The following is a 57,671-nucleotide window of genomic DNA, read 5'->3' as shown; positions in this document are numbered from 1 at the left end:
TACATGAATGGCAAGTACTACCTGTACTATTCCTGCTCCACGTTTGGCTCCAGCGTGTCGGCCATTGGCCTGGCTACCAACGTGACGCTGGACCCGGCCAGCCCCAACTACAAATGGGAGGACCAGGGCGAGGTAATATCCACCAACGCGGGCAGCAACGTGAATGCTATTGACCCCTCGTTGTTCAAAGACAGTGACGGCCGGGTATGGTTCAGCTACGGCTCCTATTGGAGTGGCCTGCGCGTGCTGGAGCTGGACGCCGCAACCGGCAAACCACTCAACGGCCCGGCAACCACGCAGTTTCCCGTGGTCAACAACGACCCCGAGGCGGCTGCGCTGACCAAACATGGCAACTACTATTACATGTTTTTCAACCGAGGCGCCTGCTGCCGGGGCATCAACAGCTCGTATTACATCATGGTGGGCCGTTCTACGTCGCCCACCGGGCCTTTCCTCGACCAGAATGGCGTGGACCTAAACAAAGGTGGCGGCACCCTGGTGCTGAACGTGGATGGCCGTTACGTGGGCCCGGGCCACGCGGGCTTGTTTGAGGAAAACGGCGCCACGTATTTTTCCCACCATTACTACGATGGCGAAGACAATGGCGCCCCCAAGCTGGGCCTGGCCAAGCTCACCTGGAGCCCCACCGACTGGCCCGTGGTCACGCGCGACTGGCTGCCGGCCGGCCGCTACACCATCACCAGCCAAAGCAGCAACCTGGTGTGGGACGCCTGGGGCTGCACCGGCGTGAGTGGGCAGGCCGTAGCCCAGGGTACGCCCGCGGGCCTCACCTGCCAGCAGTGGGACTTCACCGCCCTCGGCACCGGCGACTACAAGATTACCAACGCTATGGGTGGCCTGGCCGTGACGGTGGCCGGCTGCTCGCCCAACAACGGGGCGCTGCTTCAGTTGGGCACGTATTCTTTCAGCACCTGCAAGCAGTTCCACATGGACCGCGCCAGCGACGGATCCTACGTGTTTGCCTCCCTGAATGGCAACCGCGTCGTGAGCGTGCCCGCCGCTTCTACCACTGCCGGTACGCAACTCAGCCTGGCCGACTACGCCGGCACCGCCGCACAGCGCTGGGCCGTGGCCGCGCCCGGCGTAGGCACCGCTGCCAAAGCCAGCCGGAAGCTGGCGGGCGTGAGCATTTTCCCGGTCCCCGCCTCCCGTACCGGCTTTATCCTGGAGCTGCCCGAGCTACGTGCCGCTTCGGCGGTGACGGTGGAAGTGTTCAACCTGCAAGGTCAGGCCGTGGTGCGGCAAACGCTGGAGCGTCCGCAGGTGCGGCAAAACGTAGCGGCAACGCTGGCGCCGGGCCTGTACCTAGTGCGGGTGCGGCAGGGTGTGCGGCAGTTCTCGCAGTCGATTACGGTACTGTAAACGCCAACCTCAGGCAGTTGCTCAGGAGAACAGGATGGAATAAGCGGAATAGCCGCTTCGGGCTGCAACCCGGAGCGGCTATTTTTATTCTTTTGCGGCCACGAAAGCCAGGAGGGCACTTGCACAGTTTGAGCGCAGGTAAACCGGAAAAGACGGTAGGCAGAAGAAAAAAAGCAGATAAAAAAACACAAACGATTGTGTAAATCAATTATAGTTTCTACTTTGGATGCCAGATTCCAGCTAAGCCCGCTACGAGCCGGCCAGCCACCGGAATAGGGTAGAAGTAGGGGTAGGCCCCACCACTACCGCGCTTTGCCCGCCCGTTGATTCACCCACGCTTCCGCCCGCTTCAAACCCCACCTTCTTCGCTTCCACATGCTACGTTCTCCTTCCTGCGGGCTGATTCTGGGCGGCCTGGCCACCTTGCTGACTGCGGCCTCCTGCGAACAGCAGAAGCCGACCGGAACTGCCGAAACAACAGCCACTTCTGCTGACACCACCCAAACTGCTTCTGCCGCTGTGCCTGCTTCCGCTTCTTTCGGCAAAACCACCGATGGTACCGAGGTGAAGCTTTACACGCTCACCAACGCCCACGGCCTGAAAGCCACCATCACCAACTACGGTGGCACACTCACCAGCCTGCTGGTACCGGACAAAGACGGCAAGCTCGGCGACGTGGTGCTGGGTTTCGATGACGTGAGCGGCTACCAGAGCCCGGCTTTCCGCAAGTCGAATCCCTACTTCGGGGCGCTGATCGGGCGCTACGGTAATCGTATCAAAGCCGGCAAATTCACCCTCGATGGCAAGGAGTACACCCTGGCCAAAAACAACGGGGCCAACACCCTGCACGGCGGCAACAAGGGCTTCGACCAGGTGATCTGGCAGGCTGAGCCCGGTTCTTCAGCCGAGGGTCCGACGCTGAAACTCACCTACCTGAGCAAGGACGGTGAGGAAGGCTACCCCGGCAACCTGCGGGTGACGGTAACCTACACGCTCACCCAGGACGACGCGCTGAAAATCGACTACTCGGCTACCACCGATAAAGCCACCCCCGTCAACCTCACCAACCACGCCTACTTCAACCTCAACCACGGTGCCGGCAAGGACATTCTGGGCCACGAGGTGACCCTGCCCGCCGACCGCTACACCGTGGTAGACGCCGGCCTGATTCCAACCGGGGAACTGCGCCCCGTACGCGGCACGCCCTTCGACTTTACCGCGCCCCACGCCATTGGGGAGCGGATTGCGCAGGTGCCCGGCGGCTACGACCACAACTGGGTGCTCAACCAAAACACCGGCATGCACGCCGCAGCCACGGTTTATGAGCCCACTACTGGCCGCACCATGACGGTGACGACCACCGAACCCGGCATCCAGTTCTACACCGGCAACTTCCTCGATAGCACCCTCACCGGCAAGGGCGGCACCGTGTACGGCAAGCACGCGGGCTTCTGCCTGGAAACCCAGCACTTCCCCGACTCGCCCAACCAGCCCAAGTTCCCGAGCACCATCCTGAAGCCCGGCGACACGCTGAAATCCACGACGATATACCAATTCGGCGTTCGGAAATAGGGGAGAAGGTGAGGTTAACAGCCCATCTGCGCCAGAACCCCCACCTTTCCATTAGCACACAAGCACATTCCCGCACATTAGCACAATACCTTCTCCCGTGGAAAACTCTCAAACTGCCACGCCGGGCGCCGACGCCTACGTGATTGGCGTCGACTACGGCACTGATTCCGTGCGGGCGCTGCTGGTAAATGCCCGCACCGGCGCCGAGGTGGCCCAGGCCGTGCACTACTACGCCCGCTGGAAAAAGCTGCAGTACTGCAACCCCGCCCGCAACCAGTTCCGCCAGCACCCGCTCGACTACATCGAAGGCCTGGAAGCCAGCATCCGCCGCGTGGCCCAGCACGTGCCCGCCGAGCAGATTGTGGGCATAGCCGTGGATACCACCGGCTCCACGCCCGGCGCGGTGGACGAGCATGGCGTTTCGCTGGCTTTGAAACCCGGCTTTGAGGACAACCCCAACGCCATGTTCGTGCTCTGGAAAGACCACACGGCCCTGGACGAAGCCGCCGAAATCAACGATAAAGCCCGCACCTGGGGCGGGGAGGATTTCACGAAGTTCGAGGGCGGCATCTACTCCTCGGAGTGGTTCTGGGCCAAGATTATGCACGTGACGCGCGAAGACGCCGCCGTGGCCCAGGCCGCGCACTCCTGGATGGAGCACTGCGACTGGGTAACGCTGCTGCTCACCGGCCAGGACTTGGCTACGTTTAAGCGCAGCCGTTGCGCCGCTGGCCACAAAGCCATGTGGCACGAAAGCTGGGGCGGCCTGCCCTCGGCGCAGTTTTTGAACCACCTTGAGCCTTCTTTGGGTGAATTGCGCAATCGATTGTTCGAAGAAACCTATACGGCCGACGAAATTGCCGGTCATCTTTCCGAGGAATGGGCGGCCCGCTTGGGACTGACAACCAACACGGTAGTAGCCGTAGGCTCCTTCGATGCCCACGCCGGCGCAGTGGCGGGCGAAATCGAGGCCTACTCTATGGTGAAGGTGATGGGCACCAGCACCTGCGACATTGTGGTGGCTCCAACCGCCGAAGTCGGCAGCAAATTGGTGCAAGGCATCTGCGGGCAGGTAGATGGCTCCGTGATTCCCGGCATGCTGGGGCTGGAAGCCGGCCAGTCGGCGTTTGGCGACCTACTAGCTTGGTTCCGGCAGCTGGTAGAATGGCCCCTGCAGGCATTGATGCCGCAGTCGGGCACGCTTACGGCCGAGCAGCAGGAAGCCCTGCGCGAAGAGCTGAGCGACAAGCTGCTGGTAGAACTGACCAAAGCCGCCGCCGCCGTGGACCCCGCCGAGTCGCAGGTACTGGCGCTGGACTGGGTGAACGGCCGCCGCACGCCCGATGCCAACCAGGCCCTGAAAGGCGCTTTAACGAACCTGACGATGGGCACCTCGGCCCCGCAGATTTTCCGGGCGCTGGTGGAGGCCATCTGCTACGGCTCCAAGATGATTGTGGAGCGCTTCGAGCAGGAGGGCATTCCCATCAAGCAGGTTATCGGCATTGGGGGCGTGGCCAAGAAGTCGCAGTTCGTGATGCAGACCCTGGCCGATGTGCTCAACCGGCCCATCAAGATTGCCAAGTCGGAGCAGGCCCCGGCCCTGGGCTCGGCCATGTACGCGGCCGTGGCGGCTGGCATCCACGCCGATGTGCTGACGGCGCAGAAGGCCATGGGCAGCGGCTTTGCCGAAACCTATGAGCCCAACCCCGCCCGCGTGGCCGACTACCAGGCCCGCTACGAGCAGTACCAGGCCCTGGGCCAGTTCGTGGAAAGCCAGACCAAGCGCGAAGCTTCCGTGGTTGAACCTTCTTTAGCGGAGCAAACAGCATGAGCCAGTACCAGGATCTGAAACAGGCATGCTACGAGGCCAATATGCAGCTGCCCAAGCTCGGGCTGGTGCTGTTCACCTTCGGCAACGCCAGCGTGGTAGACCGCGAAAAAGGCGTGTTTGCCATCAAGCCCAGCGGGGTGCCCTACGATACGCTGCGGCCCGAGGACATTGTGATTGTGGACTTCGACGCTAACACGGTGGAAGGCTCCGGCCGGCCCTCGTCGGATACCAAAACCCACGCGGTGCTGTTCCGGCACTGGCCCGAAATAGGGGGTATTGTGCACACGCACTCCACCTACGCCACGGCCTGGGCCCAGGCCCAACTTGATATCCCCATCCTGGGTACCACCCACGCCGACCACCTCACGGCCGACGTGCCCTGCGCCCCGCCCATGGATGATGCCATGATTGCCGGTAACTACGAACACCAGACCGGCTGGCAGATCATCAACGAGTTTGAAAAGCGCGGCCTTTCGCCCAAGGAAGTGGAGATGGTGCTGCTCAGCAACCACGCGCCCTTCACCTGGGGGAAAACGGTGGAAAAAGCGGTGTACAACAGCGCCGTGCTGGAAGAAGTAGCCCGCATGGCTTACCTCAGCTGCACCCTCCGGCCCGATGTGCCCCGCCTCAAGCAAGCCCTCATCCAAAAGCACTACGAGCGCAAGCACGGCGCCAACTCCTACTACGGCCAGCGCTAGAAAGAGGAGTGAGTGATAAAAACTAGGAGCTAGTTCCCCTCCTTATTTGAAGGAGGGGTGCCCGAAGGGCGGGGTGGTTGAGTTAGAACTAAAAAGCCACCCCAACGACCCGCTAACGCTAAACTTCTAGCGGTAGTCTGACCACCCCGGCCTCCGGCCACCCCTCCTTCAAATAAGGAGGGGAGCTAAAAAATAGCAACGCCATTCTCATCAAATAAATCGGCTGGACCCACCCGGTTTTCTACTCCGACATCATGATTGACCTTTCCCACTACGAAGCCTGGTTTATCACCGGCAGCCAGCACCTCTACGGACCCGAAACCCTGGAGCAGGTGGCGCAGCATTCCCAGCAGATTGCCGAAGCCCTGGGCTCGGCGCTGCCCATCAAGATTGTGTATAAGCCCGTGCTGACCGGCCCGGACGGCATTACCAAGCTGGTGCAGGAAGCCAACACCACGGCTAACTGCGTGGGGCTGATTGCCTGGATGCACACCTTCTCGCCGGCTAAAATGTGGATCAACGGCCTGAAGATTCTGCAGAAGCCGCTGGCGCACCTGCACACCCAGTTCAACCGCGACATTCCCTGGGCCGACATCGACATGGACTTCATGAACACCAACCAGTCGGCGCACGGCGACCGGGAGTTTGGCTTCATTGGAGCCCGCCTGAAGGTGAAGCGCAAGGTGGTGGTAGGCCACTGGCAGAGCGCCGACGTGCAGGAGCGCCTCAGCATCTGGGCCCGCGCGGCCTGCGCCTGGGCCGACTGGCAGGGCGCCCGCATCGTGCGCTTCGGCGACAACATGCGCTACGTAGCCGTGACCGAAGGCGACAAAGTAGAAGCCGAGCTGAAATTTGGCTACTCGGTAAACACCTACGGCATCGGCGACCTGGTAGCGGTGATTAACGCCGCCACCGACGAGCAGGTGAACGACCTGCTGGCGACCTACGAGCAGGAATACGAGCTGGGTGACTCCCTCAAAGAAGGCGGCGACCAGCGTGAAAGTCTGCGTGAGGCGGCCCGCATCGAAGTGGGCATGCGCAAGTTCCTGCAGGATACCGGCGCTATCGGCTTCACGGATACCTTCGAGGATTTGCACGGCATGGCTCAGCTGCCCGGCATTGCCACCCAGCGCCTGATGGCGGAGGGCTACGGCTTCGGCGGCGAGGGCGACTGGAAAACCTCGGCCCTGGTGCGGGCCATGAAGGTGATGGGCGCGGGCCTGCCCGGTGGCAACTCCTTCATGGAAGATTACACCTACCACTTCCAGCCCGGCAACGAGCTGGTGCTGGGCTCTCACATGCTCGAAATCTGCCCCAGCATCGCCGAAGGCAAAGCCAAGGTAGAAGTGCACCCGCTGGGCATCGGCGGCAAGGCTGACCCGGCCCGCCTGGTATTCAACTGCCCCGCCGGTCCGGCCCTGAATGCCACCATCGTGGATCTGGGTCACCGCTTCCGGCTGGTGGTGAATGAGGTGGAAGCCGTAGCGCCCGAGCAGGATTTGCCCAAGCTGCCCGTAGCCCGCGTGCTCTGGAAAGTGAAGCCCGACCTGAGCACCGGCGCGGCGGCCTGGATTCTGGCCGGCGGCGCCCACCACACCGGCTACAGCCAGAACCTCACGGCCGAGTACCTGGAAGACTTTGCCGAAATGGCCGGTATCGAGTACGTCATCATCGACGACGAAACCAAGCTGCGCACCTTCAAAAACGAGCTGCGCTACAACGACGTGGCCTTCAGCCAGCGGTAGAGGCAGCAGCGGTAATTGCGGGGCCGGGCTGCGGGCCGGCCCCGCAATTACTGTCGGCAGCATAGTCCGCAGCAAACGTGTGCGGCCTATCTTCCGGCTCTCAACCTCTACCTTTTTTCACCTCTCCTCATGAGCAATAACCTTACGACGCTAGACCTGCTCGTCTTCTTCGTGTACCTGATCGGGGTTTCGGCCTACGGTTTCTACATCTACAAGAGCAAGCAGAAGGCCGAACAAAGCACCAAAGACTACTTCCTGGCCGAAGGCTCCCTGACGTGGTGGGCCATCGGGGCCTCCATGATTGCCTCCAACATCTCGGCCGAGCAGTTCATCGGTATGTCGGGCTCCGGCTTCAAAGTAGGGGTGGCGGTAGCGGCCTACGAGTGGGTAGCGGCCGTGGTGCTCATTATCGTGGCCGTGTTCTTTATGCCGGTGTATCTGAAGAACAAGATCTTCACGATGCCCCAGTTTCTGGAGCAGCGCTACAACTCCACGCTCAGCCTGATCATGAGTATTTTCTGGCTGTTCCTCTACGTGTTGGTTAACCTCACGTCCATTCTGTACCTGGGCGCGCTGGCGCTCAGCAACCTCATCGGCGGCGACAGTTTCCACACCATTATCATCCTGCTGGCCATTTTCTCCTTGCTCATATCCATTGGCGGTATGAAGGTGGTCGGCTACACCGACGTGGTGCAGGTAGTGGTGCTGGTGGTAGGCGGCCTCGTCACGACCTACATTGCTCTGAGTTTGGTGAGCACCAAGTTCGGGCTTGGCGGCGGCGCTTTCTCGGGCTTCACGGCCCTGATGGAAAAGGCCCCCGACCACTTCCACATGATTTTCCCCAAGCCCACGGATGCCACCCCGCAGCCGGAGGTGGATAAGTACCTGGCCCTGCCCGGCATTGCCATGTACCTGGCCGGCCAGTGGATTGTGAACCTCAACTACTGGGGCTGCAACCAATACATTACCCAGCGCGCCCTGGGCGCCGACCTGCACACGGCCCGCACCGGCATCCTGTTCGCCGGTATTCTCAAGCTGATGATGCCCGTGATTGTGATGCTGCCCGGCATTGCGGCCTACGTGCTCTACAAGAACGGCGACCTGCAGGCTGAAATGTCCAGCACCGGTTCCTTCAACTCCGACAACGCCTACTCCGCTATCCTCACCTTCCTGCCCAACGGGCTGAAAGGCTTGTCGATGGCGGCCCTCACGGCCGCCATTGTGGCCTCGCTGGCCGGTAAGGTCAACTCCATTTCCACCATCTTCACCCTCGACATCTACAAGCGCTACCTCAACAAGGACGCTTCCGAGAAAAAGCAGGTGTGGGTGGGCCGACTCACCATTCTGGCGGCGGTTGTCCTGAGCGTGGCCTTCACCTGGCAGGACTTGCTGGGCATCGGTGGCGAAGGCGGGTTCCAGTTCATTCAGAAGTACACGGGCTTTATTTCGCCTGGCATCCTGGCGGTGTTCCTGCTGGGCATGTTCTGGAAGCGCACCACGGCTACGGCCGGCATCGTGGGCATCCTGGCCGGCTTTGCGCTGTCGGTGTTCTTCAACGAGTACGCGCCTTCGGTGCTGGGCCGCGAAACCCTGCTCTACACGGCTTTCCCCAACGGCAAGGGCGAGTTTGAAATTCCCTTCCTCATCTGCATGGGCCTGTCCTTCGCCATCACCATGGTGCTGATGGTGGGCACCAGCCTGGCTGGCCCGGCTATCAATGCCAAGGCCATTGACCTCAACCCCGGTATGTTCCGCGTGAGCCGGCAGACGATGACGCTCATCGTCATCACGATGCTGATGCTCACGGCGCTCTACGTCAAATTCTGGTAACTCCTTTTCCTGATGCTTCCACTTCCCACCTTTCGCGTACGCTTGCTGGCCGCTGGCCTGACCGGGCTGAGCTGGCTGCCCGCCGCCGCCCAAACCGCTGCTCCCGCCACCATCACGGTGCAGGTAAACAAGCCCGGCGGGGCCGTATCGAAAAACATGTACGGTCTGTTTTTCGAGGACATCAACTTCGCCGCCGACGGTGGGCTGTACCCCGAGCTCATCAAAAACAAGTCGTTTGAAACCGATGAGCACCTGGTAGGGTGGAAGGCCCTGCGCGGGGGCGCCGGCCTCGAAACCTACGCTGTGCTTTCCCAGCAGCCCATAAGCGCCACCAACCGCCACTTTGTGCGCCTGAATGCCCGCGTGGCCGGCCCCGATGCGGGCATGGTGAACGAAGGCTTCCGCGGCATGGGTGTGAAACAGAACGCCGAGTATACCTTCTCGCTCTACGCCCGCAAAGGCCCCGGCAGCGTAAATAGCCTGACGGTAACGCTGGAAAGTGAGAAAGGTCAGCCCCTGGCCCAGGCCCAGGTTTCGGGGCTGACGAGCGAGTGGAAGAAGTATTCCCTGCTCATTAAGCCCTCGGCCACCGATGCCAAAGCTCACCTGAAAATCACCCTGGACGGCGCCGGCAGCGTGGACGTGGACGTGGTTTCCCTGTTTCCGAAAGACACCTGGAACAACCGCCCCAACGGCCTGCGCCCCGACCTGGTGCAGCTGCTGAAAGACATGCAGCCCGGCTTCCTGCGCTTTCCCGGCGGCTGCATTGTGGAGGGTCGCACCCTGGCCGAGCGGTACCAGTGGAAGAAAACCATTGGCGACGTGGCTTCCCGCGAGCCGCTCATCAACCGCTGGAACATGGAGTTCAAGCACCGCTCCACGCCCGACTACTATCAATCCTTCGGGCTGGGCTTCTTCGAGTATTTCCAGCTTTCCGAAGACATTGGCGCCGAGCCGCTGCCCATCCTGAACGTGGGCATGGCCTGCCAGTTCAACTCGGCTGAGCTGGCCCCGATGAGCAGCACCGCCGGTGGCCCCAACGCCGGCAACGACCCCAACACCGGCGACCCGACCCTGGACACGTTCATTCAGGACGCCCTCGACCTGATTGAGTTTGCCAACGGCCCCGCTACCAGTCCCTGGGGCGCCAAGCGCGTAGCCATGGGTCACCCGGCCCCGTTCAACCTGAAGATGATTGGTATCGGCAACGAGCAGTGGGGCCCCCAGTACCTGGAGCGCTACGAGCCGTTTGCCAAGGCCGTGAAGGCCAAGTACCCCAACATTCAGATCGTGAGTAGCGCCGGCCCCAGCCCCGATGGGGAGCTGTTCGAAAAAAGCCAGCAAGCGCCTGGGCGAGCTGAACGCCGAGTACGTGGATGAGCACTACTACGCCAAGCCCGAGTGGTTCCGGGAGCACGCCGACCGCTACGACAAGTACGCCCGCACCGGCCCCAAGATTTTTGCCGGCGAGTACGCCGCCCAAAGCGTGGCCATCGGCTCGCCCGACAACAAGAACAACTGGGACTGCGCCCTTTCCGAAGCCGCCTTTATGACGGGCCTGGAGCGCAACGCCGACGTGGTGAGCATGGCTTCCTACGCCCCCATGCTGGCCCACGTAGATGCCTGGCAGTGGACGCCCAACATGATCTGGTTCGACAACCTGAACGCCTACGGTACCACCAACTACTACGTGCAGAAGCTGTATGCCCTGAACAAAGGCACCACCATTCTGCCCGTGCAGCTGCCCGGTAATGCCAAAAACGGCCAGGATAACCTGTTCGTGAGTGCCGTGGCCGACAATGGCACCGGCGAAGTAGTGGTAAAGCTGGTGAACTACTCGCCCGAGCCTCGCGCGGTGAAAGTGAACCTGGCCGGGGCCAAAAAGCTGGGCAAAACCGGCAAAGCCACCGTGCTGGCCAGCCCCGACCTGCAGGCCCAGAACTCCCTGGAGCAGCCCCTGAACGTGGCCCCCAAGGAGTCGCAGTTCAAGGTATCATCGTCTGCGCTTGATTACACGCTGGCTCCCAACTCCTTCACGGTGCTGCGGGTGGCAGGCAAAAAGTAAAAAGGCGCTACCCGTTGGTAGCCCGACACGTATTGGTGGGAAAGAGTGAGTGCTGACCGTGAGGCGGCGAAACCAGAGGTAAGGGGCTGGGTTTGCAGGCTATGCGCGGGCAGTTTCTCACTCTTTCTTTTTTCAGGCCAATTATGTGCGCCTGGCTACCGGTTTTTCGGTGGTTGAGAATTGCCGATGCCCCGTTTCCCTTTATCAACTTAGGCAGAAGCAGAAACCCCATCAGCCACGGTGTCACGTTCAGCAGGCAGTAACCCGTAGCACTTCCAGAGCAGTCCGCTGGCGGATACACCTCTTTATTCTCCGCATAGTCTTAGGGGGCTATGATTGGCTGTCCATAGTGGGTTCGTTTTCGCGCGTGCCCACGGCTTGGTCAACCTAATTCCGCAATGACGCCGCAGTCCCGCCGCTGAACATACTCCTGCTTGGTCAGGTTAGGGTGAGGAGCGAAAAAAGGCAGACGTATTACAAGGCTTCTTATTCGGAAGCGTACTATTCGTCTTTGTCTTCCCGAAAACATAGGGGATTTCGGTGCTCCTCTGCCACGGCCCGCCCGCTTGATGCGTATGCTCCCATGATACCGACTTCCTTAGCTGCCTTTTATGCCGCGTGCGCGCCTACTCCGGAGTCGGCAGTGGGCGTGCTGCCGCCGCCCGATATGGCGCACGGCGTGGGGCATTTCAACGTCTTCCCGCTGGCGGACCTGCGCGGGGCACCCCCGATGGCGTTTAACCGGCGAGCCTACCATAAAATCACGCTCTGCCGCGGGCACAGCCAGGTGGAGTACGCGGACAGGGGCCCGCACAGCGGCCGCAACACCTTGTTTCTGGTCACGCCCCGCGTGCCGTACCGATGGCTGCCTCTCACCGAAACACCGGAAGGCTACTGTTGCCTCTTCGACGATGCCTTTCTGCTTCCCGCCCGCTCGGGGGTAGTGCTGGCCGAGTTGCCGATTTTTCAGCCCGGCGCTTACCCTGTGTGGGAGGTGTCGGAGGCGGATTGCGCGGCGGTCGAGGCTATTTTCCAAAAGATGGCGTATGAGCTCACGTCCCGCTATGCCTACAAGTACGACTTGTTGCGCACGTACGTGTGGGAGCTGATTCACCTGGTGCAGAAGCTGCAGCCGGCCGCCCCGCCGCTGGCCACGCACAACGCGGCCGACCGGGTCGCCACGCAGTTCACCGATTTGCTGGAGCGGCAGTTTCCGCGCCATAGCCCGCAACCCCCGCTGGGCCTGCGCACCGCCGTCGATTACGCCAACCAACTGGCCGTGCACGTCAACCACCTGAACCGGGTACTGAAGGAAACAACCGGGCACACCACCACCGCGCTGCTGAGTCGGCGCCTAACGCAGGAAGCCAAAATTCTGCTGAAGCAAACGAACTGGAGCATTTCGGAAATTGCCGATAGCCTGGGTTTTACTGATGTGGCCCATTTCTGTACGTTTTTCAAGCGCCACACGGCCCAGACTCCCGGCGCGTTCCGCCGCCAGACCATATTTGAAATCTAAAACAGATGGGTTGATTGACGAAGCCGCCCCGCAGCGTACCCGTCGGACCTTTGTGGAGTATTCACTTCCACTTCCGGGAGGTAACCCCACACAATATGGAAAACAGGAAAATAGCACTGGTTACTGGTGGCAACAAAGGCATTGGCCGGGAGATTGTACGCGGGCTGCTGCGGGTGGGCTGCAAGGTCTACCTTGGGGCCCGCGAGGCAGCCAAGGGGCAGCAAGCCGTCACGGAGTTAGCAGCGGAAGGCGAAGTGCGGTTCCTGCAAGTGGACTTAACCAATCAGGCGTCCCTCGACGCGGCTGCCGCGCAGCTCCAACGCGAGGAAGGGCAGCTTGATATCCTGGTAAACAACGCAGGCATCAACGCCGCCGGCGACGGCCTGGCGAGCGTGGCCGCCGTGCGCAGTGTGGCGCAGGTGCTGGAAACGAATTTTCTGGGCACGCTGGCCGTCACGCAAGCGTTTTTGCCGCTGGTTAGGCAAGCCGCCGCGGGACGCATCGTCAACGTATCAAGTCCGCTGGCCTCGCTTACGCTCAGTGGTCAGCACGACTGGGGCCTGCTGGGGTACTCGGCTTCTAAAGCCGCGCTGAACATGCTCACCGTGCAGCTGGCCTACGAACTGCGCGACACGGCCATTAAAGTGAATTCGGCCAACCCGGGCTACACGGCCACCGACCTGAACGGCTTTGCCGGCACCGATACCCCTGCACAGGGCGCCGCGGAGGCTATCCGGCTGGCCCTGCTACCGGCAGATGGTCCCACAGGCACGAGCTCTTCTGCCACCGGTCCGTTGCCTTGGTAAAGACTTGCCGGGCTACCAATACCCGGGAGTGGTCAACCAGCTTGGCTGGTTTACTTTGAGCACCTGGCCCAGCTGCCGCCTGAGCAGCAAGCGGCAGCCGGATCGTCTCTCCCGCGGCCGTGCTCTTCCATCACCAGCTGAACCTGCATGGCGAATCCAACTTATCTGACCAGCCTGCCCGCCGAACAAGTTTGCGCAGAGTTGAGTCGGAGGTTCTACGCTGGTTGTTTAACCGCACCCAATAGTGTGCGTGTGAGCATAAAATCCAGCACCCTGGCATTGAGTAAGTAGACTGGGAGCTTATCGGTTACTTAACGGATGGGATGAGTCTTGAAAAAGTAGCGGTTTCCGCGTCGGCTCAGCTCCGTACCTTGAGTGGTCGTTTAGCCGGATGGCTAAGTTAATACGTAGCTTTTTCTCGGTTATGCACCCCTTGCGCGCCTACCTCCACCGCTTTGTGCCTGACCTGCTGGACGCCGACTGGCTTGCCCTGGCACCAGCTCTGCGGGTACAGCACCTGGCGCGCGGGGAGCATTTTATTCAAGCCGGCCAGTATCAGCCCGTCCTGGCGCTGCTGCTCCACGGCACCTGTCGCCTCTACTATCCCCGCCCGAACGGGGAAGAACGCACAACGTACTTCTTTTTTGAGCATCACCTGCTGGCCGACTACGCGGGCTGCCTGACCGGTAACGCAAGTCAACTCAGTATCCAGGCGCTGGTCGACACCGAGTTAGTGGTGTTTGACTACGCCGTGCTGCGCCGCCTCTACGACGAGCGGCCGGTGTACCAGCGCTTCGGCCGCCTGATAGCCGAGTATCATCTGCTGGGCACCGACGCCCGCTTAGTTGAGCAGCTGCTGTTCTCGCCCGAAGAACGCTACCGGGCGCTGTTGGCTAGCGGCAAAACCAAGATTCTGGAACGGATACCGCAGCATCTGGTCGCCAATTACTTAGGTATTACGCCAGTGTCGCTGAGCCGCATTCGGGCGCGGGTGGCGCGGGGGCGCTGACCAGCCGTTTTCTTAGCTTTTGTTATCGTTGACCAGGGAGGAAAAGCCGGAAGTTTGAGTATTCTTTTTCACCGTCTCATCTCCCGGCCCTATGAAAGCCCTGCTCAAACTCGAAGAACTTGCCGAACTGCTCCTGGCCCTGCTGGTATTTGCTCACTTGCCCTACACCTGGTGGGTACTGCCCGCTACCTTTCTGCTACCCGACGTGAGCATGCTGGGTTACCTGGCCGGGCCGCGCGTAGGGGCCTGGAGTTACAACCTGGCCCATCACAAAGCGTTGGCCGTGGCGGTGGGCGTAGCGGGCTGGTTTCTCGGGCAGCCGGTGCTCGTGCTCGTCGGCACGGTGCTGTTATTTCATAGCGCTTTCGACCGAATGCTGGGCTACGGCCTGAAGTATACCACGAGCTTTCAGCACACTCACCTGGGCCGCGTAGGAACTAGCCAATCAGGGGAGCAGCCAGCAGGGGCATAGGCTGGAAATCTTCCCTTAAAAACACGAAGGAAGGCTGTATAACCTCCCATATTTCCTTAATGACTGGGCAATAGGTTCGCCTCTGCTTTCCGCTCGTTTAACTGTAGCCGATGATGAAATGTCTATGATTTTACCAGGTTGACCCTCACACAAGCACTTTACACTATACCGTCGGGCTTGCGGTGCGGGTGCTATTTATTTAGCAGATCGACCCGCATTGGGTCATTCCCTTAGTGCATGCTTTTACCGGGATGGGGTCAAAGCAAGGGCTTGGTGTAGTGGGTGCAACTGCCAAAGGGAAAGCGTGGTACTTTTTGGTGTGTTGCCGCGCACCCCTTCGTCAAGTGCAGCAGCATACACGGAACAACATTATCAACTGGTGGGGACACGATATCGGATATGACGAACGTGCAAGTTGGGCTGGTAGGCCAACCTTTGTGCGGTGCCTTTGGCTCCAGCTACTACCACGGATAGAAATAACGCTCCATTCTCTTTACTGGCCGTGGCTGTTGAACAGCTGCTTAAAGAAATGGCCGGTAGAGCAGGAGGAAAAATTTGATGTGAGCCGCGCTCTACTTACAGCGGTTTTGCAGTTGCTCAACTAGCATCACAATTGTTCTACCACCAAGCAGGGCTTTTGATCCACGCGCACCACGGTATACGCCGTTGGCATGCCCGTTGGGTAGTTTCAGGGCTGCTACGCCGCCGGCCTGGTCCAGTCGCCGAACCGGGCGGGTAAGTCACGCCAGATAGTGCGGGTGCGGTTAAATACACCTGCGACAAACAGATAGTTTGCATGGCCGGCGCCTCCGCGCGTGCCCGGCTGGTCCAGCGTGTGTGGCTCGATGAGCTTCCAGCTTCAACTCAAACGGCGTTCAGCCATTCAGCGGCGGGATAAGAACCCGAAGCCGCTGAGAGGCCGAACGCCGTTTGAGTTGATGCACCTCCGGCAAGCACCCCGGTCCGGGAGTACGAGCTGCTGGCCGTGCGCTGCAGGTGCTCCACGACCTGGTATTTGCTGGAAGTGTGCCTGCTAAAGCTACTGGCCTTGATTGGCTCCTGGTTGTTATAAAACCGGCTAGTAGCAGTTATTGCTGCACGATGCGGGTTTGCTGGATGTAGTTGCCCTGGCTCACGCGCAGAATGTAGATACCGGCGGCCAGCGGCTGGCGGCTGAGGCTCACGGTATTGCTGCCGACCCGCAGAGCAGCCCGCTGGCCGAGCACCTTGTGGCCCAGCACATCCAGCAGCTCTACCTCGGCGGCACCGCTACGGGCCGTAGTCACCTTCACCGACAGCTCCTGGCTGCGGCCGAGTGGGTTAGGATAAACCTCAGCGTTCAGCTCAGCGGGGTTGGTTTTCTTATTGGCCGTCGGGCTCGAAATGAGCGTCAGCTGCCAGCGCTGGGCTTCGGCAAAATCCGTGTCATCCCACAGGTTCACGCGGGCACCGGGTACGTCGCTGGCAAAGCCCACCTCCAATACCTGCGGCTTGGCAGCGTCCTTGGTGGCCTTCAGCATCAGTTCAAACAGGTCGTCGCCGGTATTGGTGATCAGCCAACGTTGGGCGTCGCTGTCGGAAGATACGTTCTGCTCTATCTGCGTGCCGGCTGCCGTATTTAGCGCTACTGGTTGCAGATACATGGGCGTGCCAACGTGGCGGATTTTGTAGGAGCCATCCGTTTGGGCCTCCAGTACAAAGCGCTGAGCATCAAAACCGTTGTCGATCCATTGGCCGATGCTGGTGCCAGCATCGGCTGAGTTGAAGTCCACGTCGAGGCACAGCGGGGTTTTGGTGGTCGGGTCGACTTTGCCGAAGTGGGTGATTTTGTAGGTGCCGCCGTTTACCAAAGTCTGGGCCTGCGCCACAGCCAGTTGAGCTACGCCGAGCAGGCAGGCCGTAGCGAAAGAACCAAAGAGTACAGATTTTTTCATGGAATTTAAACTGAGAAGTGAAAAGGGTTGAGGAAAAACGTTTTATCCTTCAGCAGATGGAGATTGTGAGCAAAGCAATGAGGTTTTATAGTTCCACAAACGATTGTGTTTTTAGATAGTAAATTAACCATATGCTTGCTAAATGTGGAGGGATGCGAAAAGGTTGGCCCGAGGCTTAAAGTCTCACCCAGAATCTTCAAGCCAAATTTATTTTCCGGCTATTAAAGCACCGCTAGCTGACTAGCGGTGACTACGGGGCTAAAGTAAGAATAAAATAGACACAATCGATTGCGTTACAAAAGAAAAATTATCAGCTTTGCTTGCCCGCACTGCCTATTGCCGCACCGGCAGAGCCAAAGCAAGAAAGTGAGCCGAACGGGCAGAAGCCGGTCGGCAGCTCATCAAGCCCCAAACGGCTGTACCAGCCTTACTTTCAACTACCTAAACTATATGCCCTCCTCCTGGAAAATGCTGGCCGTAGTAGCTGGTAGTTGTCTTGCGGCCCTGTTGCCCGCCACGGCCCAGCGTGCCGCCCCCGATTTTCATCAGTGGGCTGCCACGCCACCCATGGGCTGGAACAGCTGGGACTGCTACGGCCCTACCGTAACGGAGGCCGAGGTAAAGGCCAACGCTGACTACATGGCCCGCAACCTGAAAAGCAGCGGCTGGGAATACGTGGTGGTGGACATTCGCTGGTACGTGGGCAACGACACGGCCCACGGCTACAACGAGAAAGACCCCGCCTGGAACATCGACGCGTACGGCCGCTTTGTACCCGCGCCCAACCGCTTCCCGTCGGCGGCCGGCGGCCAGGGCTTCAAGCCCCTGGCCGATTATATGCACGCCAGGGGCCTGAAGTTCGGCATTCACATAATGCGTGGGGTGCCCGTGGTGGCGGTGCAGCGCAGGCTGCCCATCCTCGGCAGCAAGGCCACGGCCGCCGACATCTACTCCAAAGAAGGCCAGGCCGGCTGGTTGCAGGACATGTACACGGTGGTGGCCGGCCGCCCCGGGGCGCAGGAGTACTACGATTCCCTGTTCAAACTTTACGCCGGCTGGGGCGTCGATTTTGTGAAGGTGGATGATTTGTCGTCGCCCTACCACAAGGCGGAAGTAGAGATGATTCGACGGGCCATTGATAAGTCGGGCCGGAAGATCGTACTGAGCACTTCGCCAGGGGAAACGCCCATTGCGGAGGCCCACCACGTGGCCGCCCACGCCAACATGTGGCGCACTGTGGGTGACTTCTGGGACTCCTGGGAGCAGCTGAAGGAGCACTTCGAGGTGTGCAACCGCTGGGCGCCCCACATCAGTCCCGGTGCTTTTCCCGATGCCGATATGCTGCCGCTGGGCCGCCTGGGCATCCGGGCCGAGCGTGGGGATGATCGGATGACACGCTTCAGCCGCGACGAGCAGTACACGCTGATGACCTTGTGGAGCATCTTCCGCTCCCCGCTCATGTTCGGCGGCGACCTGCCCAGCAATGACGCCTTCACCCTAAGCCTGCTCACCAACCCCGACGTGCTGGCCGTAAACTGCGGCAGTACCCGCAACCGCCAGCTGTTTCGCCAGAACGACCTGATTGCCTGGACCGCCGACGACCCCAAAACCGGTGACAAGTTCCTGGCCGTCTTCAACGCCCAGGACCAGGAGTTGCTGCCCGAAACCGAGGCTGTGTGGGCCAGCGGCCCGATTACGCGCCAGACGCCCGGCCAGCGCCAGGAGCTGAAAGCTGACTTGGGCGGGGCGCGTCAGCTGTACCTGAATGTGCGCGACGGGGGCGACGATATTGCCTGGGACCACGCCGACTGGCTGAACCTGACGCTTTCGGATGGGCAGAAAACCGTGGCGCTTTCCTCCCTGCCCTGGCAGAAGGCTACGGCGGGCTGGGGGCAGGTGGCGGCCAACAAAAGCGTGTCGGGCGGCGAGCTGGTGGTAGGAGGGAAGACCTACGCCAGCGGCATCGGCACGCACGCCAACTCCATGATTACCTACGAGCTGCCGGCAGGCTTCACGCGCCTCACCGGCGAAGTGGGCCTCGACCAGGCTGGGGCCGCGCAGAATACGGGCGGCACCGTGCGCTTCCTGGTGTTCACGAAAAACCCCTATCGGCCCATGCCTGCCGACTCCAGCCGCGTACCCGTGGCCCTGCAGAGCTTAGAGCTGCAAGGCGCCTGCACCGTGCGCGACCTGTGGACGGGAAAAAACCTGGGTTCCGTGACGGGCGAGTTTGCGCCCTACATCCGCCGCCACGGCGCAGGCTTCTACCGGATTTCGGCAGTGAAAAAATAACCCAGCTAACAGCATAGCCTGATTGCGAAGCTGATGGCAGCTTATCAAAAAACGACGACTTCTCTCCTCATGAAAAAATACGCGTTTCTGCCGCTGATTGCGGCGCTAGGGCTGCTGGCTGCCTGCCAGAAGGACAAGCCCGCGCCCTTCGTGCCGCCGGTGGTTACGCCCACGGGCAACCGCAACCCCATCATCACCGATAAATACACCGCCGACCCGGCCGCGCTGGTGCATGACGGCAAGGTCTATATCTACGCCGGCCACGACGAAACCCCGTTTCCGCAGGAAGGCTACCAGATGAAGGAGTGGCTGTGCTACTCTTCCCCGGATATGGTGACGTGGACCGAGCATCCCGTGCCTTTGCGCGTGACGGACTTCACCTGGGCCCGCGCCGATGCCTGGGCCTCGCAGGTGATAGAGCGCAACGGCAAGTTTTACTGGTACGCCACCGTGGACCACCGCACGGTGCCCGGCAAAGCCATTGGCGTGGCCGTGGCCGATAACCCATTGGGCCCGTTCAAGGACGTCCGTGGTTCGGCCCTCATCACCAATGATATGACCACGAAGGTGAACAGCTTTTTCGATGACATTGACCCTACGGTTATCATTGACGACGCGGGCCAGGCCTACCTGTACTGGGGCAACACGGGCTGCTACTATGCCAAGCTCAAAGCCAACATGACGGAACTGGACGGGCCCATCAACACCATTGTGCTGCCCAGCTTTACGGAGGCGCCCTGGGTGCACAAGCGCGGCGACTGGTACTATCTCTCATACGCCACCGAATTTCCGGAGAGGCTGGCCTACGCCATGAGTCGCAGCCCCGAGGGGCCTTGGGAGTACAAGGGCATTCTGAACGAGCTGGCCGAGAACAGCAACACCAACCACCAGGCCATCATCGACTTCAAGGGCAAGTCTTACTTCGTTTACCACAACGGAGCCAATGGCCCCGCCGGCGGCTCCTTCCGCCGCTCCGTGTGCATCGATTACCTGTACTACAATGCCGACGGCACCATTCAGAAGGTCATCATGACCAAAGCCGGCGTGGCGGCCGTGCAGTAACCGGCTGGTTCCGTCAGTGGCCGTAGGGTGCGGGGCTTGTCCCCGCCCGGGTGTTTGCGCCGTTGCAACGATTCTGTTCAACGACGGGCGAGGACAAGGCCCGCACCCTACTACTTGACGGGTATAGAGAAGCAGGAAAGTAAAACCACATGACCTCTACCCAGCTTCGCAACAACGTCTTTTCTCTGCTTTTCCTATGATAAACAAGCCTGTTTCCTCCTTCCTGCTGGCCGGGGCCGCGTTGCTGCTGGCAGCCGGGCCGGTGGCGGCGCAGTCGTACGCGCCGGAGTGGCGTAACCCCAAAATCAAGGTGGAGCCAGTAGTGCCGGTGCGGGCGTACGCATTTCCGCTACGGGATGTGCGTTTGCTCGACAGTCCGTTTAAGGCGGCCCAGGAGCGCGACGTGCGCTATCTGCTGGACCTGGAGCCCGACCGGCTGCTGGCCCGCTTCCGCCAGAACGCCGGACTGCCGGCCAAGGGCAAGGAGTACGGGGGCTGGGAAAGTCAGGGCATTTCGGGCCACTCGTTGGGGCACTACCTGGCCGCCTGCGCGCTGGCGTACGCCGCTACGGGTGACGTGAAGTTCAAGCAGCGCGTCGATTATATGGTACAGGAGCTGGCTTTGTGCCAGGACAAGCGCCAGACCGGCTACGTGGGCGGCATTCCGAAGGAAGACCAGCTGTTTGCCGAAATCAAGCGGGGCGACATCCGCTCCAGCGGCTTTGATTTGAACGGCGGCTGGGTGCCCTGGTATACCGTGCACAAGGTGCTGGCTGGCCTGGTAGATGCGTACCTGTACACCGACAACGAGCAGGCCAAAACCGTGGCCGTGAAGCTGGCCGACTGGGTGGGCGACGTAACGCAGAACCTCTCGGAAGCCCAGATGCAGCAGATGCTGGCCTGTGAGCACGGGGGCATGAACGACGCGCTGGCCAGCGTGTACGCCCTCACCGCCGACAAAAAGTACCTCACGCTTTCCTACCGCTTCAACCACCAGGCCATCCTCAGCCCCCTGGCCCAGCGCCGCGACGAGCTAACCGGCAAACACGCCAATACCCAGATTCCGAAGATTCTGGGAGCGGCCCAGCAGTACGAGCTAACGGGCAACGCCGCCGAGAAAACGACGTCCGAATTCTTCTGGGACGCCATTGTGCGGCACCGCTCCTACGCCAACGGCGGCAACAGCGACCATGAGCACCTAGGCGCGCCCGACAAGCTCGCGGACCGGCTGAATATGGAAACCACCGAAACCTGCAACACCTACAACATGCTTAAGCTGACCCGGCACCTGTTTGCCTGGCAGCCCACCGCCGCCCTCGCCGACTACTACGAGCGGGGGCTCTACAACCACATTCTGGCCTCCCAAAACCAGGAAACGGGCATGATGTGCTACTTCGTGCCGCTGGTAGCCGGGGGCAAGAAAGCCTACAACACGCCCACCGAGTCGTTTTGGTGCTGCACCGGCACGGGCATGGAAAACCACGTGAAGTACGGGGAAGGCATCTACTTCCGGGGCCAGGATGAAAGCCTCTACGTGAACCTGTACGTGCCCTCGGAGCTGCAGTGGCGGGAGAAAAGTGTGACGTTGCGCCAGGATGCCCGCTTCCCGGCCGCCGACACCGTACGCCTGACGGTACAGGCCCGCAAAGCCACCAAATTCCCCTTGAAGCTGCGCCAGCCCGGCTGGGCCACGGGTGGCCTGAAGCTGCGAATCAATGGCAAAGCCGTGGAAGCCAAAGCCGGCCCGGATGGCTACGTTACGCTAAACCGCAAGTGGCGCTCCGGCGACCAGGTGGAAATCGTGCTGCCCAAGAGCCTATACACCGAAGCCTTGCCCGACAACCAGCAGCGCCTGGCTATGCTCTACGGCCCCTGGCTGCTGGCTGGTCAGCTCGGAAAGCAGGCACCCGATGCGCAAAAAGGCGCCCCGGTGCTTGTTACCACCCAACCCGCAATCAGCAGCTTTGTGCAGCCGGTTGACCGGCAAGCGGTGGCGTTTGAAGTCAGCCAGCTCAGCCAGCCGCAGCCCGTTCGGCTGGTGCCGTTCTATCAGGTCTACGACGAGCACTACAACGTGTACTGGGACCAGTTCACGCCCGCCCAGTGGGCCACCCGCCAGGCCGAGTTTGAGGCGGAGCGGCTGCGCCAGCGGGAGTTGGCCGCCCGCACCACCGACGAGCTGCGCATCGGGGAAATGCAGCCGGAGCGCGACCATGAGCTTACCAGCCAGAACTCCGTGGCCGGCGATGCCAACGGCAACAAGTGGCGCCACGCCACCGACGGCGGCTTCTTCGCCTTCCGCCTGAAAACCGACCCCAAGGCCACCCATCAGCTCCTCATCAAATACTGGGGCAGCGACGCCTACAACCGCGCCTTCGACGTACTGGTGGACGGCCAGAAAGTAGCCACGCAGGTGCTCGAAAACAACAAGCCCGGCCAGTACTTTGAGGAAGCCTATGCCTTGCCCGCCGCTTTCACCAAGGGCAAAACCAGCGTGGTCGTGAAGCTACAAGCCCACCCCGGCAAAACCGCCGGCGGCGTCTACGGCTGCCGCATGGTGCGGGACAAGTAAGTGTCATTCCGAGCGGAGCGAGGAATCTGAGTGAGCTATTTAACATACGTTTAACTCAGCTTCCTAACTTCGCACGGAAAGATATAGAGAATAGAGAAGCCCGCCGGAAATGCTTCCGGCGGGCTTCTCTATAAAGCATTAACCTTTAGTTCACCGGCTTCACGCCTTCCGAGGTCATCACCACCCGCTTCATCGTGCCGTCTTTATTATAGTACAAATCGTCGATGCACACGGAGCGGCGGAAGGAGCCCCCATCGGTGTTGATACCGCCGTTGTGGTAGATGAAGTAGGACTTGCCCTTGAAGTCGATGATAGCCTGGTGGTTGGTGTTGGAGTTGCCAGCCAGCTCGTTCAGGATGCCCTTGTACTCCCAGGGGCCTTCGATGCTGCGGCTCATGGCGTACACAATCTTCTCGGGAAAGCCCGAGGCATAGGACAGGTAGTACCAGTCGCCGCGCTTGTGCACCCAGGGCGCTTCGGTGAAGTTCGGCAGCGTCACCTTCTGAATGGGGCCGTCCAGCTCGGTCATGTTGGCTTTCAGCTTGGCGTAGTAGCACTGGCTGTTGCCCCAGTACAGGTAGGCCTGCCCGTTTTTCTCGATGAACACCGTCGGGTCAATGTCGTCCCACCCGATTTTCACGTCCGTGGTCATGTTGTTCGTAATCAGGGCCGAGCCGCGGGCGTCCTTGAACGGGCCGAGCGGGTTATCGGCTACGGCCACGCCAATGGCTTTGCCGGGAATGGAATTATGCTCCACGGCCGCGTACCAGTAGAACTTACCGTCCCGCTCCACCACCTGCGAGGCCCAGGCATCGTCCCGCGCCCAGGCAAAGGCCTTCACGTTCAGCGGCGAGGGATGCTCCTGCCAGTTCACCATATCCTTCGACGAATACGCCAGCCACTCGTGCATCACATACGCTTGCTGGGGCGCGGGGGCTTCGTCGTGGCCGGCGTACAGGTACACCGTACCGTTGTGCACCAGCGCGGCGGGGTCGGCGGTGTATTTCTGCTTGATGATGGGGTTGCCGCCGCTGGCGGGTGTGGTGGCCGCCGGGCTGGTCTGGGCCACGGCCGCGCAGTTTGGTAGTGTGAGTCCGAGCAGTCCCAGCAGCCCAAGGCGCACCGGCTGCAGCAGGTTTTGGGTAGACATAAGTGGCTTCATCATAAAATGGGTGGGAGGCATTAAGAAGCAGTGGCGTGTGCTGAAACAGGCTTAAACGGCCGGCGCGGCGCTGGCCCCTTGCAGCACCGCCTGGCGCCGCTCTTCCAGCGTGGTGAGCAGCTTGGCGAAAGGCTCATTGAACTTCTGGGCACCTTCGTCTTCGAGCTGCTGGGTCGCTTGGCTTAGGTCAATGCCCAGCTCGGGCAAGCGGGCCAGCACCTGGGCGGCCTGCTCGGTGCCTTCTTCCAGGCGGCTTTGCGGCCGGCCGCCCACCCGGTACAGGTCCAGCGTCTCGACGGGAATCGTATTCACTGTCTCCGGCCCGATCAGCTGCTCCACATACTTGAGGTTGTCGTAGTTGGGGTTCTTGTTGCCCGTGCTGGCCCACAAGAGCCGTTGCGGCACCGCACCCTGCGCTTGCAAAGCCTGCCAGCGCGGCCCGCTGAAGATGCCTTTGTAGAGTTGATAGGCTTGCTTGGCGCTGGCCAGGGCCACCTCGCCCACCAAGGACTGGGCCAGTGCGCCCTTTTCCCCGCCCTGGGCAGCCAACTTCTCGAGCTGCGGGTCCAGCAGCACGTCGATGCGGGAGAGAAAGAAGCTGGCCACCGAGTCGATGCGCGAGAGCGGCTGGCCCGCCGCGGCGCGGTTTTCCAGGCCCAGCAGGAAGGCTTCGGCCACAGCTTTATACCGTTCCAGGCCGAAGATCAGGGTCACGTTCACGTTCACCCCGGTGGCAATAAGCTGGCGGATGGCGGGCAGCCCTTCCAGGGTCGCGGGCACCTTGATCATCACGTTGGGCCGGTTCACCTGCTGCCAGAAGCGCAGGCCTTCCTGCACGGTGCCTTCCGTGTCGTGGATCAGGGCCGGGGACACTTCCAGGCTCACGTAGCCGTCGCCGCCGCTGTCGGCAGCATCGTAGAGCGGGCGCAGCAGGTCGCAGGCGTGCTGCACGTCCTGTACAGCCAACTGCTCGTAGATCTGCTCGGCCGAGAGGCTCTGCAAAGCCAGGGCCTGGATTGCCGCGTCGTAGTCAGTACTACCGCCGATGGCCTTCTCGAAGATGGCCGGGTTCGACGTGACTCCGCGCAGGCCGTCTTCCGTGAGCAGGCGCTGCAGCCCCCCGTTCACAAGGATGTTGCGGCGGATATAATCCAGCCAGATGCTTTGGCCGTGTTGTTTGATGGCTACTAATGGATTCATGGGAATGGTCAGTGAGGGAGGGTGGAATGAAGACTGCTCAGGAGCCAGCCAACTAGTAGTGTCATGCTGAGCGAAGTCGAAGCATGACACTGTTCTTACAGCTTAGGAAAGCACTTCCTTAGGCTCCGTTTCGGCGGGCTCATCATGCAGCAGGCCTTTTGCCTTGGCTACCACGTTCTCCACTGAAAAGCCAAACAGCTCCATCAGCACCTCGCCCGGCCCCGACTCACCGAAGCGGTTGATGCCAATGACGGTGCCTTCGTCGGTGACGTACTTGTGCCAGCCCATGGGCGAGCCGGCTTCGATGGAAACCCGCTTGCGCACCGTAGGCGGCAGCACTTGGCGCTGGTAGGCTTTGTCCTGCTGCTCGAATAGCTCCCAGCTGGGCATGCTCACCACGCGGGTGGCGTGGCCTTCCGCTTCCAGGGCCTTCTGGGCTTCCAGGGCCAACGATACTTCCGAGCCGGTAGCCAGCAGAATCAGCTCCGGCTGGCCCGATTTGGCGTCCTTCAGAATGTAAGCACCCTTCGCCACGCCTTCGCGGGCCGAGCCGAAATGACTCTGGTCGAGTACCGGCAGCTTCTGGCGCGACAAAATCAGCACCACCGGCGACTTGGGCTTGGTCATGGCCACGCGCCAGGCTTCCACAGTTTCGTTGGCGTCGCCGGGGCGAAGCACAATGAGGTTGGGAATGGTGCGCAGGGCCGCCACGTGCTCTACCGGCTGGTGCGTGGGTCCGTCCTCGCCCAGCCCGATGCTGTCGTGGGTGAACACGAACGTCACGGCCGACTCGGCCAGGGCCGCGAGGCGAATGGCGCCGCGCATGTAGTCGGAGAAGGTGAGGAAGGTGCCGCCGTACACGCGCACCCCGCCGTGGTGCGACATGCCGTTCAGAGCCGCACCCATGGCATGCTCGCGCACCCCAAACCACACGTTGTTATAGTGGTACTGACCGGGCTGGAAGCTGATGTCACTGCTGGTCGGCATTTCGTTGGACGAGGCCAGGTCAGCCGAGCCACCAAACAGGTAGGGAACGGTCTTTTTCAGCGCGTTCAGGGCCTTGCCCGAAGCCTGGCGCGTAGCCAGCGCCCCATCGGCCGCCGTGAAAACCGGCAGCTCCGCGTCCCAGCCCGCCGGCAGCTCACCCGCAAATGAGGTTTGGAACTGTGCCGCTTCAGCCGCAAATTCCTGCTGGTAATTAGCGAACGACTCATTCCAGGCTTGCTGCAGCTCGGCGCCGCGCTGGCCGGGTTCCAGCATGTGCCGGCGCACGTCCTCCGGCACCACGAACGACTGCGCCGGGTCCCAACCGAAAAACTCCTTGGCCTTGCGCAGGTTTTCGGCTCCGAGGGGGCTGCCGTGTACTTTGCTGGTGCCCTCACCGGGGCTGCCGTAGCCGATGATGGTTTTGATAGAAATCAGCGAAGGCCGTGCGGTTTCCTGCTGGGCGGCCCGGATGGCGGCCTCAATGGCGTCGAGGTCGTTGCCGTCGGCCACGCGGGAGGTGTGCCAGCCGTAGGCCTCGAAGCGGGCCAGGGCATCCTCGGTGTAGGACAGGTTGGTGGGCCCGTCGAGGCAGATGTCGTTGTCGTCGTAGAGGTAGATAAGTTTGCCCAGCTTGAGGTGACCGGCCAGCGAAGCCGCCTCGGCCGCAATGCCCTCCATCAGGTCCCCGTCGCTTACAATGGCGTAGGTGTAATGGTCCACGACTTCGTGCCCCGGCTTATTGTAGGTAGCACCCAGAAACGCCTCGGCCATAGCCATGCCCACACCGTTCCCAAATCCTTGCCCCAGCGGGCCGGTGGTTACCTCCACGCCGGGCGTCATGTTCGACTCGGGGTGGCCGGGCGTGCGGGAGTGCAGTTGCCGGAAGGCCTTCACGTCGTCCAAACTCAGATCGTAGCCATACAAGTGCAGCAGGCTGTAGAGCAAAGCCGAGCCATGCCCCGCCGACAGCACGAACCGGTCCCGATTGGGCCACTTCGGGTCCTGGGGGTTGAAGCGCAGAAAGCGCGAGAACAGCACGTAGGCCATGGGCGCCGCGCCCAGCGGCAGGCCAGGGTGGCCGGAGTTGGCTTGCTGCACGGCATCTACGGACAGCAAACGCAGGGTAGTGACGCTAAGCTCGTCAAGCGAGAGAGTGGGAGCGGCCATAAGGCAAATCAGAAGGTGATAGATACAGAAGGAAGCCGAATGGCGGGAGAGCGGCACCCGGGTCAGCAAAGTAAGAATTTTACTTCTATACACAATCGATTGTGTATAGAAATCCGCAAAAGATGCTGTTTAGGGTTTCACCACAGGCCAGCCGGCGGCATCCCAACCCAGCTTTTCCACGCGCAGCTTGGGGTGGCCCTGGTCAGCCGCATCATAGGCGTGAAACACCAGGTAATCGGTCTTATCGAAGGTCACGACGGCGTTGTGGCCCAGCCCAAACCAGTTCTGGTCGCCGGCCAGCACCAGGGTGCCGCCGCCCTGGGTGAGGGGCACGTTGGCGCGGTCGAGGTAGGGGCCGGTCAGGGTTTTGGAGCGGCCTACCATGATTTTGTAGGTACTCTCTAAGCCACGGCAGCAATAGTCGAACGAGCTAAACAGGTAGTAAAAGCCGTTTTTCTGGAAGATGAACGGGGCTTCGATGGCGCCGTCGCCGGGTAGGGAGTCGGCCAGCTGGGCGGAGCGGGGGCGGCTGGCCAGCGTCTGCCACTGCTCGGGCTGGGCGGGGGCCGTTAGGTCGGGGCGCAGCTTTACTAGCTTAATGCCGTTCCAGAACGAGCCAAACGTGAGCCAGGGCGTACCGGCCGCATCACGGATCAGGTTGGGGTCGATGGCGTTCCACATATCCCGCCCCGGCACCGACTGCAGCACGCGCCCGTGGTCCACCCACTTGTACTTGGGGTCCTTGGGATTAAGGGTGGTATTGGTAGCCAGCCCGATGCAGGAGGTGTTCTTCCCGAAGGCCGAAATCGAGTAAAACAGGCTGTACTGGCCGTTGTGGAAGGAAATATCGGGAGCCCAGATGTGGTTGCCGCGGAAGCCGGGCACGGCTGCCTTGGCCCAGGCCGGCGCCTCAGCAAATACCGCCGGCTCGGGCTGCCAGGCCTTCATGTCACTGGACGACCACACGGCAATGCCCCGGCCGGTGCAGAACAGGTAGTAGCGGTTGTCTTGCCGGATCATCACCGGGTCGTGGGCCGGAATGCGAGGCGGCGTCTGAGCCCACGCGGCGGCGCTGCTCAAAAGCAGCAGGAGGGAAAACAGGAGTTTTTGCATGAAAAAGTGCGGGAATTACATAAACGATTGTGTAAGTCTTGCTAGTTACCTAAATTCACCACACCAAGCACAAGCAGCCCTGATTTTTTCTGGAATGTCCTTGTTGAATCTATCAGCGGACACGTTGCCGGGAAATGTATCTTTGCCGGGTATCTTTTGGTGTCTGCATAGCTTCTTTACCTTGCCGGCGGCCGATTATCGGCCGCTCTGACGTTCCCTCTCCGAGGGTTCTTTTCACTTCTGCCTTACCGCCCGCACCCCTTGTTCTATGGCCCAACGCGCTAAACAGGAGCAACCCCAACTGCCGACTACCCCCGTTTCCATGGCCGACCTGGCCCGGGAGCTGGGCGTGTCCATGACCACGATTTCGCGCGCCCTTTCCGACCACCACAGCATAGGGCCGGCCACCAAACAAAAGGTGCAAAAGCTGGCCAAAAAGCTTAACTACCAGCCCAATCACCTGGCCGCCGCCCTGCGCAAAGGCAAAAGCAAGCTGCTGGGCGTGATAGTGCCCTACATCGAAGGGCGGTTTTTCCCGTCGGTGGTGCATGGTATCGAAAGCGCGGCCAGCAAAGCCGGCTTCAGCGTCATCATCTGCCAGTCGAACGAAGACGCGGCCCATGAGCGGAAGAATATCGAAACCCTGCTCAGCGCGCAGGTAGCCGGCATTCTGGTATCGGTTGCCCGCACTACCAACGACTTCCGCCACTTCGAGAAGGTGCGCAAGCGGGGCATTCCGCTGGTGTTTTTCGACCGGACTATGGACAGCGACGCGGTGAACTCCGTGGTGCTCAACGACTGGAAAGGCGGCTACCAATCCACCAAGCACCTCATCGACCAGGGCTGCCGGCGCATTGCGCACTTCGCCGGTCTGCAGCACCTCAACATCTACCGCAATCGTCGGCAAGGCTACCTCGATGCCCTGCACGATGCCGGCCTGCCCCAGGATGAGGAACTGATTGTGTACTCGGATATGACCATGGAGGAAGGCGCGGAGGCCATGCGCCGCCTGCTGGCCTTGCCCAACCCGCCCGATGCCGTCTTCTCGGCCGGTGACTCCTCGGTGCTCGGGGCGTTGCAGGAAGTAAAGCGCCAGGGCCTGCGCGTGCCCCAGGATATTGCCCTGGCCGGCTTCAGCAACGAGGCCTTTACGTCCATCACCGAGCCCATGCTTACCTCCGTAGACCAGCGCTGCGAGGAAATGGGCCAGGCCACCGTGCGACTGTTTCTGGAGTTGATTGACTCGGCCGGCGGGGCCTACACCCAGCGGCAGGTGGTGCTGCAGCCCGAACTATTCGTGCGCGAATCGTCGTTGCACGGCGCCAAGTAATTCAACTCCGGAGCCTGCGCCGTGCGAGACTACCTCCTGTTTGTTGATACCGAAACCACGGGGCTGCCGCGCCGCTGGACGCGGCCTTACGCGGCCCAGCGCAACTGGCCGCACGTGGCCCAGGTGGCCTGGGCGGTGTACACGCGGGGAGGGGAGCTGGTGAAGTCGGCTAATTACTACCTGCAGATTCCGGTGGGCAGCATGCAGGCGTCGTCGGAGGCTATTCATGGGCTGAGTCCGGCGTTTCTGGCCGCCGAGGGGCACGAGCCGCGCCCGGTGCTGGAGGAGCTGCTGGGCGACCTGCGCACCTACCAGCCGCTGGTGGTGGGCCACTATATCCGGCTCGATTTTCATATGCTGGGCGTTGAGTTTCACCGGGCGGGCCTGCCCAACCCGCTGCGCGAGCTGCCCACGTTCTGCACCATGCAGCTGGCCGTCAACGACAACCCAGAGGCTACCGCGCTGGCCAACCGCCGCCTCGGCGACCTGTACCAGCGCCTGTTCGGGGAGCCCCTGGAAAGTGCCCACGATGCCTGGGTGGATGCCGATGCCACGGCCCGCTGCTTTTTCGCCCTGCGCCAGCGCGGCCTACTCACCGACGACATGGTGGCACTGGCTCCCCGCCTGGAAATTCCCGAAACGCCCATGCCCTGGCTGCGCCGCTTCCTGCAGCAAGCCGCGTTTTGGTTTGCGTAGGGGTGGGGCTGGTTTGTAGTGTTTTTGAGTATTGTCATGCTGAGCGAAGTCGAAGCATCTCTGCCGTTCCGTTGTGCTGGCTTTAGTAATTACCATTGCGGTAGAGATGCTTCGACTTCGCTCAGCATGACGGCCTATGTATTAGCTGTCCAGATCCTCTGACAACCGACAACTATCAACCGACAATTGTCCCATGGAAAACCGCCTTGCCTTTCTGAAAACTGTGGCGCCATTTAGCTTGCTGCCCGAGGACGTGCTGAGCGGGGTAGTGGACCTGTTGCAGGAAGTAACGCATACCAAAGAGGCCTTGATTTACCAGCAGGATGTGTCGAAGCTGCGGGGACTGGACATCATCGTGGAGGGCGCCTACGACACGTTTTTCTATGACAGTGAGCAAAACCACCGCCTGCCGGAAGAGTATGGGGCGGGCACCTGCTACGGGGGCATGTCCATCCTGCTCAATAAGAAACGCTCCATCCGCACGGTGGTGGCGCGCAAGGGCACCCGGGTGCTGGCCCTGCCCCGCCGCGACTTCCGGGGGCTGTGCCTGGCCTACCAGGAGTTCTTTCACTTCTTCACGGCGCGCTACGGGGAGCGGATGCTCAACGATGAGTACGCGCACTTCGTGAAGCCCGCGCCCGCGCCGGAAGAAAACTTTATTGCCGCCGACCAGCTGTTTTCCCGCCGCATCGAAACGCTGGAAACCCGCGCCATTGTAGCCTGCCCCGCCGATATGCCCATCTTCGAGGCCGCCCGGCGCATGAAGGCCGGCCGCGTGAGCTGCCTGTTCGTGACCGATGAAGTCGGCACCGTGCAGGGCTACGTGACCGACATGACCCTGCGCGACCAGGTGGTGGCCCGCCAGCTGCCGGCCAGTCAGCCCGTAGCCGATATTATGGCCACGCCGTTGGTATCCATCCGCGCCGAGGCCTACGTGTATGAGGCCATCCTGCTGATGTTTCAGACCAAAACCCGCTACCTGCTCGTGACCCGGGGCGAGGAGGTGTTGGGGTTCCTGAGCCGCAACAAGCTGCTCTCCGACCTGGCCCAGTCGCCGTTTATGTTCATTCAGGCCGTGAAGCTGGCCGAAAGCAACCGGGAGCTGAAGCGCCGCTGGGAAATGGTGCCCGACATCGTGAACCAGCTGCTGAGCCGGGGTGTGAAGGCCGAAATCGTGAACCAGGTGATTACCACCGTGGCCGATACCATCGCCGTGAAGGTGATTGAGGGGGTGCTGGCCGAGCACGGCCCCGCCCCGGCCAAGTTCGTGTTTATGGTGCTGGGCAGCGAAGGTCGCAAGGAGCAAACTCTGCTTACGGACCAAGACAACGCCATTATCTATGAAGACAAGGCCAACGAGCAGCGGGAGCTGGTGCGCGCCTACTTCCTGCGCTTCGCCACGGCTGTTTCCGACCAGCTCAACCACATCGGGCTGCACTTCTGCACGGGCGGCTTCATGGCCAAAAATCCCAAGTGGACGCACTCCCTCTCGCACTGGAAGCGCAACTACCAGCAGTGGATGACCGAGTCGAACCCCGAAACGGTGATGCAGTTCTCCACCTTCTTCGACTGCCGCTACCTCTACGGCGAGGAGGCCATCATGCAGGAGCTGCAGGCCTTTCTGCACGAGGAGCTGCGCGGCCCCCAGGACCGGTTTTTCTACTTCATGGCCAAAAACGCCCTGCAGTACGAGCCCCCGCTCACCTTCTTCCGCAACTTCCGCACCTTCGCCCAGGGCACCCAGCAGGTGTTCGACCTCAAGAAGACGATGACGCCCATAGTGGACCTGGTGCGGGTGTACGCTCTGCGCCACCAGGTGGCCGGCACCAACACCGGAGAGCGGCTCACCCTGCTGCGCCAGCAGGGCGTGTTCAGCGAAAAGGAATATCAGGAGCTGCTGCAGGCCTACTACTACCTGATGGCCATGCGACTGAAAAAGCAGGCCAAGCAGCTCATGGACGACCGCACCGCCCCCCACCAACTACCTCGACCCCAGCGTGCTCACCCAGGTAGAGCAGGTCACGCTCAAGGAAATCTTCAAAGTCATCAGCGACTTTCAGCTCAAAATCAAGGTAGGGTTCACGAAGACGCTGTAAAGTTGGTATTCGGGCTGCTTATTCCAGCCCGAAACGAAATCAGCCCCCGACTCACAGGAGCCGGGTGCTGATTTGCAATGAGCGGGAAACGAGGCTCGAACTCGCGACCCTCAGCTTGGGAAGCTAAGGTTGCCTAGTAATCGTTAGAGCTTGTCTTTAATCAAAATGGCTTTAAAGTACCTAAAAACAGATATTTAGCTTGTTATTGATTGTTGGTGTTATAATAATTTTTACCATATTTGTGTAAACCGCTGTGTAAACCAAAGCGGTTTACACCAATGAGTAAAACAACTGAGTATAAAGAAGGGAGAGCTACTGTCCGAGTTGTGTACTATACCAGCAAAACGCTGGCAGATGGTTCGCATCCGTTCATGCTATGCGTTACAAAAAACCGGAACCGAAAGTACATTGCTACAGGCTATTCCCTGCTGCCGAAGTATTGGAATGATAAGGCTAAGTCAGACGCTGCCCGCATCCGCAGCAGCTATCCAGGTGATGGAAAGGATCTTTGGCGCAAGTTGGAGAACAAGGCCCTTGCCTATGAGAAGGCGGCTGAAAATTTAGCCGAGGCCGACGAACAGCACGATACCGAAACCATCGTGCGGAAAGCTACTGAAGCTCGCAAAGCGGGGAGAAGGGTAAAGCTGTTAGCGTATATCGAAGAACTTGCTGCTGGCATGGTAAAGACCGGCCAGATTGGTAACTCTACTGTTTACCGCGATCTAGGTAACCAATTAGCAAAATTCATCGCAGCCGAATCTAACGTGCCTGAGCCGCCACTAGGAAAGGGGCAAGAGGCCGAAAAAGCTGAATGGGTAAAGCAATACGATATTCCTTTTTCCCATCTTACTGTTGCTTTCTGTAACGAATGGGAAGCAACGTTACGTGCTACCGGTGTGGAGGAAATAACGCTTTCCCTACGCTTCCGCACCCTGCGGGCTGTGCTTAACAAAGCCATAGCGAACGAGCTAGCCAAGCCCGATAATTACCCCTTTGCCCGCAACGCAGCCGACAAGCACAAGTTCAGTGTCGGCAAGTTTGATGTCAGTACTCAAAAGCGGGCAGTATCTCGTGAAGAACTACGCAAGCTAGAAGCCCTACAAACCACATCGGACCGGGCCCAACTGGCTAAGGACGTGTTCTTGTTCTCGTTCTTCTGTGGCGGCATCAATTTCGTGGACCTAGCGCAGCTCCGCTGGCGCAACATAAGCGGCCCGGCGGATGCGCAACGGCTCAATTATGTGCGCCAAAAAACCGGGGGCAAATTCAGTCTGAAGCTCCTAATACCGGCCACAGCTATTCTGGAAAGCTACCGGCCATTTACCTATGCCGGGCCCGACAGTTATATTTTTCCGGTACTAGACCAAAGTAAGCACGTAAGCCCGGCCCAAATCAAAAACCGGCTACATAAAGTGCTTGGACAGGTGAACACTGACCTGAAAACATTAGGTGAGCAGGTAGGCATTACAACGCCGTTGACGACCTACGTAGCTCGTCACAGCATGGCAACTGTCTTAAAGAATAGTGGTGCTAGTACAGCAGTAATCAGTCAGGCAATGGGCCACAGCAGCGAAGCTGTTACCGCAATCTACCTAGAATCGTTTGCCGCTGAAGTGGTGGATAACGCTTTTGACGCCCTGCTTTAGTCCACTCTCAACCATTTTAGTCATGTTCAGCCATAGCGATATTTTGACAGAGGATCAGCTAATTGAATTGTGCCAGCAAGTAGCTGAGTCTTCCGAGTTTTGGGAAGGTCTAGCACCCTATCCTAAACAGGCTGTGAAGAATTTTGCATCAAAAAAAATTGCTCAATTATCGAATTATCCAGAAGACGAACGAAATTATTATTTAATAGCTTTCCCCATCTTTAACTATGCTAAGCAAGTGTTAAAGATTGCTGAATCTTCAAGGGTAAAGCAATCGTTAACAGCGCCAAATAGGCAAAACGTAGAGCCTGCTAAACTCAGGTGTCTAACTATAATGGAAGTGCGCACAATATTCAGTGAGGCTGGATTAGGGGCTGCATCAAAGCAAGGAGAATGGTCAGCAGCAGCCGTTGCACTGAGCGTTGCAGATTGCTTAGTGGGCAATGCTCAGGAAATAGAGTTATGGCTTATAGAATCTGGATTTCAGGGTAAAATGCCAAGCCGTAGAACTATACACGACAGTTTACAATGCAATCAATCAGAAATGGTTAAAAATACGGCATTTAAGACTGTTTTTGAGTCCGTTTTGAGGAAGGCGAAAGCTAAATGCGTAACAGCTAAATAAGTATTGATTTTGCCAAGCTTGCCACTCCTGCCAAGTTGGCAATAAACCCTGCTATAGTCAGCAGAAATTGCTCCCGTAATGACCATCTAACGGAAGTAATCATGCACAATCCTTTTGAACACCTTAACGGCAGACTAGAGACCATAGAGGAACTGCTGAAGCGGTTGCTGCTACAAGGCAACAACACCCAGCCAACAGCTCCCGAAATTGGAGGTATTGAGTTGGCCCAAGAGATTACGCGCCTCAGTAAAGCCCGTATCTACACTCTCGTATCGGAAAGAATATTACCTCATAAAAAGCGGGGTGGCCGACTCTATTTTGACCGCGCTGAACTGCTGGCATGGGTGCGCGAAGGCAACCGGGCTACAGCTTAATAACCATGCAGCGCACAACAGCATGGTCGATAGCATCCGATTCGTCGGAGCTGAATCACAGTTGCCACAATGGCTACAGGCGGAGTTTGCTAGTCAACTTGATACGTCAGCTTCTCATTTACTTGGAGCAACTGTTGCCCAACGTCGAGTTTCCCTAACAGTCGGAAATATCAATATCCGGCGCAACGCGTTAGGTGAAGTCATTTTTGAAAATAGCTTACATCGGTTCTACCACAGTCACAACGGCGGCTTATTTGGCCGACGAGACATAGAGGCGGCAATTCATCTACTTTCTGACACGTTGGGATTCGATGTATCTGCTTGTGAACTGCGGCGGGTAGACATTGGGCTTAATGTAGTGTACTCGACACCCAAAGAAGTGCAGAGCTTGCTACGGGCCGTTACCGACTATAAAGGCAAGCCTTTCACCAGATGGGAGCGTGGCAACGCTATTACATCGGCTAGGCGTGATCTAACTCACTTCAGCGTCAAGTTCTACGACAAACGGTACGAACTAGTCCGGAAACGGCTAGCTGATATTCCAAGCACCCTGCGAGTAGAGTTGACAAGTAACCGCCCAGCTCGCACACGTCAACTAGGAGCTTGCACTGTTTCCGACTTATGTAGTCTTCAGTTCTTGACTGCTGCTGGCACTTCACTGGTAAACTCCATTAGTGCTTGTGGCTTCAGTGAGCCGTTGGATTGGTCTCAACTTTCACCAGACGAGATGGAAGCTGTAGCTCTTGTTAGCAATGCAGAAGTGTTTGCGGCTTACAAAGCCAACCGTGCCAACAAAGACCGTTGCTCACGCCGCCGAAAGTTGGCAGAGCAAGCGCGACAAAAGGCAGCATTGCTAGGGATTAAATCCCAACTACTGACGAAGGTGCAGGAGGCTATTCAGCAAGTGGTAGAATAGGTCTAGTTCACGGAGTATGTAGTCAGCAAAATGTCATTACCAGCGCGACACCCTCTCTTTAAATTCTCCGAAATCATCTATTCAAACTCTTTAAAGTAACTAATGGATGCAGGTATGTACTCAGAATCCTAGCTACTAGAAAAGAGGCAGAAAGTAGAAGTGTCCTCTCAATTAATATGGCTGAGTAGAATAATCAGGAAATTGTTCTCTAAAATGCTCGCATGACATGAAACAGGAAAATCAAAAGAAGAAGACAAAAAAGCCCGCTAAACTAACTAGTGTGCCGCGTTTGCAACGCCCATCAGTAATTAAAGAAGCATTCCTTTCTTTTCCTGCTACTACGCCTTATGTGGAAAGAGTAAAAGCACTGGCAATACATTTTAAGACAAGCGAAAAGAATATATACCAAACAGCTCAGAGGCATAAATTCAAACAGCAACTTGAAGCCATAGCAATAACACAGAAGCAGCAGGAGGAATTAGAGCGGGTACTAGATTCTGCGGCTCCAATTCGTCAGGAGATACCTAGCTCACAGTTGGCCCGGCAAATCAAAGATGTGGCCTTTGTGCTCCTCACTACCGGCCAAAAAGCAGTTCGTACCGCATCTGTAATGATAGAGTATTACTCGCACCTTATTCAGTCTAAAATTGCCAGCGTAGGGGGCTTCTCTTATCTCACTGAAGCTGATTTGAAACAGATACAAGCGTGGCAAGCACAAGTCAACTACTACACAAAGAGCATAGGGGAGTGGCTGAAGCCGGGAGCTATTACAAGTCTGCTGGAGAGTATCAACTTCAAACAGGGCCTACCTCTTGACCTGGAAGAAATAGAAACGGGACACTTTACCCCGGCTCGTCTTCAGCAGACATTGCTAAGCATGGGCTTACCTACAGCCTTTCAGCTAGCACAAGGGCAGTTGCCCGCTACTACAGAGACACAGTTGCCCCCGTTCGCTCCCTATACGGAACTCCCAGAGCTACCCGCACTAGATGCCTGGTCAAACGGCGGCTAATTCCTCATATAAACACTTTTCACTTTTAACCCTTCAACCATGAAAACGCAAACCGCCACCTCCACAGCACGACCTACTGCCTACGTAGAATCTGCAAACTCTCTCTACAGTATGCTCCCGTTTCACATAGTGCATTACGCTGGCAGAGCTGATAAAGCCGCTCAATTCAGTCTGCAACGGCTTGGGCAATTCATCGGGAGCAAGCATATACCCTTTGAACAAGTGAAGGCAATTGCTGCTGAAATTCAGGCTTCAGGCAAATTCAAAAATGTACCGGCTGAAGTAGTGGAGAGCGAACTCAGCTTGGTGCATAAAACCGCTAGGAAGGCTAACTACGAGTATGAAGTCTAGCAACGATGCAGTACATCATCCGAGGTTATACAGTTGTCTGCTCTCACATAGAGCCCACCTCAGCTAAGGTTCACGGCTACACCTATAGCGGCCTGCACTGTGAGATCATGGGCTTTCTATTTGTCGGCGGGCTATGCAAGGGTTTCCATTGTCAACTTCACCCCAATTAGCCATGCTAAACGAACGCCCTGATCCTGGATTTGCTGAGACTGAAGATATAGAAGTCTTCGACATCGGTCGCAACTGCTACGACGAGATTGTAGAGTATCGGAGGCTGATAGTGGTGTGTCGCAATCCAATCTGTAGCCAATTTGGACGCGCTATGTGGTTTCACCTAAACTAACAGCACTTATGCCTAATCTGAAACTCACTCGCCCGCAAGTAGCCGTATTAGCCTACGCGCTGAATAGTTGCCGCCTGTCAACCTTCAGCCCGAAACAGCAGCAGTACTTACCTGAGCTAGGAAGGGCCCTGGCAGAGTTCCTTGCCGACAATGGGGTAGAGGAGCCCAAAAGGAGGCCAGGTAGACCTAAGCGTATAACGCCGCTTGCTGACAATCTTGAAAGTGTCAATAAGACCGGCATCTTTGCCGTAATGGGAAAATAATAGTAACTAAAAAGCCTTCCTACATAGGAAGGCTTTTTTTATCTGCCTAGATGAAAATCTCTCATTGAGTCAAAATCTGGTTCGTCATTTCCATCTCCAGAGTCTGGATTTGTATCATCAGCATCTAGAGGAGTAAGATTGATTAAGAAATAAGCTACATGAGGTGTGTTAGTTCCTCTTGAAGTAGTGCGTTTGAGTATATTGGCTCTATAATTATTGCCTAATTTTAGAAATTCACCCTGATCAATTTGATTTTTATAATCTGACATGAAAGCTGGAGATATTTTACCGGAATAGGCTATTTGATTAAAAGTGAGAAATTCAAATGCTCCACCTAAAGGTGTTATTCCAAAAAGCTTACCTGTAATAGTTTTTTCTTCTTCTTCAACTTGGGTGGCTTCCACTCTTCTAAAAGCGTTTTCTAAATTCGAGCTGTTAAAGTTGTATCGCTCACCGGATTCTACGATTTTAATTTGAGCATCCGATTCATGCATTAATTTAAAAAAACTCTTGAAAGAAGAAAAAAGACGTTTGTCTAATTCTTGAATAAAATCGCCATACGCTTCGTCGGTAAGTGTACAAAAATTATGTATTGTCCGTGTTACTTCTTTGACAATATTCTTCAAAGAAGTGTCAAAAAGATTAGATGATGATTCTGGATTTTCTTCTAAAACAAAGCCGAATGAACCACGAGCTATACCGGTTAAGAAGAAGCGAGATTGGTTCATCGTTTCACCTTGAATCACACCTCTCCTTCCTAAGCTGCCGCGCTTTACTGCGGTCGCCTTTGTGATGATGTCTTGATAAGTTTGTATTGCTTCAGCAGCAAAAGCAGCATCAATCGCACGTGTGTCTATTACTGGACCACCCTCAAAAAGCAATTCAACTACCGCAGACGTATCAAGCTCTTCGCTAGATTGGCTTATAGTAGATTCAACAATCCGTCGTCTATTCTGAAGATTAGAACGGGCTGTAATAGAACGAGGGCTAAGTTGAGCAATCATTCTATCTAGCTCAACAAGCTCAGCCCTAAGGAGCGGGATATCTGTTTTTCGGAACATAATCAGGGATGAGTAGTGCTTATCATACCTCTAGCAGCAGCGTCTTGTTGTGCATCAAGTTCTACAGCTAGCATTCCTTTCCAAAAGGAGGTAAACCGTTGGTGAGAGAAAAGTCCGAACCAGTATCTCGTTTGATCAACAACATCTATAGGCTCCTCGTTCAAATTTATGGAATAGGCATCACAACGAAATCTAGCTTTAACAGCCTGAGAGTCATTGATTAAATATCCATTTGGGCCATCAAGAAAGGTCTGCCACCCTGCATCATCTATCCCAACAGGTCTGGTGAAGATGGTGACTACATCTACATCAACGGGATCCCTTCGCTGTGTATCTTCTATCTTTTCGACAAAGCTGCCACTGAGCCATTGAAAGCCAGTTATGCCTAATCCTAGTAGCTGTGCTCTATAATCTAATAAGCCGTTAATAATGCTTAAACGAGCTGGGGTATAGCCGAACCAAGCCACGAATTGAGTCATGGATATTCGGTAAGGCGACATCTGTGCTGAGTCAACTGGGGTTGCGCCAAAATAAGGCGGAACTATACCCTGTGAGGTAAAATGAGGAAACATGATATCAGACTAATGAAGCGGTAAGTGCAATCTGTAAATAATATTCGATAGTCCATCCTTCCTTTAGAGGCAACTAGGCTTAAAGTGATTTTCAAACCAATTAGTCCACTGTGTAAACCATTGTGTAAACCAAAAACAAATCAGCCACTTAACATTGTTGTTAAGTGGCTGATTTACAATGAGCGGGAAACGAGGCTCGAACTCGCGACCCTCAGCTTGGGAAGCTGATGCTCTACCAACTGAGCTACTCCCGCAGGGCGAGCAAAAATACAGAGCCGAAACCAATTTACAACGCCCCTGCGTATTCTTAGCCGAGTATATTTGGCGTTGCCGGCCCGGCAGCCGGTCATGGTTTTCCTGGAAGTTTCTTTATTATGGCTAGTCCGGCGGGGCGTCGCGCGTTTGGTATGTTGCTCCTGAGTATGGGCTGGATTGGCATTGCGCTGATGCTGCTGCGTGCGGCGCTGCTGCTTTACGTGAGCGGCTATCTGCCCGGAGCCGGGGTGCTGCCCGATCAGCCGGCTGCCCTGCTACCCACCACCGACCTGCTCACCACGGTGGCTTTGCTGGCAGCTTTTGTGCTCATCACGCGCTTTGGCCGCCGCATGCGCCGCGACGCCCGCATTTCCGATGAGCCCGGCGACCATTCCATTTCCTGACGCTCGTTCCCCATGTCTTCTCCCCTCCGCATTCAGGTGGCCAAACGTACCGCCGCCGTAGCAGCACAGCTGGCTGATCTGGGCCGCCAGACCTTCCACGACACCTTTGCGGCCGACAACCAACCCGAAGATATGGCCACCTATCTGGCTGCCAGCTTCAGCCCCGATATTCAGCTTGCCGAGCTACAGCAGCCCGAAATAACGTTCCTGCTGGCATACTTTGAGCAGGAACTCGTAGGCTATGCCAAACTGCACATCGGCTCCGATCTGGGGCTGCCTCCCGAAAAAATGGGTGTGCAGCAGCTGGAAATCGAGCGGCTTTATGTGCGCGAAGACTGGATTGGCACCGGCCTGGGTGCTTCGCTGATGCGCCGGGCTATTGAGGAAGCCCGCCTGCAGAGCTGTCGGGCCGTGGTGCTGGGAGTGTGGGAAAAAAACACGCGGGCCCTGGCTTTCTACGGCCGCTTCGGCTTCAAAACCATCGGGCAGCACACCTTTGCGCTAGGCACCGATATCCAGCAGGACCTGATTTTGCGCAAGGGCCTGTGAACGGGTACGGCCGCGCCCTCGTACTTTTGCCGCCGGTGGCTTCTGTATTCTTTGTTTGTATGCGTGGTCTGTGGCTTGCTGGCCGTAGATGGATGGTCATTGGCAGCCTGACATTGCTGGCCGCCTGTTCCGCACCCGACCAACCCGCTACCGATACCATACCGCCGCCTTTGGGCCACTACGAAGGGGCCGTGAATATGCCCGGTACAGGTGCACGCATAGGCCTGGAGTTACGCAAAATGGCTTCCGGGCAGCTGCAGGCTGAACTGACGCTCCTGGGCGAAAAGACCACCATGGTTCCCCTGGGGACGGTGCGTTACCGGGCCCCTCAGCTTCAGCTGGAGCAAGCGGGTGGCTTCCCGGGCCACCTCACCATCAGTGCCCTGCGGGAGGGAGACTTCCTGCGCGGCACCCTTCAGCTGGATAGTCTGCGCGGCGAGTTTGTGCTGGTGCGCCGCGGCGACGCAGCGCCACGCCCGTGGCGGGAATATTCGGTGCGCCTGCCGGGCCTCAGTAAGCCTCAGCCCGCTACTTTCTACGTGCCGGATGATACCCTGACTCGCCACCCAGTAATCGTTGCCTGGGCTTCGGCTGCGCCCGCCCACCTCGACCAGGTGCTGCGCCTGGGCCAGGCGGGCATAGCTACGCTGCTGCTGCCTCCCCCGGCCGCACCTACCGACTCGGTAGTAGCCCATGCTACCGGGGCGGCGCTACAGTGGCTGCGGCGCCGGCCTGAAGCTGATACCACCCGACTAGGGGTTTGGGGACGCGGGCCGACGGCATCGGAGGTGGCAATGGCTGCCCGCCGGGCTTCGGCCAACTTCGTGGTGCTCGAAAGCGTGGAAGTCATGGATGAAGCCGGCAGCCAGCCGTTTCGGGCACTGGGGCGGGCCCGGATTCCAGTTTTTGGCTTCTACGCGGGGCGCGATACTACCCTGAGCGTGCGCGAAAGCAGCCGCCGGCTGCGGCAGGCCCTAGGTCAGCGGCGGGGCGTGCAGGTGCGTGTGTATGATTTGGCCCGACCTAGCTTTTACCTGCCTGGTCGCCCGGCCGCCGATGGGCGTTGGCAGTGGCCGCAGCCCACACCCGGTTTGTGGGAAGGATTGGAGCAGTGGCTCCGGCAGCTAAACTAGCGCCACCGGCTACAACACCAGCAGGCCTTTTTCCCGCAGCTGCCGCCAGGCTGCGCTCTGCAGAAACTGCTCCCAGGGCTGGGCACCGGAAGGGTAGGAGCTAGCTGCGTCTTTCAGTAAAACTTTGGTATCGTAGTCGGAGGTGAGACGGGTGAGTAGCTGGTGCAGCCAGGAGCCAACGGCAGCGGGTACGGCTATTTCAAAATCCTCGGCCTGCTCGTAGAAGGTGAGGATGGCGCGGGCAGCTTTCGGCCCGGGTTCCTGGCGCAGTTCGGGGGCATTACCCAGCCAGAACAGGCGGTTGTTGGGGCGGGCGGCGTCGGGTTTGGCATGTTCCTGCAGGGCCTGGGCTACCAGCTGGCGCGGTACCGTGGTTTTGGGGACTTTGAAATCAAACCAGAAACCCAGCGGCTCGTGCAGGGCCACGCCGTGCAGGTAGTTGTAAAGCGCCTTGGCCAGGCCCGGACCAAACAACTCATGGTCGGCGCCGGTGGGGTCGTCGTGCCAAAGGTCGTTCCAGGCGAAGGGGCCGGGCTCGGGGCCAATCTGCTGCACCTGGTACTTGGCCGGGTTGCGGCCCACGGGCGAGTGCGCCGTCATGGCGAAGCGGTGCCAGTAGCCGCTCTGTACAATACCCGCGGCAAACAGCTGCCGCACCACTTCCAGCGAGTCTACCGTTTCCTGGGCGGTTTCGGTGGGGAAGCCGTACATCAGGTAGGCGTGTACCATAATACCGGCCTGGGTGAAGCCATCCGTCACGCGGGCTACCTGCGCAATGGTCACGCCTTTTTCCATCAAAGCCAGCAATCTATCAGAAGCCACTTCCAGCCCTCCACTCACGGCAATGCAGCCCGAAGCGGCCAGCAGTCGGCACAAATCAGGGGTGAAGGTTTTCTCGAAGCGGATGTTGCCCCACCAAGTAATCCGCACCTGCCGCCGCAGCAGCTCGATGGCCAAGTCGCGCAGGGCCAGGGGCGGAGCAGCCTCATCCACGAAGTGAAAACCCGTTTGCCCGGTTTGGCGCACAATCTGCTCGATGCGGTCGACCAGCAGGGTGCTGGGCGCGGTTTCGTAGCGGGCAATGTAGTCGAGCGTGACGTCGCAGAAGGAGCACCGCTTCCAGTAGCAGCCGTGGGCCACGGTGAGCTTGTTCCAGCGCCCGTCGCTCCAGAGCCGGTGCATAGGATTCAGCACCTCAATCACCGACAGATACTCCGTCAGAGGTAAATCCGAGTAATCGGGGGTGCCTACTTCCGCGTGCGGTACATCGGCAAAGGGCTGGTTGATGTACTCTACCTCCCCGGCTGCGTTGCGCAGGAAGGTGCGCTGAAGCAGGTAATGTTCAAGTAGAACGTCATGCTGAGCTTGTCGAAGCATCTCTACCGCTTCGCCTGCATCATTCAACGAAGCAGTAGAGATACTTCGACTGCGCTCAGCATGACGTTCTTTTTCATCACCCAAATGCTCCAGCAGCCGTAGCCAGGGGCCTTCACCATCATCCAGCGTCAGGAAATTGATGTAATCGAAGAAGCGCGGCTCCCGGATGGTGCGCAGCTCGGTGTTGGGGTAGCCGCCGCCCATGCAGGTGTAGGTACTCGGGCTGATTTCTTTGATGCGGCCGGCCAGTCGGAGGGCCCCGTAGAGGTTGCCGGGGAAGGGCACCGTAAACCCCACTACATCGGGCTGGGTGCGGGCCAGCAGCCCGTCCAGCAGCTCCAGCAGCATTTCATCGAGCAGGTTGGGGGGGCCTGCAGGGCGGCGTGGAGCTCGTCAAACGTGGTAGCCGATAAACCTAGCTTCTCAGCGTAGCGCGAAAAGCCGAACTGCGGCCCTACGGTTTCCTTGAGCAAGTCGGCCAGATCTTCGAGGTAGAGCGTAGCCAGGTGGCGGGCCTGATCCGTGAGGCCCATCGTGCCAAAGGCCGTTTCCAGATCAGCCACGTTATCGAAGCGGCCGGCCTCGGGCAGAAAGCGCGAGTGGCAGATGCGCGGGGCCAGGGTATTGTCCTTGTTCTGCAAAAACCGCATCACCGGGCCAATGGTGCTTTGGTAGCTGCGCCGAAGTCGCATCATGCGCCGGGCGTTGTCGCTGAGCTGGAATCCGCCGGCTTCAATGGCATCGAATACCCGCCCCAAGCCTTCCGGCGAGAAAATCTTCAACACCAACTCCAATCCCAGGTCGGCCTGCGCTAGGTGGTAGCCGCGCCCGCCCAGAAAGCCCTTCAGGTAGGCCGTGGCCGGATAGGGCGTGTTCAGCTGCGTGAGCGGCGGGGTAATGAGCAGGATGCGGGGCGAAGGAACAGACACGGGCAGCAGATCGGCGAGCTGCAAAGATACGGCTGCGCCGCGCCTCTAACCGCCCCAACTGTTTCCCGGTTCCGCCTGGACAAAGTGCGCTTGGTCACTTTCTCTCCGTGGCGCCACAGCGCTTTGACCAGGCCAACTGAGGAGTACACACAAAAGGGCCGGAAAAGCAGCGGGAGTTTCGCACTGCTTTTCCGGCCCTCGTGGGAATGCGTAGAAATTATGCCAGCTGATCCATGGCTATACGACGGGGCATCAGGTCGCGGCGAAACTCGCTTACGGAGCGGCCGGTCACTTGGCGGAACTGGTTGCTTAGGTGCTGGCCACTACTGTAGCGCATCAGGTCGGCAATTTCGCCCAGGGTCATTTCGCCGTAGCTGAGCAGCTCTTTCACGCGCTCAATTTTCATGCGAATCAGGTACTTCTCGATGGTGAGGTTGGCCGTACGCGAAAATACTTTGCTCAGGTGCGAGTAAGTGGCCGCAAAACGGTCGGAGAGGAAGGCGGAGGTGGTGAGCGGCATACGTGCCGTGCGCAGATGCTCCAGGTAGTCGCTCAGGGCGCCTTTGATTTGTTCGGTAAGCTGCTCGGCCCGGTCCATCAGCACGTCGAAGCCGGCTTCGCGCAGCAGGGGAGCCACGTCTTTGGGGTCAGCAGGGGTGTCTTTGGCCAGCACGGCTTCACCCAGCGTTACCTGCGCCGGCCGGTAGCCAGCCTGTTCGAGCAGATTGCGAACTGCCGACACGCAACGTGGGCAAACCATATTCTTGATGTGCAAGCGGGTTGTTTTCACGATGGTTACTGAAATGAGAGGTTAAGGATTGGACCGCACGCGTTGTCGCAATGGTTTCCCGGAAGCAGCAGGAGAGGCCTTTTTCCGGGGTGGGGTGGTGTTCAGAGCGGAGTCCTCCCAGCCGGGGCCAAACCAGTGCGTAGCAGCCCAACTCACAAAGGGCACCACACCAAGAAAGGTGACGGCTAGTAGGCAGAAAAGTACGAAAAAAGCGCCGAATAATCTGGCAAAGAACTCGTTGGAAAATCCGTACAGATAGCTGATAAGTAACAGAGCCAGCAGCAGGCTGATGCCGGCCACGGTGCCCGTACGGCGAAGAAGCGGAGAGGAGCGAAGAGAAGCGGAACGACGAACAGCCATGCCAGCAAATATACCGGATTCGACTGCGCTCTGTTACGTGCCCGGCCGGAGAAGGTTAGGGTGGAGCGGGCTCAAATCCGGCCCCCGAAACCAACCTCGCGGCCTGCCGCCCGTAGGATTGGACAGCAGCCTGCTGCTCTCTTCCTTTTTCCACTCCAAGCCTTGCTACCTGCCATGACTACTGCCCGTTTTTTTCGCTCGGCCCTCTTTGCTTTCACCCTCACGGCTGCTCTGGCGGCCTGCAACACCGGGAACGATGCCGGCGAAACCAACGTGGAGCGCGACGCCCACAAGGACACCGACCCGGCCGCGCTTTCCCCGAACAACAGCGACTCGGCCGCGGCTGGTATGCAGGCCGACACGGCCCGCCAGCCCACGGGCCGCGACCTGTACGAGCAGGCCGGCGAAAACAAAGACCGCAACAACGATGGTATTGCCGACTAAGCTCCCCGTTCGTTTTTAAAGCAGCAACGGCTGCCCGAACTCTTCGGGCAGCCGTTGCTGTGTTTATAGAAAAAGGATCTGTTAATAAAACGCGAAGCCGTTAGGTAGAATACCTACTTCAGCCGAGTCGAGCGGGAGGCCGCCCGTCTGGTACGTGACCATACGGCCCGGGCCGTTGTAGGAAAGCGCCACACCGGTGTAAATAACGTCACTATCTGGGTCTACATCAAGGCCGTAGAAGTTACGCTTCAGGAATGGAGTAGTAGGCAAGCTGGCATCGGTAGGAGACATGCGGAACACACCCTCGGCTGTTTTCAGATAGAACACAGTGCCCTTGGCGTTGCGCCGGATGCGGCTGCCGTAGCCTGGCGTAATATTCAGGTCGCGGCGGCGCACGGTGTAAGGAGCCGAGGGCGCAAAATCACTTACGCTCCCCTTAGTGGAGTTAGCCGGATTGTTGTAGTCAGTATCGCCATTGCCCAGCACCCACACGTGGCCATCGGAGCCCTGCACCAGACTGGCGGGGTTGGCACCTACCGTCAGGGTGGTTTCTACGGCGTCGGTGCTGGTATTGATGACCGTAACCGTATTATCGCCAGAGTTGGCCACGAACAAGCGGCCGTTCACGAGCAACATTTCTTCCGGGAGCCGGCCCACGGCCACGGTTTTTGTTACCTTATTCGTTTTCAGATCAACCACTGCTACGCGGCCAGCTACCGCCGAAGGGAACGGTACCTGGATCCACTCGCTCACGTAGGCTTTGTCGGCGGAAGCGGCCACGAGGTAGCGGGGCTGGGAAAGTGTGGATTTAATGGTGTCCACGCTCTTGAAATCGGGCAGGGAGACGACAACAATCTTACTGTTGTTGTTGGCCACGATGTAGCCCCGGTCGCCCGCAATTGTCATCGACTGCGCCACATCGGCCAGCATCTCGCGGCCGTTGGCGGCCTTGAACACGTTGAGCGAGGTTATTTCGCCACTGACTTTGTCGTACAAACTCACGCTGCCGTTGGGCGTGCCGTAGGCGCCTTCGTTCACCACGTACACATTGGTAAAACGACCTTCGGATACGGGGTCGGGTTCGTTGTCAGGGTCGCAAGCCGTGAAAAGCAGCAGGCTGCCGAAGGCCAGGGCAGAGGCGCCGCGTTGTAGGAGAGAGGGCAAATGCATGGTGAAAAAGAAGAATGAAAGATGAGTGACAGATAAAGAGTAACCCTAGCGCCACGCCACGCGCAAACTCAGTTGCGCGGAGCGCAGGGGCTGAGCCCGGTAGAGGTAGCTCTGGTAGGACTGATTGGTGAGGTTGCGGCCTTGGGCTAGCAGCGTAAGCGCCGCGCCAGCCGGGGCTTTCGGCCGCCACGTATAGCCCACGTAGGCATCCAGCAGCAGGTAGGAAGGCAGAAAGTTAGGGCCGGCATCTTCCGTGTAGCGGTAGCCTGTAAACGTGAGCGTGCTCCCGGCCTGCCAGGCGCTGTGCGTGCCATCCAGGGTTAGGGCAGCGGTATGAAGCGGCACGTACACCAGTTGCCGCCGGGTAACCACGGCGCTTTCTACCGCGTCGCGGGTTTTAAAGGCCCTGGTATAGGCATAGGCAGCCCGCACCTGCATGGAGCTTACTTTACTGTGCCAGCGCAGGCCCGAAGATGCTTCCAGCCCCTGGGTACGCACCCGCCGCAGGTTTCGCGGGCTCACAAAGCTCTGGCCCGGCTTCGGCCACCACATCACCCAGTTATCCACCCACTGCTGATAGCCCGTCAGTTCCGTCTGAAGCTTCAGCGCGGGGTGCGCCGGGCTGTGCCAGTTATGCGTGAGGCCAGCCTCGTAGCCTTGGCTGGTTTCGGGCTGGAGGTTTGGGTCGCCGCCGGGCTGATAGTACCGCTCGTTGAGGGTGGGGGCGCGGTAGCCGCGGGCCGCGCTGGCTTTCAGCAGTAATTCATGCTCAGTAGAGGCCAGGGCCTGCCACTCTGCGCCCAGCACCGGCGTGAGGGGAGGCCGGCGCCCCGGCAGCACCGCCTGCCGTAGCGTGGCCGACAGGCGCAAACGGGCCGTGGGGTCGTAGCGGAGCAGGGCAAAGCCGGCAAAGCGGTTTTCACTCACAAAGGCGCCGTAATCCGTCATGCGCACGGCAAAATGCTGGGCTTCTGCTCCCACGCGCAAGCTGGTGGCCTGACTGAAGCGTACCGTGTGGCTAACCTGGGCCTGGGTGGTTTGCACCCGGGAGTTGCTTTGGAACGCGTCGGTGCGGTAGTTCAGAATATCCTCAAACCACGCCACCCGCACGCTCGACTCGTGGCGGGCAGTGGTATGCTCGTAGCCCAGCAGCAGGCGGCTGCTCTGGTCGAGCTGGCGGGCGTTGTTGTTCTGGGTGCCGATGGCCGGCTGGATGTGGCGGTCGGCCTTGGTGAGCCACGCGGCGGCCTGTATTTGCCCGGCTTTGCCCACGCGCCAGGCAATATCCTGAGCCAGGCTGCCCTGCCAGAAGGCGGCGTTGGTTTGGCGTAGGCGTCTTCCACCGGGCTCGTCGTACGAAAAATCGTTGGTAGCGGTGCGGTACGTAGCGCTGGTGCGCAGAGCAAGGCGCGTGTTGCTGAACCCGGCTTCCACGCTGCCCGCCCGCAGTCCAAAGCTGCCCGCCTCGGCCTGCGCCGCACCCCGCAGCCCCTGCGCCCACCGCACCGGCGACGAGAGCAGCACGGTGCCGCCAATGGCGCCGGAGCCGTAGAGGGCGCTGGCCGGGCCGGGCTGCACTTCCACCTGCGTAGCCCCGCTCACCGGCAGCAGCGCAAAGTCGTTCTGGCCCAGCGTGGGCAGCATCACGTTAAAGCCATTCCAGAGCACGGCCGTATGCTGGGCCGAGGTGCCCCGCATGGTAATGGAGCTGAGCTGACCGGGGCCGTAATTCTTCAGATACAGTGGAGTGCGGGCCGCCAAGGCATCGGCCAGGGTGGCGGTACGGTAGGGGACCAGTGCTGCTGAATCCAGGGTCAGGACGCGGGTGCCTACGGCAAAGCGGCGGGGCCGCTCCACCTCCACCCGCACCGCCGGCAGCACCCGCACCGAATCGACGGAGGGTGCCTGCTGCGCCTGCGCCGGCTGAGCGGGCCAGAGCAGGCTTAGCGCCAGGAATTTCAACCAAGGTTTTTCAACCAGACCACCGGCCCGGCCGCTACGCGCACAATCCATCCGAACTAAATTTCCATAGGAAAATTCAGTTCAAAACTCCGGTAGCTGGCAGCCAAAGCTGCAAACCTCCGAAGCCGAGGCCGAAAACAGGGAAACCGGCCGCCGAAGCGGCCACTGCATTCATTCTCCGTCCGTCCTCCGCGGGCGCTGAACATGGTACTGTAGCGGCAGGTCTCCTGGCTTGCTTCCGGCGCGCCGCCTTCCCATTTCTCTGGCCGCTGTAAGTAGCGGTTATCGAAACAGTGGCAGCCGGGGCGCGCCAAACTCATGAAGCGTACAGTTGCGGGGACAGCTCCGGAATTGAACCGGATTCCCTTTTCAGCCTCGCTCCGCAATTGGAGTCCGGCCACCGTTACGGGACAAAGATACGCGTCCTGCCCGAATGATAGCAGCCCCAGTGCTGGCTATGCGTATACCAAGGCATGATTCTGCCTTTATCATACTACCAGCAGCCCGATGTAGTAGCCCTTGCCCGGGATATGCTCGGCAAGTATCTGTTTACTCGTTTCGACGGACAACTCACCGGCGGGCGCATTGTGGAAACGGAAGCCTACGCGCACATCGGCGACCAAGCCTGTCACTCGCACCTGGGGCGGTTCACCGCGCGTACGCGCATCATGTACGAGGCCGGCGGCGTGACATATGCCTACCTGATTTACGGTCGCTACACCTTGTTTAATATCATTACCAACGAAGCCGGCAAGGCCGATGCCGTTCTTATTCGGGGCCTAGAACCAACGCACGGTATAGCGGAAATGCAGCTGCGCCGGGGCCTCACGCAGGTGCAGCGTAACCTCACCGGCGGCCCTGGCTTGCTCACTCAGGCCCTAGGCATCAGCACCCGGAGCTACAGCACGCCACTCACCGGGCCCGAAATCTGGCTCGAAGACCGCAATGAGCCCGTGGCGGCCGACCAAGTTCTAGCATCGCCCCGCGTTGGTATCGACTATGCCGGGGATGATGCCGCCCTTCCCTGGCGTTTTCGCCTGCATGGCAGCCCCTGGACTAGCCCGGCAAAGTAGTAAAGCTGTGAAATGGTGAGTTTGACGTTCCGCTGGTGCGGTCTGCGCAAGAAGTCCGATCAGACCGTCAGTCGCACTATTTCACAGCTTCTCACATACCAACACCACCAGCCGGCCTTCCAGGTTGGTGGTAGCGAACAGGTACAGGTCCCCGCCTTCGCGGATGCCAGTGCGGTAGCGGAAATCAGCCACCGAATCGGGGAAGTTGCGGGTCGTGACGTGGGCACGGGCCTCGGGGCCAAGGTAGGCTTTCAGCGCCCCGCCGTCGTATTTCTCCACGGCCCGGATGCGGAAAACGCGACCTGGGAACTCGGCGCGTAGTGTATCCGACGTGTACAGGTGGCTATGTTGGTGCAGCTTCAGCAGCTCGAAAGCCGTGCCGATACTGCGGAAGCCACCAGCTTTAAGAATAGCGCTGTTGGGCTCATAAAGGTACTGCTGCGGCTCGGCGTAGCGCGGAATGGCTCGGGCTTCGCGTGCCCGGTTCAGCCGGAATTCCTGCTGGGTGCCGTCCCGCCGCAGGTTCACTGTCAGCCGCTCCGGGTCGATGGCGGCTTCCTGACCCAGCTCATACAGCACTTCCTTGCACTCATTGTCTACAGCCACCACCCACAGGCGCCGCACGTGGCCCAACTCCTGCACTGCCAGCTCAATATCGAGCATCGGTGAAGTCTTTAGTAGCACTCGCTGACTTTTGTGCAGCAGCAGGGGCAGCAGCTTCACTACGTCAGGCTCACAGTCCTGCAGCCGGTAGATCTTGCGCGCGGCGGTATCGCGCCGGGCCGGGTCGAGGTACAGCCAGTCGAAGGCGAGTTCGGTGCTTTTCAGGAAGCTCACCGCGTCGGCGGCGTGCACGTGCACGTTCCCAATACCCAATTGGCGCAGATTATACTCCACTACGGCGGCCAGCGAAGCATTGCGCTCCACGTAGTGCACATCGGCTACCTGCCGGGCAAAATGACTGGCATCCACTCCAAAGCCGCCCGTCAGGTCAGCCAGCCGCGCACCGCGTACCAACGAGGCCTTGAACGCGGCCGTGCGGTCGGAGGAAGCCTGTTCTACCGATAAGGCTGGGGGGAAAATCAGCTTGGTGTCATCGGCCCAGGCAGGCAATTTAGTGCGGGCTTTCTGGCGGGCCTGAATCTGGCGTACCAGTTCCGGCACCGGCAGGCCCGGGTGGCGCCGGGCCTGCAGCGCCAGCTTGGCCGGGTCGTCGTGCAGGTGCTGCGCAATATAGGTGCGGGCCGCGTCCGACAGGCCCGCGAAATCGGGTTGAATATCCACAGGCAAAGAAAAAGCCCACCCGGCTGGGGTGGGCACCAGACCAGGCTTTCCGCTAAGACGGAAAACCCAGCCGCAAGTTACGTTAGCGGAGCGACCAAGTCAGCAGCAGCTGTGGTTTTCCGCTGAAAGTTGCCACGCCTACGTTGGTGGGCTGCATGCGCTGCCAGGCCCCGGCACGAGCGGCCGGCAGCGTAGCATTCTGCGCCTCTACTGCTTGGCGAAAATGCCAGTTGGTATTGCGGTTGATAAGGATATTAGCCAGCAGGCTCACGGCTGCCACGCCAAGAGCGCCCTTCTGCGCGTTGTTGAAGTACTGCCGCTCGTCCCGGGCCAGCACCTGCTGGCCGTAGAAACCCAGCGCCCCCAGAAACACCGCCCGCTCGCCTAAGTGCATCCACTTCTGTCGGCGGTAGTCATTCAGGTGCTCTATGGCCTGGGCATTGCCGGCCACGTAGGGGCGCAGGTGCTGCCCAAAGAAGCCAGCATTCAGATAGTCTTTTTCGCCATCGGCCTGGAAGAAGAAATTCTTCTGTGAGCCATTATAGCTGCGTTCCTGATCTTCGGGGCTCAACTGAATAGTGGTGCCCGATTGCGCCCGCAGCCCGGAAACTGACAGTGCCAGCAGGAGCAGAAGAGCCGTAAAAAAGCGCAAGGTGATTTTGGTCGTGGTGTGCATAGTACAAATTTAAGAATAAGCGCGTTACTATGTATACAGTAACGGCCTAAAAATCTTTGTTACGGGGCCAACAGAACTACCCTAACGAACGTTCACTCAATAGTATATAAAACAATTATATGTAATTAAACATATTTGAGTATGGTTTGGACTTAATCTTCAAATGCTATTTTGCTGCCAAAATGACCCGAACACAGCTATGAAATAGAGCTACTTAACGCTCACTATTCACCGGTTGGTATAATGTTGCGGCAATGGCTTTTACAAACGGAGCAAAGAAACGGGTTTTGACCGTATCAACCGTCAATAAAGGGTTTAACTACCTAACAAATTGGCTACCTTTGCTGTTGATTCGCAAATTCTTTCTGCATCATGGTGGATACCAAGACCACGGCTTACGTTCCGTACAAAGTAAAAGACATGTCACTGGCCGAGTGGGGCCGCAAGGAAATTCGTTTGGCCGAAGCCGAGATGCCGGGTCTGATGGCGTTGCGCACCGAGTATGGCGCCAGCAAGCCGCTGGCCGGGGCCCGCGTTGCCGGCTGCCTGCACATGACCATCCAGACGGCAGTGCTCATCGAAACTCTTAAAGAGTTGGGCGCCGAGGTTACCTGGTCGTCCTGCAATATCTTCTCTACCCAGGACCACGCCGCTGCCGCTATTGCCGCTGCTGGCATCCCGGTTTATGCCTGGAAGGGTATGAATGAGGAAGAGTTCAACTGGTGCATCGAGCAGACGCTGTGGTTTGGCCAGGAGCGTCAACCCCTGAATATGATTCTGGATGATGGTGGCGACCTGACCAATATGGTGTTGAATCAGTATCCCGAACTGGCTGCTGGCATCAAAGGCATTTCGGAGGAAACTACCACGGGTGTGCTGCGCCTGATGGACCGCGTGAAAGCCGGTACACTGCCCATGCCTGCCTTCAACATCAACGACTCGGTAACCAAGTCGAAGTTCGATAACAAATACGGCTGCAAAGAGTCGGCCGTGGATGCCATCCGTCGGGCTACCGACGTGATGATGGCCGGCAAAATTGCCGTGGTAGCCGGCTACGGCGACGTAGGAAAAGGCACGGCGGCTTCGCTGCGCGGTGCCGGTGCCCGCGTCATTGTCACGGAAATCGACCCCATCTGCGCCCTGCAGGCTGCTATGGACGGCTACGCGGTGAAGAAGATGGAAAACGCCATCAAGGAAGCCGATATCGTGGTGACTGCCACCGGCAACTGCGACATCATCACCGAGCAGCACTTCCGTGCCCTCAAGGATAAAGCTATTGTCTGCAACATCGGCCACTTCGACGATGAAATCGACATGGCATGGCTCAACAAAAACTATGGCCACACCAAGGACACAGTAAAGCCGCAGGTTGACCTGTATACTATCGATGGCAAAGAGGTGATTATCCTTGCCGAAGGTCGCCTCGTGAACTTGGGCTGTGCTACCGGCCACCCATCGTTCGTGATGTCAAACTCCTTCACCAACCAGACGCTGGCGCAACTGGAATTGTGGCAAAACGCCGCCGCCTACGAGAACAAGGTGTACACGCTGCCCAAGCACCTCGATGAGAAAGTAGCCCGCTTGCACCTCGCCAAAATCGGTGTAGAACTGGATGAACTGAAACCCAAGCAGGCCAGCTATATTGGAGTTGATGTTCAGGGACCGTTCAAGTCAGATCTGTACCGTTACTAAACTGGTACTGCCGTAATAAGTGGTGGCCTGAAATTGCTCAGGCCACCACTTATTGATTATGGGGTATATACTAGGTATAGTATGTACGTATACATTCAGGCGTTCTGGCGGGAATATTGCTTAACCAATCTTCTGATGCTGTGTACAAGCTATGGTAAGCTAGAAGCTGAAAATATAGCTGTACAAGTATTTAGTAAGGTTTTGGTTTAAATTTTGTGTGTTTTTTGCAATGAAAATAAAAAATTTTCTCTTTCATCGGGTTAACCCGGTACGTGATGCGCTGTGGGACCCTATGGACGTAGCGTTGTTTGATAAAACAATTAAATATATAACGGATAAATATTTAGTTCGCACTATCGAAGATATAGTTCTGAATGGCTATGAGCAAAAAAGTAAGAGGCCCATTGCAACTATATCATTTGATGACGGATATAAAGATAATATCGAATATGCAGCACCTATACTAACAAAATATAACTGCCCGGCTTCCTTCTATGTAGTAACATCATCTATCGACAATAATTATCCTACTTGGACTTATGTTCTGGAATACTTGTTTCAGCACACTAACAAGCTTACAATAAGCCTGCAGCACGCTGCGTTGCCGCAGGGCATGAGAGTATCTAAGTGGGCTAATAAAGCAGAGCGCATAAGCTATGTAAAAAAGCTGAAGCCATTTCTGAAGAAATTAACTCATGTACAACGCGAGGAAATACTCTCAGTTATTGAGGGCAATTTCGATGATGTAGAAGTTCCTCAGCTTATGATGAATTGGGATGATGTCCGGCAGTTACGGGCGGCTGGCTTCGTAATAGGTTCGCATTCTCATACGCACCCTATGTTGGGCACCATTGCAGATCGTTCAATTGTAGCAAATGAGCTGGAGATATCTGCTAGCAAAATTCATAAGGCGCTAGGTGAATCTCCACTTGCCATTAGCTATCCTATCGGCAGCTACACGCAGGAAACAATTGAGCTAAGCAAAAAAGCCGGCTACAAGTTGGGTTTGGCAGTTCATCAGAAATTTTATGAGACTAGCAATGATGATATATTTGCTATTCCAAGAACCGAACTCTACAACGAAAGCTGGTTGAAAACCCTTAGCCGTATTAATGGCAGCCTGGAGTTGGTGAAAACCCTTACTAAAATGCTAAGATAAGCTCATGAAAAACATCGTACTCTGGATTAATGGGCAAGGCAATCAGGTTGCCCTTGCCAATAAAGTCAATGAAGCGTACCGGGTTAAGGCTATCGTAGTCGAAAAGCGCAAGTCAACGGAGAAAATGACGGCATCCAAGCTTTACGAGAAAATTTATCAAAGAATATTTTTGCGAGAAGTCGGTGAATCATGGAACAGTATGCAGGCTGCATATAAAAATAAATATCCTAGCCTTCCTGATTGTGATATACTAGAAGTTGAGAATATCAACAGCGAAGAATGCTTGGAATTTACCCGTAGCCATAAGCCTGATATTATTGTAGTGTCAGGAACCCGCCTGGTGAAAAAACATATGTTTGATATTAAGGCTTCTATTGGTGTTGTCAATTTGCACACCGGTCTTTCACCCTACGTCAAAGGAGGGCCGAACTGCACGAACTGGTGTATTGCTAACAATGAGCCACATCTTATTGGTAATACTACAATGTGGATTGATGAAGGAATAGATACTGGAAGTATCATTGCTACCGATTATGTTGATTTCACCGGTAATGAAACATTAAGCGAAGTTCATGTTAAAGTGATGGATCATGCGCATGATCTTTATGTCAGGTCTATTCTAAGAGCTATAGAAAATAAAGAGACATGCCCTTCTATACCACAGAAGGAGTTAGGGGTTGGCAAGACGTATTATACCAAAATGTGGGGTCTGCCTCAAAAAATAAATTTGATAAAGAATTTCAAGAACTTTTCCAGGCAGGTGAATAGCCCGGAATTCGAAAAAAAACGTAGTCAGTATAAGATACTGCCATTAAACTAGCTTCAGTGAAGTTAATACCAATTCTATCTATTAAACGCATAGTAGTTTGATCCTGTAAATTACGGGGTTTAGTAAGCACTACGTCACACTATTTGTTTCAGGGTGCTTGTGAGCCTAGACTAACTGATTTAGGCGGTGGTATAAAGGGAGATGATTAGGGTTTTCCGGACAGTGGCTGCTTTAAGACCTCTGAGAAGCGGCTTTTGCAATCACGCGTTTTTGTGTGCATCACTTCCCGTTATACCATCCCCCTGATTCATAAAGCTCATCCTTCAGTCTAGGTACCGTTTTGGCTGCAGGTCGGGGGTGAGCAGGCTCAGCAAACTATACTGGGAGCTGTATTCATCTTAAGTACGATCGAATACAGAGGCTTCAACGTAGATTTAGGCAACAATCTACTGTTGATTACAGATGACGACAACCTTGCGCATAGTTTGGCTGAGTTGCGGGCTATTGCCGGGCTGGGTGTTAGCAGCTGGAGCAGAAAAGAAGCCACGCCTTACTGTGGCTCCACTGCCGACAGCACTTACGAATAGTCCACTGCTGGATAGCCTGCTTCGTAGCAACCCGCGCCTACGGCCGGTTGCTGAGCAGGCAGAGCAATACGAGCTGCAGATTATTTATACCCAGATCAACCGTGATGTGCAGGGAAAGCCGCATTTCGTGCAGCATAACTACCGCCTGAACGCCCGCCAGTATTTCAACCCTGCTAGCTTGGTTAAGTTGCCGGTAGCCGCGCTGGCCCTCGAGAAGCTTAACCAACTCAACAAACCCGGTCTCACGCGTCGTACCCCTATGGCTACTGGTACCGCCTACCGTTGCCAGACTCCTGCCCCATATGTCCCCGCAGCTGATTCCGACCGCGTCAATACCGTCGGTAACTATATAAAGCGCATGTTGCTCGTCAGCGACAATGTGGCGTACAACCGCCTCTATGAGTTCCTGGGGCAGCGCCCCCTCAACGAGCGACTAGCCGCACTGGGCTACCCCGAGGCCCGTATCACCCGGCGCTTTGCTCCTTGCGATACTGCTGCCAACCGTCACACCAACCCCATCACGTTCCTGGATGCCATTTCAGATGCCGTCGTATATCAGCAACCGGCAGCTTTCAATTCCCAGCCGTTCACTTTTCCGCTAGGGAAGGTTCGCAAAGGGAAAGGCTACTACGTCGGCGGCAAGTTCATCCAACAACCCTATGACTTCACTACGGCTAATTACTTGCCCCTGCAGAATGTTCACGATCTGCTGCAAGCCGTTCTATTTCCTGAGGAAGCTCTGCCTACAGCCCGCCTGCAGCTTACTCCCGATGATTACGCCTTCCTGCGCTATTACCTGCGCAGCACGCCCCATGGTTCGGGTTTCTCATTATATAAGAGTCCACGCTACTTCGATGCCTTTAAGAAGTACTTGGTATATGGTAGGCAACCCGCCCAGCCAGCACAATCCGATTTACGCATCTATAATATAGTAGGTATGTCTCACGGTTACTTGGCCGATGTCGCCTATATCACCAATGCAACCCGACAAACGGAGTTTTTACTTAGCGCTGTACTCTATGTAAACAAGGATGATATTCTCAACGATGGCACCTACGAATACGAGAGTATTGGCCTGCCCTTTCTTGCTGAGCTAGGACGGGCTATTCAGAAATACGAAGAGAAAAGGCCCTATCTGTTCAGATTACAGGCAGCGCAATTTTTTTTGAAAGAGGATGTACGTTGATTTACACAGTAGTTCCTGCTGAGAAAGAACGGTTTACTGCAACCGTGCTATCTCGTGTTGAGTACCAAAGCAGATAGTCTATCTAGGAAATTATAAAACTACATTTGGAAAAGCGAAGGAGAAGCGGCACTTTTGCACTCCCAAACCGGAACGCGGCAGGGCATCTCT

Annotated in this window: 45 protein-coding genes, 1 tRNA gene, 2 pseudogenes and 1 riboswitch (1 of these 49 only partly in view); of the genes and pseudogenes, 34 read left to right on the top strand and 14 right to left on the bottom strand. The window is 57.9% G+C overall.

Annotated elements, in window-relative coordinates:
* The 12 genes from LRS06_RS07310 to LRS06_RS07255 all read left to right on the top strand — a co-directional run.
* A protein-coding gene (locus LRS06_RS07310; protein WP_257870881.1) for a family 43 glycosylhydrolase crosses the window boundary here: on the top strand, positions 1-1,383 show its 3' portion. The gene continues 330 nt to the left of window position 1, outside the view; 1,383 of the gene's 1,713 nt are visible here — the last part of the coding sequence; its start codon lies off the left edge, out of view; it ends in the stop codon at positions 1,381-1,383.
* A 375-nt stretch (positions 1,384-1,758) separates the two neighbouring features.
* Positions 1,759-2,955, top strand: coding sequence for an aldose epimerase family protein (locus LRS06_RS07305; RefSeq protein ID WP_257870880.1), 1,197 nt, complete (start codon positions 1,759-1,761; stop codon positions 2,953-2,955).
* A gap of 97 nt (positions 2,956-3,052) precedes the next feature.
* On the top strand, positions 3,053-4,786 hold the full coding sequence (locus LRS06_RS07300; protein WP_257870879.1) for a ribulokinase: 1,734 nt from the start codon (positions 3,053-3,055) through the stop codon (positions 4,784-4,786).
* Positions 4,783-5,484: an L-ribulose-5-phosphate 4-epimerase gene (locus LRS06_RS07295; protein WP_257870878.1), complete on the top strand. Its 702-nt coding sequence runs from the start codon at positions 4,783-4,785 to the stop codon at positions 5,482-5,484. Before LRS06_RS07300 ends, LRS06_RS07295 begins: the two co-directional genes overlap by 4 nt.
* 254 nt (positions 5,485-5,738) lie before the next feature.
* Positions 5,739-7,229, top strand: a complete 1,491-nt coding sequence (gene araA / locus LRS06_RS07290; RefSeq protein WP_257870877.1) for an L-arabinose isomerase — start codon at positions 5,739-5,741, stop codon at positions 7,227-7,229.
* A gap of 129 nt (positions 7,230-7,358) precedes the next feature.
* Positions 7,359-9,059, top strand: a complete 1,701-nt coding sequence (locus LRS06_RS07285) for a sodium/solute symporter (protein WP_257870876.1) — start codon at positions 7,359-7,361, stop codon at positions 9,057-9,059.
* Between the two features lie 12 nt (positions 9,060-9,071).
* Positions 9,072-10,439 (top strand): carbohydrate binding domain-containing protein, encoded by a 1,368-nt coding sequence (locus tag LRS06_RS07280; RefSeq protein WP_257870875.1) that lies wholly within the window; start codon positions 9,072-9,074, stop codon positions 10,437-10,439.
* A complete protein-coding gene (locus tag LRS06_RS07275; protein WP_257870874.1) occupies positions 10,375-11,124 on the top strand; it encodes an alpha-L-arabinofuranosidase C-terminal domain-containing protein in 750 nt (249 codons plus the stop codon). The genes LRS06_RS07280 and LRS06_RS07275 overlap by 65 nt, the downstream gene beginning before the upstream one ends.
* A 583-nt stretch (positions 11,125-11,707) precedes the next feature.
* Entirely contained in the window at positions 11,708-12,643 is a 936-nt protein-coding gene (locus tag LRS06_RS07270) for an AraC family transcriptional regulator (RefSeq protein ID WP_257870873.1), read from the top strand.
* Between the two features lie 95 nt (positions 12,644-12,738).
* Positions 12,739-13,449 (top strand): SDR family oxidoreductase, encoded by a 711-nt coding sequence (locus LRS06_RS07265; protein WP_257870872.1) that lies wholly within the window; start codon positions 12,739-12,741, stop codon positions 13,447-13,449.
* Positions 13,450-13,873: 424 nt separating this feature from the next.
* The gene (locus tag LRS06_RS07260; RefSeq protein WP_257870871.1) at positions 13,874-14,458 is read left to right on the top strand and encodes a Crp/Fnr family transcriptional regulator; all 585 of its coding nucleotides are present in this window, start codon (positions 13,874-13,876) and stop codon (positions 14,456-14,458) included.
* Positions 14,459-14,549: 91 nt separating this feature from the next.
* On the top strand, positions 14,550-14,930 hold the full coding sequence (locus LRS06_RS07255; RefSeq protein WP_257870870.1) for a DUF4260 domain-containing protein: 381 nt from the start codon (positions 14,550-14,552) through the stop codon (positions 14,928-14,930).
* Positions 14,931-16,018: 1,088 nt separating this feature from the next.
* On the opposite strand, the gene LRS06_RS07250 is transcribed toward LRS06_RS07255, so the two are convergent.
* On the bottom strand, positions 16,019-16,864 hold the full coding sequence (locus tag LRS06_RS07250; RefSeq protein WP_257870869.1) for an RICIN domain-containing protein: 846 nt from the start codon (positions 16,862-16,864) through the stop codon (positions 16,019-16,021).
* Between the two features lie 450 nt (positions 16,865-17,314).
* On the opposite strand from LRS06_RS07250, the gene LRS06_RS07245 reads away from it, so the two are divergent.
* From LRS06_RS07245 to LRS06_RS07235, 3 genes are all read left to right on the top strand, one after another.
* Positions 17,315-19,156, top strand: coding sequence for an NPCBM/NEW2 domain-containing protein (locus LRS06_RS07245; RefSeq protein ID WP_257870868.1), 1,842 nt, complete (start codon positions 17,315-17,317; stop codon positions 19,154-19,156).
* Between the two features lie 69 nt (positions 19,157-19,225).
* Positions 19,226-20,218 carry a glycoside hydrolase family 43 protein gene (locus LRS06_RS07240; protein ID WP_257870867.1) on the top strand — a complete coding sequence of 331 codons (993 nt, stop codon included), beginning with the start codon at positions 19,226-19,228 and terminating at the stop codon, positions 20,216-20,218.
* 196 nt (positions 20,219-20,414) lie between these two features.
* Positions 20,415-22,790: a glycoside hydrolase family 127 protein gene (locus tag LRS06_RS07235; protein WP_257870866.1), complete on the top strand. Its 2,376-nt coding sequence runs from the start codon at positions 20,415-20,417 to the stop codon at positions 22,788-22,790.
* A 145-nt stretch (positions 22,791-22,935) separates the two neighbouring features.
* Here the strand turns inward: LRS06_RS07235 and LRS06_RS07230 are convergent, their stop codons facing one another.
* From LRS06_RS07230 to LRS06_RS07215, 4 genes are all read right to left on the bottom strand, one after another.
* Positions 22,936-23,940 (bottom strand): glycoside hydrolase family 43 protein, encoded by a 1,005-nt coding sequence (locus LRS06_RS07230; RefSeq protein ID WP_257870865.1) that lies wholly within the window; start codon positions 23,938-23,940, stop codon positions 22,936-22,938.
* 63 nt (positions 23,941-24,003) lie between these two features.
* Complete coding sequence (gene tal / locus LRS06_RS07225) at positions 24,004-25,152, bottom strand: transaldolase (protein ID WP_257870864.1); 1,149 nt, start codon at positions 25,150-25,152, stop codon at positions 24,004-24,006.
* A 102-nt stretch (positions 25,153-25,254) separates the two neighbouring features.
* Positions 25,255-27,306: a transketolase gene (tkt, locus tag LRS06_RS07220; RefSeq protein ID WP_257870863.1), complete on the bottom strand. Its 2,052-nt coding sequence runs from the start codon at positions 27,304-27,306 to the stop codon at positions 25,255-25,257.
* Between the two features lie 129 nt (positions 27,307-27,435).
* Entirely contained in the window at positions 27,436-28,419 is a 984-nt protein-coding gene (locus tag LRS06_RS07215) for an arabinan endo-1,5-alpha-L-arabinosidase (protein WP_257870862.1), read from the bottom strand.
* Between the two features lie 268 nt (positions 28,420-28,687).
* Between LRS06_RS07215 and LRS06_RS07210 the strand changes: the two genes are divergently transcribed.
* The 10 genes and pseudogenes from LRS06_RS07210 (at position 28,688) to LRS06_RS07165 (ending at position 37,465) form a co-directional block, all read left to right on the top strand.
* Positions 28,688-29,749, top strand: coding sequence for a LacI family DNA-binding transcriptional regulator (locus tag LRS06_RS07210; protein ID WP_257870861.1), 1,062 nt, complete (start codon positions 28,688-28,690; stop codon positions 29,747-29,749).
* A gap of 21 nt (positions 29,750-29,770) precedes the next feature.
* A complete protein-coding gene (locus tag LRS06_RS07205; protein ID WP_257870860.1) occupies positions 29,771-30,445 on the top strand; it encodes a 3'-5' exonuclease in 675 nt (224 codons plus the stop codon).
* Between the two features lie 193 nt (positions 30,446-30,638).
* A pseudogene (locus LRS06_RS07200) lies at positions 30,639-32,390 on the top strand (DUF294 nucleotidyltransferase-like domain-containing protein); the annotation flags it as partial.
* A 52-nt stretch (positions 32,391-32,442) separates the two neighbouring features.
* Positions 32,443-32,541: a hypothetical protein gene (locus LRS06_RS25515; RefSeq protein WP_257873391.1), complete on the top strand. Its 99-nt coding sequence runs from the start codon at positions 32,443-32,445 to the stop codon at positions 32,539-32,541.
* Between the two features lie 326 nt (positions 32,542-32,867).
* On the top strand, positions 32,868-34,187 hold the full coding sequence (locus LRS06_RS07190; protein WP_257870859.1) for a site-specific integrase: 1,320 nt from the start codon (positions 32,868-32,870) through the stop codon (positions 34,185-34,187).
* A 22-nt stretch (positions 34,188-34,209) separates the two neighbouring features.
* The gene (locus LRS06_RS07185; RefSeq protein WP_257870858.1) at positions 34,210-34,812 is read left to right on the top strand and encodes a hypothetical protein; all 603 of its coding nucleotides are present in this window, start codon (positions 34,210-34,212) and stop codon (positions 34,810-34,812) included.
* Between the two features lie 101 nt (positions 34,813-34,913).
* Positions 34,914-35,186, top strand: a complete 273-nt coding sequence (locus LRS06_RS07180; protein ID WP_257870857.1) for a helix-turn-helix domain-containing protein — start codon at positions 34,914-34,916, stop codon at positions 35,184-35,186.
* Positions 35,116-36,102, top strand: a complete 987-nt coding sequence (locus LRS06_RS07175; protein ID WP_257870856.1) for a phage/plasmid replication protein — start codon at positions 35,116-35,118, stop codon at positions 36,100-36,102. The genes LRS06_RS07180 and LRS06_RS07175 overlap by 71 nt, the downstream gene beginning before the upstream one ends.
* Before the next feature lie 226 nt (positions 36,103-36,328).
* On the top strand, positions 36,329-37,114 hold the full coding sequence (locus LRS06_RS07170) for a DUF5089 domain-containing protein (protein ID WP_257870855.1): 786 nt from the start codon (positions 36,329-36,331) through the stop codon (positions 37,112-37,114).
* A 39-nt stretch (positions 37,115-37,153) separates the two neighbouring features.
* Positions 37,154-37,465, top strand: coding sequence for a hypothetical protein (locus tag LRS06_RS07165; RefSeq protein WP_257870854.1), 312 nt, complete (start codon positions 37,154-37,156; stop codon positions 37,463-37,465).
* 644 nt (positions 37,466-38,109) lie between these two features.
* Here LRS06_RS07165 and LRS06_RS07160 read toward each other — a convergent pair.
* From LRS06_RS07160 to LRS06_RS07150, 3 genes are all read right to left on the bottom strand, one after another.
* A complete protein-coding gene (locus LRS06_RS07160) occupies positions 38,110-39,075 on the bottom strand; it encodes a hypothetical protein (protein ID WP_257870853.1) in 966 nt (321 codons plus the stop codon).
* A gap of 59 nt (positions 39,076-39,134) precedes the next feature.
* Entirely contained in the window at positions 39,135-39,704 is a 570-nt protein-coding gene (locus LRS06_RS07155) for a hypothetical protein (RefSeq protein WP_374679418.1), read from the bottom strand.
* A 181-nt stretch (positions 39,705-39,885) separates the two neighbouring features.
* A tRNA-Gly gene (locus LRS06_RS07150) sits at positions 39,886-39,958 on the bottom strand.
* 153 nt (positions 39,959-40,111) lie between these two features.
* Between LRS06_RS07150 and LRS06_RS07145 the strand changes: the two genes are divergently transcribed.
* Genes LRS06_RS07145 through LRS06_RS07135 form a run of 3 tightly spaced genes read left to right on the top strand, consistent with a single transcriptional unit; the run spans position 40,112 to position 42,045 of the window.
* Positions 40,112-40,363, top strand: a complete 252-nt coding sequence (locus LRS06_RS07145; protein ID WP_257870851.1) for a hypothetical protein — start codon at positions 40,112-40,114, stop codon at positions 40,361-40,363.
* Positions 40,364-40,375: 12 nt separating this feature from the next.
* Positions 40,376-40,912, top strand: a complete 537-nt coding sequence (locus LRS06_RS07140) for a GNAT family N-acetyltransferase (RefSeq protein ID WP_257870850.1) — start codon at positions 40,376-40,378, stop codon at positions 40,910-40,912.
* 59 nt (positions 40,913-40,971) lie between these two features.
* Positions 40,972-42,045 (top strand): hypothetical protein, encoded by a 1,074-nt coding sequence (locus tag LRS06_RS07135; protein ID WP_257870849.1) that lies wholly within the window; start codon positions 40,972-40,974, stop codon positions 42,043-42,045.
* A gap of 9 nt (positions 42,046-42,054) precedes the next feature.
* Here the strand turns inward: LRS06_RS07135 and LRS06_RS07130 are convergent.
* Both LRS06_RS07130 and LRS06_RS07120 read right to left on the bottom strand, forming a co-directional pair.
* Positions 42,055-44,351, bottom strand: a pseudogene (locus LRS06_RS07130) (radical SAM protein).
* A 217-nt stretch (positions 44,352-44,568) separates the two neighbouring features.
* A complete protein-coding gene (locus LRS06_RS07120; protein WP_257870846.1) occupies positions 44,569-45,093 on the bottom strand; it encodes an AraC family transcriptional regulator in 525 nt (174 codons plus the stop codon).
* Positions 45,094-45,675: 582 nt separating this feature from the next.
* Here LRS06_RS07120 and LRS06_RS07115 point away from each other — a divergent pair.
* Positions 45,676-45,945, top strand: coding sequence for a hypothetical protein (locus LRS06_RS07115; RefSeq protein ID WP_257870845.1), 270 nt, complete (start codon positions 45,676-45,678; stop codon positions 45,943-45,945).
* 81 nt (positions 45,946-46,026) lie between these two features.
* Here the strand turns inward: LRS06_RS07115 and LRS06_RS07110 are convergent, their stop codons facing one another.
* Both LRS06_RS07110 and LRS06_RS07105 read right to left on the bottom strand, forming a co-directional pair.
* Positions 46,027-47,115 (bottom strand): DUF5074 domain-containing protein, encoded by a 1,089-nt coding sequence (locus tag LRS06_RS07110; protein WP_257870844.1) that lies wholly within the window; start codon positions 47,113-47,115, stop codon positions 46,027-46,029.
* Between the two features lie 45 nt (positions 47,116-47,160).
* Positions 47,161-49,077, bottom strand: coding sequence for a TonB-dependent receptor (locus tag LRS06_RS07105; protein ID WP_257870843.1), 1,917 nt, complete (start codon positions 49,075-49,077; stop codon positions 47,161-47,163).
* 199 nt (positions 49,078-49,276) lie between these two features.
* Positions 49,277-49,497, bottom strand: a riboswitch (cobalamin riboswitch).
* Between the two features lie 53 nt (positions 49,498-49,550).
* Between LRS06_RS07105 and LRS06_RS07100 the strand changes: the two genes are divergently transcribed.
* On the top strand, positions 49,551-50,150 hold the full coding sequence (locus tag LRS06_RS07100; protein ID WP_257870842.1) for a DNA-3-methyladenine glycosylase: 600 nt from the start codon (positions 49,551-49,553) through the stop codon (positions 50,148-50,150).
* A gap of 81 nt (positions 50,151-50,231) precedes the next feature.
* On the opposite strand, the gene LRS06_RS07095 is transcribed toward LRS06_RS07100, so the two are convergent.
* Both LRS06_RS07095 and LRS06_RS07090 read right to left on the bottom strand, forming a co-directional pair.
* Complete coding sequence (locus LRS06_RS07095; protein WP_257870841.1) at positions 50,232-51,434, bottom strand: class I SAM-dependent methyltransferase; 1,203 nt, start codon at positions 51,432-51,434, stop codon at positions 50,232-50,234.
* An 82-nt stretch (positions 51,435-51,516) separates the two neighbouring features.
* Positions 51,517-52,110, bottom strand: a complete 594-nt coding sequence (locus LRS06_RS07090; protein WP_257870840.1) for a hypothetical protein — start codon at positions 52,108-52,110, stop codon at positions 51,517-51,519.
* Between the two features lie 372 nt (positions 52,111-52,482).
* Here LRS06_RS07090 and ahcY point away from each other — a divergent pair, with 372 nt between their 5' ends.
* The 4 genes from ahcY (at position 52,483) to LRS06_RS07070 (ending at position 57,503) form a co-directional block, all read left to right on the top strand.
* Entirely contained in the window at positions 52,483-53,802 is a 1,320-nt protein-coding gene (gene ahcY / locus LRS06_RS07085; RefSeq protein ID WP_257870839.1) for an adenosylhomocysteinase, read from the top strand.
* 217 nt (positions 53,803-54,019) lie between these two features.
* A complete protein-coding gene (locus LRS06_RS07080) occupies positions 54,020-54,961 on the top strand; it encodes a polysaccharide deacetylase family protein (protein WP_257870838.1) in 942 nt (313 codons plus the stop codon).
* A gap of 4 nt (positions 54,962-54,965) precedes the next feature.
* A complete protein-coding gene (locus tag LRS06_RS07075; RefSeq protein WP_257870837.1) occupies positions 54,966-55,781 on the top strand; it encodes a formyltransferase family protein in 816 nt (271 codons plus the stop codon).
* Between the two features lie 411 nt (positions 55,782-56,192).
* A complete protein-coding gene (locus LRS06_RS07070; protein ID WP_257870836.1) occupies positions 56,193-57,503 on the top strand; it encodes a class A beta-lactamase-related serine hydrolase in 1,311 nt (436 codons plus the stop codon).
* Positions 57,504-57,671 lie beyond the last annotated feature (168 nt).

It is taken from the genome of Hymenobacter sp. J193 (assembly GCF_024700075.1).
Lineage (GTDB): Bacteria > Bacteroidota > Bacteroidia > Cytophagales > Hymenobacteraceae > Hymenobacter.
This window is presented reverse-complemented; position numbering and strand designations above follow the sequence as displayed.

Excerpts from the sequence above, each read along its gene's own strand:
- LRS06_RS07305 (WP_257870880.1), top strand. The coding sequence starts at position 1,759 with ATGCTACGTTCTCCTTCCTGCGGGCTGATTCTGGGCGGCCTGGCCACC.
- LRS06_RS07295 (WP_257870878.1), top strand. The coding sequence starts at position 4,783 with ATGAGCCAGTACCAGGATCTGAAACAGGCATGCTACGAGGCCAATATG.
- araA (WP_257870877.1), top strand. The coding sequence starts at position 5,739 with ATGATTGACCTTTCCCACTACGAAGCCTGGTTTATCACCGGCAGCCAG.
- LRS06_RS07285 (WP_257870876.1), top strand. The coding sequence starts at position 7,359 with ATGAGCAATAACCTTACGACGCTAGACCTGCTCGTCTTCTTCGTGTAC.
- LRS06_RS07280 (WP_257870875.1), top strand. The coding sequence starts at position 9,072 with ATGCTTCCACTTCCCACCTTTCGCGTACGCTTGCTGGCCGCTGGCCTG.
- LRS06_RS07275 (WP_257870874.1), top strand. The coding sequence starts at position 10,375 with ATGGGGAGCTGTTCGAAAAAAGCCAGCAAGCGCCTGGGCGAGCTGAAC.
- LRS06_RS07270 (WP_257870873.1), top strand. The coding sequence starts at position 11,708 with ATGATACCGACTTCCTTAGCTGCCTTTTATGCCGCGTGCGCGCCTACT.
- LRS06_RS07265 (WP_257870872.1), top strand. The coding sequence starts at position 12,739 with ATGGAAAACAGGAAAATAGCACTGGTTACTGGTGGCAACAAAGGCATT.
- LRS06_RS07260 (WP_257870871.1), top strand. The coding sequence starts at position 13,874 with ATGCACCCCTTGCGCGCCTACCTCCACCGCTTTGTGCCTGACCTGCTG.
- LRS06_RS07255 (WP_257870870.1), top strand. The coding sequence starts at position 14,550 with ATGAAAGCCCTGCTCAAACTCGAAGAACTTGCCGAACTGCTCCTGGCC.
- LRS06_RS07250 (WP_257870869.1), bottom strand. The coding sequence starts at position 16,864 with ATGAAAAAATCTGTACTCTTTGGTTCTTTCGCTACGGCCTGCCTGCTC.
- LRS06_RS07245 (WP_257870868.1), top strand. The coding sequence starts at position 17,315 with ATGCCCTCCTCCTGGAAAATGCTGGCCGTAGTAGCTGGTAGTTGTCTT.
- LRS06_RS07240 (WP_257870867.1), top strand. The coding sequence starts at position 19,226 with ATGAAAAAATACGCGTTTCTGCCGCTGATTGCGGCGCTAGGGCTGCTG.
- LRS06_RS07235 (WP_257870866.1), top strand. The coding sequence starts at position 20,415 with ATGATAAACAAGCCTGTTTCCTCCTTCCTGCTGGCCGGGGCCGCGTTG.
- LRS06_RS07230 (WP_257870865.1), bottom strand. The coding sequence starts at position 23,940 with ATGTCTACCCAAAACCTGCTGCAGCCGGTGCGCCTTGGGCTGCTGGGA.
- tal (WP_257870864.1), bottom strand. The coding sequence starts at position 25,152 with ATGAATCCATTAGTAGCCATCAAACAACACGGCCAAAGCATCTGGCTG.
- tkt (WP_257870863.1), bottom strand. The coding sequence starts at position 27,306 with ATGGCCGCTCCCACTCTCTCGCTTGACGAGCTTAGCGTCACTACCCTG.
- LRS06_RS07215 (WP_257870862.1), bottom strand. The coding sequence starts at position 28,419 with ATGCAAAAACTCCTGTTTTCCCTCCTGCTGCTTTTGAGCAGCGCCGCC.
- LRS06_RS07210 (WP_257870861.1), top strand. The coding sequence starts at position 28,688 with ATGGCCCAACGCGCTAAACAGGAGCAACCCCAACTGCCGACTACCCCC.
- LRS06_RS07185 (WP_257870858.1), top strand. The coding sequence starts at position 34,210 with ATGTTCAGCCATAGCGATATTTTGACAGAGGATCAGCTAATTGAATTG.
- LRS06_RS07180 (WP_257870857.1), top strand. The coding sequence starts at position 34,914 with ATGCACAATCCTTTTGAACACCTTAACGGCAGACTAGAGACCATAGAG.
- LRS06_RS07170 (WP_257870855.1), top strand. The coding sequence starts at position 36,329 with ATGAAACAGGAAAATCAAAAGAAGAAGACAAAAAAGCCCGCTAAACTA.
- LRS06_RS07165 (WP_257870854.1), top strand. The coding sequence starts at position 37,154 with ATGAAAACGCAAACCGCCACCTCCACAGCACGACCTACTGCCTACGTA.
- LRS06_RS07160 (WP_257870853.1), bottom strand. The coding sequence starts at position 39,075 with ATGATTGCTCAACTTAGCCCTCGTTCTATTACAGCCCGTTCTAATCTT.
- LRS06_RS07155 (WP_374679418.1), bottom strand. The coding sequence starts at position 39,704 with ATGTTTCCTCATTTTACCTCACAGGGTATAGTTCCGCCTTATTTTGGC.
- LRS06_RS07145 (WP_257870851.1), top strand. The coding sequence starts at position 40,112 with ATGTTGCTCCTGAGTATGGGCTGGATTGGCATTGCGCTGATGCTGCTG.
- LRS06_RS07140 (WP_257870850.1), top strand. The coding sequence starts at position 40,376 with ATGTCTTCTCCCCTCCGCATTCAGGTGGCCAAACGTACCGCCGCCGTA.
- LRS06_RS07135 (WP_257870849.1), top strand. The coding sequence starts at position 40,972 with ATGCGTGGTCTGTGGCTTGCTGGCCGTAGATGGATGGTCATTGGCAGC.
- LRS06_RS07115 (WP_257870845.1), top strand. The coding sequence starts at position 45,676 with ATGACTACTGCCCGTTTTTTTCGCTCGGCCCTCTTTGCTTTCACCCTC.
- LRS06_RS07110 (WP_257870844.1), bottom strand. The coding sequence starts at position 47,115 with ATGCATTTGCCCTCTCTCCTACAACGCGGCGCCTCTGCCCTGGCCTTC.
- LRS06_RS07100 (WP_257870842.1), top strand. The coding sequence starts at position 49,551 with ATGATTCTGCCTTTATCATACTACCAGCAGCCCGATGTAGTAGCCCTT.
- LRS06_RS07090 (WP_257870840.1), bottom strand. The coding sequence starts at position 52,110 with ATGCACACCACGACCAAAATCACCTTGCGCTTTTTTACGGCTCTTCTG.
- ahcY (WP_257870839.1), top strand. The coding sequence starts at position 52,483 with ATGGTGGATACCAAGACCACGGCTTACGTTCCGTACAAAGTAAAAGAC.
- LRS06_RS07075 (WP_257870837.1), top strand. The coding sequence starts at position 54,966 with ATGAAAAACATCGTACTCTGGATTAATGGGCAAGGCAATCAGGTTGCC.
- LRS06_RS07070 (WP_257870836.1), top strand. The coding sequence starts at position 56,193 with ATGACGACAACCTTGCGCATAGTTTGGCTGAGTTGCGGGCTATTGCCG.